Raw genomic sequence first — 49338 nt, 5'->3', positions numbered from 1 at the left:
CGTCGACGCCCAGCGGCTCGGCGACCCCCAGCCGGACAGCCACCCCGACACCGACCGCGACGCCGACCGCCACGCCGACCGCCACGCCGACCGCGACCGGGTCACCCGGCGACGAGGGCGGTTCGACGCCGAGCCCGGGGGTGCGGCTGACCCCGGCCGCCTTCAACAACGGGGGTGTGTCGCCCACGACGACGCCGACGACCCCGAGCACGCCAACGACACCCACGACGTCCCGCACGCCGACCGCCACGCCGACCTCGCCGGCCGGCGGCGGCACGCCGACCGCCACGCCGACCGGCGCGACGGGCGGCGGGACGACCGGCGGTGCGACTGTGGCCGGCGCCCCGGTTGACACCGTCCAGGTCTACGACCCGAAGCGGGACGCCTGGTCGAACGCCCCGGCCCTGCCGACCGCGCGCGACCACCTGGCCGCCGCGACCGACACCGACGGCCGGATCTACGCGATCGGCGGCCAGACCGGCGGCGGCACCCCGACCGACACCGTCGAGGTGTACACGCCGTCGAGCGGTGACTGGACGGAGGGCCCGTCGCTGCCCCGCCCGATGGGCACGCCGAGCGCCACCCGCGGCACCGACGGGAAGATCTACGTCCTCGACGCGACGACCCTGGCGGTCTACGACCCCGACTCCGGTGACTGGACGACGGGCGGTGCGCCGCCGTCCGGTGCCGGTGCACCGGTGCTGGTCGGCCTGCCGGACGGGCGGATTCTCGCCGCGGGCGGCAGCGACGGCAGCTCCGCGTCGTCCGACGCCTACGCCTACACGCCGGGCTCGGGTTCGGCGGACGGCTCCTGGGCGAAGGTGGCCGACCTGCCGACGGGTGTCTCCGAGGCCGCGGGCGCGACCGGGCCGGACGGCCGGGTCTACGTCGTCGGCGGGCGGGACAGCGACGGCGACACCGTCGGCTCCACCCAGGTGTTCACCCCGGACGGCGACCGCTGGTCCGCGGGTGCGAGCAGCGCCCTCACCGCGCGCTCCGGCCACGGCGCGGCCACCGGTGGCGACGGCCGCGTCTACGTGGCGGGCGGGACGTCCGGTTCCGGCGCCCCGCTCGACTCGGCCGCGGCCCTGGGCGAGTAGCGACCGCGCCAACCAGGCGTCACGTGACGTGACGTCGATCTGATCCGCACCAGCCGTCGGCGCTGTTCCCCGTGGAGATCCACGGGGAACAGCGCCGACGCGTGCGCGCGAAGCCGTTCCCGGGACAGCGGCGGGCCGGACCTGGTAATAGCCGTTCAAGAGCGGACAAACACCGGCCTGCCGGCCGGACCGGATGAGCGGAGGCCCGATGTGCTTCTCACCCGAGGCGGACGTGGCGGCGGCGGCGATCATCGGAGCGGTGGGGGTGGACGCCCTGCGCCACGTCCCCAAGCGCGCCGCCTGGCCGATGGCGGCACTCCCCGTGCTGTTCGCGGCGCACACGCTGACGGAGGCGTTCGTCTGGTGGGGCGTGCGCGGTGAGCTCGGTGGCACCGAGACGAACGCGGCGGCGCTGACGGCGGCGACCGCGGTGTACCTCGCGTTCGCGTTCGTGATCCTTCCCTTGTACGTCCCGGTGGCGGTGCTGGCGCTGGAGCGGGTGCCCGCCCGCCGCCGCGCCGGGGCGGCGGCGCTCGCGGCGGGCGCGGTGTGCGCCGGCTGGCTGGCGTTCGCGCTGGTCACCGGCCCGGTCCGGGCCCACGCCGACGAACGCCACATCACCTACACGGTGCACCTGTGGATGGGCTCGGTGCCGATCGCGCTCTACCTGGTGAGCACCTGCGGGGTGCTGCTGCTCTCCGGGCGGCCGTTCCTGCGCTGGTTCGGCGCGGCGAACCTGCTCGCGGTCGCCGTCCTCGCCTGGGTCTCGACCGAGGCGGTGACCTCGCTGTGGTGCGCGTGGGCGGCGGTGACCAGCGTCGCGATCGCCGCCTACCTGCGCGGGCGGACCCCGGCGGGCGCTCCGGCGGGCGCTCCGGCCAGCGTCCCCCGGCCCGGTCACCAGATGGCGCCGCGTCATCCGGACGGGTGAACCCGCCACGCCGTTGACGGCACGAAACGTGACATTCTTGGGCAGACATGGCAGGCCGCGAGCGCCGGCCGAGGTCTACCGATGGGACGACGTGACGACAGAGCATGGCGCCGACCGGCATGTGGGCCCGTCACCCGCCACCGGCGCCGTCCGCGTGGACGTCGTCTACCACACCGGCGTCGGCCGGCGGATCGCGAACGGGGCCCGGCTGGTCGGGAGCTGGGACGAGCACGGGCTGCAGGCGGGGAGCTGGTCGTCCACGCCGATGGAGGAGTTCACCGCCGAGGACGGCTGCGCCGCCTACCGGGCCACCGTCACGGTGGACGCGAGCGTCTCCCGGACCTTCGACTGGGGCGTCTGGCTGACCCGTCCCGACGGCTCGCAGGTGTGGGGGATCCCCGCCGAGGTCCCGGATCCCGGGGCGACGGAGCAGGTCCGGCGGTTCGAGGTCGGCCCGGGGTGCGGGCCGGTGGTGCGCGCGGAGTTCCGCCTGGCCGCCCACCGGCACAACGGCGCCCGGCGCGTCCTGCCCGTCGGCTCGAGAGACCTGGGCAGCCCGGTCAGCACGGTCAGCACGGGCGGCGGCTCAGGCGGCCCCAGCGGCCACAGCGGCTCAGGCGCCGCCGTCAGCTCGGACGCCCGGGAACGGATCCGGTTCCGGGTCTGGGCGCCGCACGCGCTCGCCGTCGAGGTGGCCTTCGCCGGGCCCGGCGGCTACATCGCCGACGACGGCCACGGTGAGGACGAGCTGATCACCAGGCTGCCGATGCGCCAGGTCGGCGGCGGCTGGTGGGAGGCGGCCGCACCCGGCTTCGCCGACTGGGTCGGACGGCGCTACCTCTACCGCGTCACCCGCGACGACGGGTCCGTCGCCTGGCGCTCGGACATGTACTCGGCGCAGCAGTGCGGCACCGGGGACGTCGACCCCTGCGGCGCCCACCACGACGGCCCGGCCGAGGACCTTGACGGCTCGGTGAGCTGCTCGGTCGTCGTCGACACCCGGGACGACGAGCGGTTCTGGGCCGACGAGTTCGACCCGGCCCGACCCGTCCCCCGGCGGGTCGAGGACCTGGTCATCTACGAGCTGCACGTGGGCGCGCTGGGCTTCGGGCACACCGGGGCCGGCACGTTCGCCGACGCGCTCGCGTTCGTCGACCACCTCATCGACCTCGGGGTGAACGCCGTCGAGCTGCTGCCCATGTTCGAGTTCGCCGGGACGAGGTCCTGGGGTTACGGCAGCTCGCACTTCCTGGCGGTGAAGCAGAGCGCGGGCGGGCGGGTGGCGCTGCGCCGGTTCGTGCGGGCCTGCCACCAGCGGGGCGTGGCCGTCCTGATGGACGTCGTCTACAACCACTACACGCCGAACGCGCAGCGTTCCGCCTGGCAGTACGACAGCACCGCGCCGAGCCGCAACATCTACTACTGGTACGAGGGCGCCGAGGACGACCACCCGCACCCGGACGGCGGATACCTCGACAACGTCTCCTCGGGCTGGGCGCCGCGCTACTCCGACGAGAACGTACGTGCGCTGTTCGTCGCGAGCGCGGTGGCGCTGCTCGACGAGTTCCACATCGACGGGCTGCGGGTGGACCAGACGACGTCCATCCACGCCTACAACAGCCTGCATGCCGACGGGCGGCCCGTTGCGGCGGCGAACATCGCCGGCCGCAAGTTCCTGCGGGAGCTGTGCCAGACGCTGCGCCTGGTGGACCCGGACGTGATCCTCATAGCCGAGGACCACTCTGGCTGGGCGGAGGTCACCCGCCCCGCCGAGTCCGGCGGGCTCGGCTTCGACGCCCACTGGTACGTCGACTTCTACCACCACCTCGTCGGCGACAAGGGCGAGGGACCGGAGTACGCCAAGCTGCTGCACACCGCGGGGCGCGACCCCGCCGGCCCGCTGGCCATGAGCCTGTTCGCCAAGGCGTTCACCGCCGCCGCGGACCACACGGTCGTCTACACCGAAAGCCACGACGAGGCCGGCAACTCCGAGCACTCGGCCCGCAACATCCTCGTCGCCGTCGACCACGCGCCGCTGCACGGCGACACGGCCTGGTTCGCGTTCGCGCGGCTGCGCTGCGCCGCGGCGCTGACCCTGCTTTCGCCCGGCACGCCGATGTTCCTCATGGGCGACGAGGTGGGAGCCCGGCGGGCCTACACCCACGACGGGTTCGCCGAGGCCAAGGAGGACCTCGCCGGGCTGCGCGCGGGCGAGGGCGCCGAGCTGTTCGCCTGCTATCGGGCGCTCGTCACGCTGCGGCTGGGCAGCCCGGCGCTGCGCTCGCGCACGGTCGAACTGGTCGGCGCCGACGACACCGCGCGGGTGCTGGCGTTCCGCCGCTGGGACCGCGGCGAGGAGATCCTGGTCGTGGTCAGCCTGAACAACGATCCGCTGCCCAGGTTCGGGCTGTCGCATCCGTCGCTGGCCGGCCGGCGGTGGAAGCCGGTGCTGGACACCGACGCGCCACGGTTCGGCGGACGGACGGGCGGCTCGCGCCGGTCGCTGTCCCCACGGGGCGACAGCGTGCGGGTCGATCTGCCGGCCGCCGGTGCCGTGGTGTTCCGCCGCCGCCGGCGCGGCGCCGGCCTGACCGACGGGCCGTCGGACGTCCCGGCCCGCCCCCGCCGCCTGCGCCTGCCCGGCGTGCGCCGACGAGGCGGGCGCTGACGAGGCAAGCTTGGCCGATGGAACGCTTTGTCTTCTGCTCGCGCGGCTGCGAGCACTGGGGCGCGCTCGGCGCCGCGGGAGTACTGCTGCGTGCCGCCGCCGACGGCGATCCGCGGTACCTGCTCGTCCTGCGCCATCCCCGGTCGCACCAGGGCGGTACCTGGGCACTGCCCGGCGGGGCGCTGCATCCCGGGGAGTCCGCCCTGGCCGGGGCGCTGCGGGAGGCCGAGGAGGAGCTCGGGCCGCTGCCCGCCGGCGTCTCCCGTGAGGCCACCCCGGCCCACGAGTACGTCGACGACCACGGCGAGTGGTCCTACACGACGCTGGTCCTGAACGTGGTGGACACGTTCGAGCCGGCGGCCGCCAACTGGGAGACCGCCGGCTGGCGCTGGGTGTCGGCGAGCCAGGCGCTCACGCTGCCGCTACTCCCGGCGCTACGCGCCGCCTGGGCCGCACTGACCGGAACGGGCTGACCGGAACGAGCTCACCGGCAGGGGCTCACCGTCGCCGCGGGAGTCACCGCCCCCGGGCTGGCACGGACGCCCCGGCGCCTCCCTGGGCCGCGCCGCTGATCACCTGGCCGCACAGCGGCTTCGCGCCAACGGGCTCGAAGGCGTTCCCGGCGGCGGAGACCCGGACGAAGTCCGTGCACAGGTCGACCGTGCGCTTGCCGGCGGACAGGTCGACCGCCTGGTTGAGCAGCCCGCCCGCCTCGTAGTCGGTCACCCCGCGCAGCCCGCGGATGTACGACTCGCGGGTGGGGCAGCCCTGCTGCGCCTGCAGGCCCCGCAGGAACAGGTCCGCGGTGATGTAGCCGTAGATGGAGCTCAGCTGCGTCGGCGGCTGGATCTCCGGCGCGTAGGTGGTCATCGCGGCCAGGTAGGCGCGGTGCGCGGGCAGGTTCCGCTCGATCGCGCTGAAGCCCACGGTCGAGTAGGTGCCGGCCAGAGCGCGCGCGATCGGCGTGTTGAGCAGGTGTGCGTCGTAGGTGATGGGCGAGAGCGCCACCTTGAACGGCCTGTTCGCCGCGGCCGCCGCCGTCACCGCGCCGGAGTAGAGGTCGAGCGAGGCGAGCGAGATCAGCGTGTCGGCGCCGCTGCCGACGATCCGCTGCACGGCCTCCGGTGAGCTCACCGTGGCGTTCGTGTCCGCGAAGACGACCGGGATGCCGGCAGCCTCCAGGCTCCGGCGGGCGTTCTGGGCGTACATGACCGACGACTCGGTGATCGTCGTCGTGATGAGGGCCGCGCGGGTGCCGCCCTGGGCCCGGACGAAATCTCCGAGAGTGCTGGTCGCGTCGGTGTCGTCGACCTGATACGCGAGCGGGAACATGTTGTCGTTGTCGGCCCACGCGGCCTGGTCCGCGACGCCCACCACCGGAATTCCCTTGTCGTGCAACAGCGGCGCGGACTGTTCGGAATGCGCGGTGTACTCGAGAACCGCGAACACATTCTCGCGGAGAAGCTCGCGGGCCGCCTGCAGGTTGCCGGCGGAGTCGAACTCGTCGTCCCGCCAGATCGTCGAGATCTGCCGGCCGCCGACGCCACCGGCGGCGTTCGCCTCGGCGAACCGGGCCTCGACGCCGAACCGGTAGCCGGTGAACTGTGCCGAGAGCACACCGGTGTCCGGGTAGATAATACCGACGTTGACCTCGTCGTCCGTGACTCCGGGAGCGCAGGGCGACGCCGCCGCGTCCACGCCGGAGGACTCGCTGGAGCCGCAGGCCGCCGCCAGGGCGGCCGTCACGAGCGCCGCGGCGAGCAACCTCGTACGAAATACCAGCACAAAGCCACCTTCCAGATTCCACGACATTCGGCGACATGGCGACAATCGGTGGCCGCATGCCCAGGCACGCCCGCGCCGCCCACAGGCGACTGAACCGGGTCACTCGTGTTCCGGCGACAACCATGCCGCCGCCGATCAACACCCGAAACAGGTATCGATCAGGACGAAGCACCGATCCGGAACACAAAGGCCGAACGGATGACATGGCGAACATACCGACCACTGGACTGCCCCCGGACGGGCCTGGCTGCCTAGCCGACCGGCCGGCTAGGTGACCTACCGAAGCACACCGGAGCAAGGTGGCCGGCACACAGCGGGAAGCGATGAACCAACTTCGTCAGAACAATTTATGGCCAACCATAGCCCTTAATGAATCTCTCCATGTGAAGCAGAAGACTTTCTGTAGTCAAAGACTACATACGAACAATGATCGCATCTTCTCGACCCCCCCGACAGTCACGTTCTGCGGCAGAGACGGGGAGGCCGCCGGCCGCACACGGGCGTGCGACTCAGGGCCTGGCACCGCTATGTCTGCGCACCAGCACATCCCGCCGAATTTCCCGCCACGCTTCCGCGCGGGCCGATGTGACCCGCCGTGTCATCCGGAAGATCCGATGATTGTCTCTCCGTTGCTTCAAAGCGGTCGAGACAGTGATCGCGACAGGTCACCGGGCCCGGCTCGAGGCGCTGATTACCAGTCGCCACAGGGGAAGATGCGACCGGCATCACGTCACCGGGCCCGGCGGCGTCGGGCGGAACAGCCGGGGCGATGCGAGAAAACCCACACGACAGCCCCTCGGCCGGCCAGACCCGATCCTCGGCCCGTCAGTTCCGCGGCCTCACACCACTGCTTTCCGCGCGCCGCCGTTGGCGTCCCCCGTCTGCTCCCACCATCCCGTCAGGAGCTCGGCCGTCCCGGCCGCGTCCTCGAGCTGGGGCAGGTGCCCGCAGCCGGCGACGACCGCCAGCCGCCAGTCGGGACGCAGGCCGGCGGCGTCCCGGGCCAGCGCCACCGGGATGAGCCGGTCGTCCGACCCGTGCACGAGCAGCGTCGGGACGTCCACCTGGCGGATCAGCCGCCGCAGCGGGCCGCCGCGGACGACCCGGCGCACCACGGACCGGGCGGCGGCGACATAGGCGCGCTCGACCCCGTCCATGCCCGCCCGCTCGTGGCCGAGGTCGACCAGTGCCTCGACCGCGACGGACGGGATCCGGGCGGGATCCGTCGCGCAGAGGCGCAGGGTCTGGGCCACGATGCCGGCGGGGCCGACCCGGGCGCGGCGCCGGGCGAGCGCCCACGCCCCGAGTCCCGGGAGGACCACGGCGGCGAACGACGCGACGACCAGCGGCTCCGGCCAGCCGCCGCGGCGCAGCGGCAGCGCGGGATCCAGCAGGACCAGCCCGCACACCGACTCCGGGCGACGGACCGCCTGCAGCATACTGATCAGAGCGCCCATCGAGTTCCCGACGAGGATCACCGGCTCCCCCACGACCTCGGCCAGGAAGCGGTCCAGCAGGAGGTGGTTCGCCGACACGTCGGCACCGCGGTTGCCGAGCGGGGTGCGGCCGTGGCCGGCGAGGTCGGGCGCGAGCACGCGGGACGTCGAGGCGAGCAGGGGTGCCAGCGCGAGCCAGTTGGTGTACGACCCGCCGAGGCCGTGGACGCACACCACCGGCGGGCTCCCGCCGATGGTTCCGGGCGCGCCGAACTCCGCGTAGTGCACGGGGCCGTCCAGGTCGACCCACTTCGAGACCATGCCAGCCTCGCCGCTCGCGCCCGCGTTTTCACCTGTGCCCGCGCTGTCGCTTGTGCCCGCGTTTTCACCTGTGCCCGCGCTGTCGCTTGTGCCCGTGCTGTCGCTCATGCCTCGGCAAGCCCCCATGCTCGATCGCCGGTCGGAACGACGTTAGGCGCCTCGTGCGCCGTCCGGACCCGGAACCGGCATCGCCGGTGGACGACACCCGCCCCCTCGGGCATGGCGCCGGGCCCACCGGTGTTGACTCGCGGCATGCCTCTCACTGGTGAATACGAACCGAGTCCGGCCGAATGGGTACGCAAGCAGGTCGAGGAGTACGAGAGCTCCGGCGGGACCAAGGGCACCGAGCTGCGCGGTGTGCCCGTGGTCATCGTCACCACCCTGGGCGCGAAGTCGGGCAAGATCCGAAAGAGCCCGGTGATGCGGGTCGAGCACGACGGCCGCTATGCCATCATCGCCTCGCTCGGCGGTGCGCCCAAGCATCCCGTCTGGTACCACAACGTCCTCGCCCACCCCCGGGTCGAGCTACGGGACGGCACGGTCAACCAGGACATGATCGCCCGCGAGGTGACCGGTGACGAGAAGGCGCTGTGGTGGGAACGCGCCATAGCGGTCTGGCCCGATTATGCGGACTACCAGAAAAAGACCGACCGGGTGATCCCCGTCTTCGTCCTGGAACCGGTTTCCTAGCAGTCACTTCCACCACCCCGGCCACCTCGACCTGGCAGATTCGCCATCCCGCTGCGACCGTGAGCGGCCCGCGGGGGTGGTCAGGCGGGGGCGCGGCCGGCGGCGAGGGTGCATGCGACCGCGTCGGCGATGAGGCTGGCCAGCCGTGGGGAGGCTCCGCGGCGCAGCCGGACCTGCATGGGCTCGGGGTCGACCGCGGGAAGGTCGGCCCGCCGCTCGAGGCCCTGCGGCGGCGGGCCGACGTCCGCCAGCAGGGCGACTCCGACGCCGGCCCGCGCCGCGTGCAGAACCCCGGCCAGGTAGCCGGACTCGCCGACGACCGACGCGACCCGGCCGGCGCGGGCGAGGGTCGTCAGGGCCTGGGTTCGGATCGTGCACGGGTCGTCGACCGCGACCAGGGGCAGCGGGCGGTCCGGCGGCGGGACGAGCCAGCCGGGGGCCGAGTACCACGCCAGCGGGAGCAGCCCGGCCGGGCGCCCCGCGGGGCTGCCGCCCGTCCCGACCAGGACGGCGACGTCCAGCGTGCCGCGGTCGAGGGCGTGGGCGAGCCGGACGCCGCGGTCGAGGCGGAACCTGACCTCGACGTCCGGGAACTGCTCGGTGAGCACGGCCATCACCCGGGGGATCAGGTGGTCGGCGGCGTGCTCGGTCGAGCCGACGGTGATCAGGCGCTGTAGGACGGACGCGCCCACTCCGAGCAGCTCCAGCGCGTCGTCGTGGGTGGCGAGGATGCGCCGCCCGGCGGAGAGCAGCAGCTCGCCGTCGGGGGTGAACCGGGAGCCGCGGCCGACCAGCTCGACCAGGGGCCGGCCCACCACCTTCTCCAGCCGGCGCACGTGCTGGCTCACCGCCGACTGGGAGATGCACAACGCCTCGGCCGCGCGGCGGAATCCACCGCAGTCGGCGATGGCCACGAGACTGCGCAGCGCCGTCAGATCCAGCGTGTTGGACACGGCAGCCATTCTATGTGATCTATCACGTTTTGCGATCAGTTTGATCACTCGGGGCGGCTTTACACTGCCCGATTTTCCAACCATCCTGATGCACATGCTGGGGAATGTGGGCGGGAGCGCGCCGGGACGAGCGAGTGCCACCGGCCGGCACCCGGCGGGCGTCGCGGCAGCGCCGCGGGTCCTCACCCGCCGACGTTTCGTCGACTACGGAACCCTCGCCTCGGCCTGCTGTCGCGCTCACTGACCGCCCGCGCGTCCGCGCCGCGCGGTCGGGACGGCGGCAGACCGGGCCGGTCCCGGCGGGCCGGTTCCTGCCTCTCGGCCCGGCACCGAGGCCCCGCGGCCGCGGTCGCCTGACGTACCCCTCGGGGCACAGGCCGGCGCCCCGGTATCCACCCCGCGCCGTCAGATCCGGCTGCGTGGGCGGGGCATGCCCCAACTCACCACGCCACGCGCCGCCCGCGGATCGACGTCCGCGGCGGCCACCCGACCGCACACGACAGGACTTCAGCGATGACCTCCTTCCAAGTCGTCCAGGACGCCCCGGCCAACGCGGTGGCCGGGTGGGACAACCCGCAGCCCGTGGCCCCGCGCGGCACGGTGATCCTGGTCGCCGGCCGCGGCGAGCACCCTGGTGTCTACGAGCGGTTCGGCACCCGGATCGCGGCCGACGGGTACAAGGTCAGGGTGGTCGCCGACGCGACCAGCGACGAGGACGGGGCCCGGGCCCGCGTCCGCGAGCTGCTCGACGACCCGGACCTGCCCGGCCCGCGGGTACTCGCCGGCTCCGACGCCGGTGCCGCGTTCGTCGCGGCCCTCGCGGCGACCGGAACCGGCGCGCGCAACGAGGTCGACGGCGTCATCCTGGCCGGCCTGCCCACCGCCGGCGAGCCGGCGGACAGCGGCGCCGGGGACAACGGGCCGGCCCGGGCGGACTCCTGGGAGAACGAGCTGGCCGAGCGCACCGCCTGCCCCACCCACCAGTCGCGGCTGAGCAACGACCCGCGGGTTCGGCGCGGCGCGCTGCTGGACCCGGTGCCCGCCGGCTGGCTCGCCGCCGCCGACCTGGGCCTGGTACGGGTGCCGGTGCTCGCCGTCCATGGTGACGCCGACCTGGTCAGCCCGGTGCGGGCGGCCAGGGCGAGCGTCGCGAAGGCGCCGTCCGCGGAGTTCGTGACCATCGCCGGCGGCCGACACGACGCGCTCAACGACGCCACGCACCGCACCGCCGCGGCCGTCATCGTCCTGTTCCTCGAGCGGCTTCGGGCCCTTCCCCAGACGGAGAGTGGCCCGGCCGGGCTCGCCGCCCCGGCCGCCGCGCTCCCCCGGATCGCCGAGTGGACGAGCTGGGCATGACGACTCCCACGTCCACGCCGACGATGCCCGTCCCGCGCCGCGGAGGAACGCCATGACCATCGAGCTCGGTACGACGACGCCGACCGTCGACGCGCGGTCGGCACTCCCGCCGGTGGACGTCACCGACGACGCCCTCGCCGCGGTGACCGCCCAGCTCGCCGCCACCGCGGAGGAACACGACCGCTCGGCCGAGTTCCCCTGGCGGGGCCTTCGGGTGGTCCACGACGCGGGCCTGCTGCGCCTCGGCATCGCCCCGCGCTACGGCGGCGCCGACCTGAGCTCCGTCGACAGCATCCGGGTGTTCGGGGCGTTGGGGCAGGGCGACCCGTCCGTCGCCCTGATCACCGCGATGACCGTGTTCCAGCACGCCCTGCAGAGCAAGGACCCGTGGTGGCCCGACGAGCTCTACCGCAAGGTCGTCCGCGACTCCCTCGAGCAGCCGGTGCTGATCAACGCGATCCGCGCCGAGCACGAGCTGGGCGCGCCGGTCCGCGGCGGGCTGCCGGCCACGACGATCCGGCGGACGGCGTCCGGCTGGGTCCTCAACGGGCACAAGGGCTATGCGACGGGTTCGGAGGGGCTGAGCTACCACCTGGTGTGGGCGGCGACCGACGACGCCGATCCGCTGCAGGGCCACGCGATCGTCCCCGGGGACTCCCCCGGGATCAGGATCGAGCGCACCTGGGACCATCTCGGCCTGCGGGCCAGCAGCACCCACGACGCGATCTACACCGACGTGGAGATCCCGGCCGAGAACTTCCAGGGGGCGCCGGCGTCGGAGCACCGGGGCGACGCGGCGTTCGCCGGCGTGGCGCTGGGAGCGTCCGCCCTGTACGTCGGGGTCGCCCGGGCCGCGCGGGACTTCTTCGCCCGGTTCGCCCAGGAGCGCGTCCCGACCGGGCTGGGACGTCCGATCGCCACCACCGAACGCATCCAGGCCGTGGCCGGGGAGATCGAGGCCCAGCTCGTCCTGGCCGAGGAGCTCGCCTTCGGGCTGGGCCGCCGCATCGACGCCGGTGAGTCGATCCCCCCGCAGCGTCTGGTGCTCGCGAAGCCGCTCATCGTCCGGGCCGCCGTCACGGCGGTGCAGACAGCCGTCGCCGCGATCGGCAATCCCGCGCTGACCAGGCACAACCCACTCGAGCGCCACCTTCGGGACGTGCTGTGCGCCCGGGTCCACCCGCCGCAGGAGGACACCGCGCTGCTGGTCGCCGGCCGCCACGCGCTCGCGCGCTGAACGACCGTCCGGTCACGCCGACCGGTTCCTCCCGCCCTGCACAGGTTCCGAGGATCCCCAACGTCCTGAGATCACCACTACCTGAGCTCATCGCTAGAGGAGCACCCTGACCATGAGCACCTCGCGCCGCCGCCGATCCACGCGGCGACTCACCGCGGCAGCCGTCCTCGCCTCCGCCACCCTGGCGGCGTGCGGGGGCGGCGGGTCCGGTGGAGACGGCGGCACGGACACCGGGACCCCGGTACCGGGCGGCACCCTGAAGATCGCGTTCTGGAGCAGCCTGCAGAGCTGCTTCGACCCGAACCAGGTCTACGTGATCGAGACCCGCAGCATCAACCGGAACTTCGCCGACTCGCTCACCGACCAGGACCCCGAGACCGGGAAGATCGTGCCCTGGCTGGCGAAGAGCTGGAAGGTGAACCCGGACGCCACCGAGTACACCTTCGTCCTGCGCGACGGCGTGACGTTCAGCGACGGCACCCCGCTCGACGCGAACGCGGTCAAGACCGCCTACGACGGGGTGCACGAGCTGGGCGCCAAGTCGCCGCTCGGGCTCTCCCTCCTGGCCGGCTACGAGTCGACGACGGTGGTCGACCCGCGCACCGTCACCGTGAAGCTCTCGACGCCGAACGCCGCCTTCCTGCAGGCGACGTCCACCACGACCCTGGCGATCCTCTCGCCGCAGACATACAAGGAGACCCCCGAGGACCGCTGCACCGGGAAGGTGGTGGGCTCGGGCCTGTTCGAGCTCGACAGCTACACCGCCGGCAAGGAGATCAAGCTGCACCGGCGGGACGGCTACGCCTGGCCCAGCGAGCTGGTCGAGAACACCGGCGCGGCCCACGTCGACGGCATCGAGGTCAGCTACATCGCCGAGGACAGCGTCCGGGTCGGCAGCCTGACCAGCAAGGCCATCGACATCGCCTGGCCGCGGCTGCCGATCAGCTCCGCCGACCAGGAGGTCGTCAAGGCCGCGGGCGGCACCATCGAGACCCGCTCCCTGCCCGGGATCTCCGGCCTGCTGTTCCCCAACATCACCGGTGACCGCCCGCTGTCCGACCCGTTGGTGCGCCAGGCGCTGAACAAGGCGATCGACCGCGGGAGCTACGCCTCCACCGTCTTCTGGGAGGGCTACCCGGTCGTCCAGGGCCCCTACGACGCGACGACCCCGTACGCGGCGAACCTCTCGGCGAAGCTCGGCCACGACCCGGACGGCGCGGCGAAGCTGCTGGACGAGGCCGGCTGGAAGCCCGGCTCGGACGGCTACCGCCACTCCGGCGACCGCAAGCTGACCCTCACCTACCTCACCCCCGCGGCGAGCGCCGGTGACCAGCTGCTGCAGGACCAGCTCAAGAAGGTCGGCATCGACCTGCAGATCAAGGTCGTCACGCAGGCACAGGCCATCCCACAGGCGACCGCCGGTGACTACGACCTGACGCCCGGCTACCTGACCCGGGGCGACCCCAGCGTCCTGGGCGCCATGCTCGACAGCGCGGCGGCACCGCACTACGCCTCCAGGTACGGCGAGGAGCCGCAGACCGCGACGAAGATCAGCGAACTGTTCGCCCGCGGGCTGACCACCGCCGACCCGGAGGAGCGCGGCGCCGCCTACGAGGAGCTGCAGACGCTGCTGATCGACGAGGGAGTCGTGTTCCCGCTCTACGACCGGCTGCAGGTGGTCGGGCTGTCCGACACCGTGCACGGTTTCGCCTGGACGTCGGAGGGCTTCCTGCGGGCCAACGACCTCTGGCTGACCAGCTAGCGTCGGCCACGACGATGCCGAGATATCTCGCCGGACGGGTCGCCCAGGCACTGGTGGTGCTCTGGGCGGCCTACACGGTCACCTTCGTCATCCTGCACGTCCTGCCCAGCGATCCGATCGCCCTGCAGCTGTCCGCCGGCGGCGTGGAGGCCGACCAGGTCCCACCCGAGCAGCTCGCGGCGCTCAAGGCCCGGTACGGGCTGGACGATCCCGTGATCACCCAGTACTTCCAGGGGATGTGGGGGGCCCTGCGCCTGGACTTCGGGGACTCGCTCACCCAGAACGTCACGGTGAGCAGCCTGCTGGCCGACCAGCTCCCCTCGACCCTGGCGCTCACCGCGTTCTCGATCGCGATCGTGCTGGTCGGTGGGGTGGGCCTGGCCTACCTGGCGACCTACGTCCAGTGGCGCCCGGCGCGGTCGCTGCTGACCCGGCTGCCGGCCGTCGGGGTGTCGCTGCCGACGTTCTTCGTCGGGCTGCTCGCCATCCAGGTGTTCGCCTTCTCCCTCGGCTGGTTCCCGGCGACCGGCACCGACGGCTGGCGCACCCTGGTCCTGCCCGGGATCACGATGGCGCTGCCCGGGGCGTCGATCCTCGCCCAGGTGCTCATCAAGAGCCTCGGCGACATCTGGCAGGAGCCCTACATCGTGACGGCCCGGGCGAAGGGGCTCAGCCGCGCGGGCATCCAGCTCCGGCACGCGTTCCGCAACGCGCTGCTGCCGGGCCTGACCCTGTTCGGCCTGCTCGTCGGCTACACGGTCACCTCCTCCGTGGTGGTCGAGACGGTGTTCTCCCGGGACGGGGTGGGCCGGCTGGCGCAGCAGTCGGTCCTCGCCCAGGACGTGCCGGTGGTCCAGGCGGTCGTCATCGTCGCGGCCGCGATCTTCGTCGCCGTGAACCTGCTCGTCGACCTGCTCTACTCGTTGCTCGACCCGCGGGTGGCGCACACGCCGCGGGTCGTCTAGGCGGTACCGATGACTGACAACACTCTCGTCGCCGGTGGGAGCCGGTCCGGGTCGTCCGCCGCCGTGCGCCGCGCCGCGCCGTTCCAGGCGGCACGGCCCTACCTGCGCCGGCCCGGATTCCTGCTGGCGCTGGTGTTCGTCGTGCTGGTCGTCGTCTCGGGGCTGCTGCCGGGCCTGTTCACCTGGCACAGCCCGACGGCCACCTCGCCGGCCGAGAAGCTGCGCGGCCCGGGGCTGGACCACCTCTTCGGCACCGACGAACTCGGCCGCGACCTGTTCTCCAGGGTCGTGCACGGCTCGACGCTCACGATCAGGGCCACCGGTGGCGCGGTGCTCGTCGCCGCCGTGGCGGGTCTGGCGATCGGGGTCGTCGCCGGGTTCGCCGGTGGCTGGGTCGACAGCGTGCTCATGCGCCTCGTCGACGTGCTGCTCGCGATCCCGGCGCTGCTGCTCGCGCTGTCGATCGTCACCGCGATCGGGTTCGGCACCCTGCCCGTCGCGATCGCGGTCGGTGTCGGCATCGCACCCGGTTTCGCCCGCACCACCAGAGCAGAGGTCTTCCGGGTCCGCGGTCAGGCCTACGTGGAGGCCGCCCGGACCGGCGGGGCGTCCTGGGGGCGGGTGCTGCTGCGGCACGTGCTGCCGAACTCGTGGGGTCCGGTGGCCGTACTCGCCGTCCTCGACTTCGGCACCGCGGTGCTGGCGATCTCCGCGCTGAGCTTCCTCGGTTTCGGGGCGGCGCCTCCCGCCGCCGAATGGGGCACGCTGATATCCAGCGGGCGCAACTACCTCATCACCAGCCCCTGGCTGTCGCTGCTGCCGGGCCTGTTCGTCGGGCTGGTCGTGTTCAGCCTGAACCACATCGCCCGGACCCTGGAGGAGGTGCGACGGTGGCAGTGAACCCGCCCACCCCGACCCCGACCCCAACGCCGGTACCGGTGGCAGGCACGGACGGCGGGTTCGTCGTGGAGCTGGCCGGGCTGGGCGTCGCCTACCTCGACCGCTCCGGTGTCGCCCATCCCGCGGTGACCGACCTCGACCTCGTCATCGCCCCCGGTGAGACCGTCGCGATGGTGGGTGAGTCGGGATCGGGCAAGACCACCACGGCCAACGCCGTCCTCGGCCTGCTGCCCGCCAACGGGCGGATCACCGCGGGCACGATCCGGATCGGCGGCGCCGACGTCACCCGGGCCGGCGAGCGCACTCTGCGGGCACTGCGCGGCCCGGTCGTCGGTCTCATCCCCCAGGACCCGATGGTGGGGCTGAACCCGACGATGCGCGTCGGCGGACAGGTCGCCGAGGCGGCGCGCCGACGCGGCGTCGACCGCCGGCTGCTGTCCGCCGCGGTGGTCGAGGCACTCGAACGCGCCGGCCTCGACGAACCCGTCCTGCGCGCGCGGCAGTACCCGCACCAGCTCTCCGGCGGCATGCGCCAGCGGGTGCTGATCGCCATCGCGCTGGCGGGCCGTCCGCGGCTGATCGTCGCCGACGAGCCGACCAGTGCACTCGACGTGACCGTCCAGCGCCGGATCCTCGACCATCTCGCCCGGCTGGTCAGCGAGACCCGCACCGCCCTGCTGATCATCACCCACGACCTCGGTGTCGCCGCGGACCGCGCCGACCACGTCGTCGTCCTGCGGGACGGCCGGGTGGTCGAGCGGGGTGAGCCGGCGACGGTCCTGCTCGCGCCGTGCGACCCGTACACCCGGCGGCTGATCGGCGCCGCTCCCGCGCCGTCCGGCGCGGGGCAGGTCGTCCCGCGGTTCACCGAGGTGCGGACCGCGCCGGAGATCCTGCGCCTCGACGGGGTCACCAAGGACTTCACCCTGCCCCGGACGAGAGGGGGCGCGCGCACCTTCCGGGCGCTGGAGGACGTGAGCCTGACCGTGCGCCGCGGGCAGACCCTCGGCCTCGTCGGCGAGTCCGGATCCGGCAAGACCACCGCGCTGCGGATCGCGATGCGGCTGGAGGCCCCGACGACCGGTCGGGTCCTGCTCGACGGCACGGACATCACCGAGGCCGGCTGGTCCGCGCTGCGCCCGCTGCGGCGGCGGTTCCAGCTCGTCCACCAGAACCCGTTCTCCTCCCTCGACCCGCGCTTCACCGTCGCCGAGTCGATCGCCGAACCGCTCGTGTCGTTCCGGGTGGGCACCCGGGCGAGCCGCCAGGCGCGGGTGAGCGAACTGCTCGACCAGGTGGCGCTGCCGCGGGACTTCCGCGACCGCCGCCCGACCGAGCTCTCCGGCGGCCAGCGCCAGCGGGTGGCGATCGCCCGGGCGCTCGCGCTGGCACCCGAACTGGTGTTCCTCGACGAGCCGGTCTCGGCGCTCGACGTGTCGGTGCAGGACCAGATCCTGCGGCTGCTCAGCCAGCTGCAGCAGGACCTGGGCGTGAGCTACTTCTTCATCTCGCACGACCTGGCCGTCGTCGCCCGGCTCGCGCACCACGTGGCGGTGCTGCGCGCCGGACGGGTCGTCGAGCAGGGCCCCGCCGCCGACGTCTTCGCCGCACCGGCTCAGGACCACACCCGGGAACTGCTCGGCGCGATCCCCGGCCAGCGATTCGCCGCCGCGCTCGCGGCACCTCGACCTGAGGAGACGGAATGACCAGCAGATACGTCATCATCGGAGCGGGTGCCGTCGGGGCAACCGTCGCCGCCCAGCTGCACGGCGCGGGCATCGACGCCGTCCTGGTCGCCCGCGGGGCGAACCTGGAGGCGCTGCGCGCCGGCGGCCTGCGTTACATCCGGCCCGACTCCGACCGGCGCCTCCCCCTCCCCGCCGTCGGCGGTCCGGACGAGATCGACCTGCTCCCCGGCGACGTGCTGGTCCTGGCCACCAAGTCCCAGGACACCGAGGCCCTGGTCGCCCAGTGGGCGTGGCAGCCGGTACGCCCGGGTGGCACCGCCGCCGAGCAGCTGCCCATCCTGCTCCTGCAGAACGGGGTGGAGAACGCCCGCACCGCGCTGCGCAGGTTCGACACCGTCATCGACGCGGTCGTGATCATCCCCTCGTCCTACTCGACGCCCGGCGAGGTGGTCTCGCCGGCCGCTCCCCTGGCCGGCGCCTTCTACCTGGGGCGCGCACCGCGGGGCGAGAGTGCGGCGGCGACGCGGATCGCCGCCGACCTGCGCCGCGCGCAGTTCGGCGTGAAGGTCGTCCCGGACGTCGAACGGTGGAAGGCCGGGAAACTGCTCGGGAACCTCGCCTACAACCTCGACGCGGTCTACCCGCCCGGCAAGGCCCGCGAGACGCTGGGCGCGACCCTCGTCACCGAGGCCCGCGAGGTGCTGACCAACGCCGGGGTCGAGGTGACCGACCTGCTCTCCGGCGACACCGGGCTGGACCTGTCCGGCTTCGTCCTGCACGACATCCCCGGCCATCCGCGCCAGGGCAGCTCGACGTGGCAGAGCCTGGCCCGCGGTGCCTCGGTGGAATCGGACTTCCTCAACGGCGAGATCGCGCTGCTCGCCCGCCTGCACGGGACGTCCGCCCCGCTGAACGCGGGCGTGCAGCGACACATCGCCCTCGCCGCCCGGGGCGGGCTGGGGCCGGGTGGCCTGGGCGAGAGCGACATCGCCGAACTGCTCGCCTCCGCGCCGCGCGCCGGTGACGTCCTCGTCGACGCGAAGCGACTGCACGACGAGCTCACGACGGCCCGCGCGCCGGTGCTGCTCGACGTCCGCTGGGCGCTGGGCGACCCGCACGGGCGGGACCACTACCTGGCCGGCCACCTGCCGGGCGCGGTGTACGTCGACCTGGACACCGAGCTGGCCGCCCCGCCGGGCGGGACCGCGGGACGCCATCCGCTGCCCGCCGTCGAGGACCTGCAGCGGGCGGCCCGACGCTGGGGGGTGGCGACCGGCCGGGGAGTCGTCGTGTACGACGACAACGGCGGGCTGGCCGCCGCGCGGGCCTGGTGGCTGCTGCGCTGGGCCGGTCTGACGGACGTCCGCATCCTCGACGGCGCGCTCGGCGCCTGGCGGGAGGCCGGATTCGAGCTGGCGACCGGCGACGTCGTCCCCGAGCCGGGTGACGTCGTCCTCGACGCCGGTCACCTGCCCACCCTCGACGCGGACGAGGCGGCCCGGGTCGCCCGCGACGGCGTGCTGCTGGACGCCCGCGCCGCGGAGCGCTTCCGCGGCGAGATCGAACCGGTCGACCCGCGCGCCGGCCACATCCCCGGCGCGGTCAGCGCGTCCACCGGCGACAACCTGGACGAGCACGGCCGGTTCCTCTCCCCGGAACGGCTGCGGGAGCGCTTCGCCGCACTGGGGACGACCGGCGCGGGCGAACCGGTCGGTGTCTACTGCGGCTCCGGGGTGACCGCGGCGCACGAGATCGCGGCGCTGGCCGCCGCCGGCATCGAGGCCGCGCTCTACCCGGGCTCGTGGTCCGCCTGGTCCTCGGACCCGCAGCGGCCCGTCGCCACCGGGCCATGACGGACCGGCGGCTCACGGCAGGAGAGGCGTTCACGGCCGTACTGCCGGGCGGGCGGTGGAGCCAGGACGACGCGGTCGTCGACGCCCACCGGCTCGACCGCTCCGGATGGCATCCGCCGGGGCGGCCGCTCGGCGTCGCGTTCGCGCACACCGTCGACGACGTGCGGGCGGTGCTGCGCGAGGCGGTCGCCCGGGGGGTCCCGGTGACGGTACGGGGCGCCGGAACAGGTCTGGCCGGCGGCGCCGCGGCCCCGGACGGGGCCGTGATCCTCGACCTCGGCGGCATGAACCGCATCCGCGAGCTGTCGGTGGCGGACGCGGTCGCCGTCGTCGAGCCCGGGGTGATCACCGACGACCTGGACCGGGCCGCGCGGGCGGTGGGCCTGACCTACTCCCCCGACCCGGCCAGCTCGGCGATCTCCACCGTCGGCGGGAACATCGCCACCAACGCGGGCGGCCTGCGGTGCGCCAAGTACGGCGTGACCCGGGAGTCCGTGCTCGGCCTGGACGTGGTCCTCGCCGACGGCGAGCTGGTCAGCACCGGGCGGCGCACCGTCAAAGGCGTCGCCGGCTACGACCTGACCGGGCTGTTCGTCGGCTCGGAGGGCACGCTCGGCGTCGTCGTCGGAGCCACCCTGCGGCTGCGGCCCGCGCCGCGACGCACGGTCACCCTGGCGGCGTTCTTCGACTCCTTCGGCGCCGCCGTGGACGCGGTCACCGAGATCATGGCCACCGGGATCGTGGTGGCCATGGCGGAGCTGCTCGACGGGCCGACCATGCGGGCCGTGGACGCGGCGACGGGCAGCGACCTCGCCACCTCGGGACAGGCCTTCCTGCTCGTCCAGACCGACGGCGCCGGAGCCGGCGACGAGGCCGACGCCGTCGAGGCGGTGCTGCGCGGCCGCGCCCGCGCGGTGCGCCGCTCCGCGGACACCACGGACGCGGCGGCGGCGGAGCTGCTGGCGGCGCGCCGGGCGGCGCTGCCGGCCCTCGAACGGATCGGCCGGGTGCTGATCGAGGACATCGCCGTCCCCCGGTCGCGGCTGGCGCGGGCGGCAGCCCGGATCGCCGAGATCGGCGCCGATACCGGTGTCCAGATCTTCACCATCGCCCACGCGGCCGACGGCAACCTGCACCCGATCATCGTCGTGGACCGCACGGGCGGCGCGGGCGGCCCCGCCGGGGAGACGGACGAGATCCCGGCCGAGGCGTGGAAGGCCGCCGACCTGATCTTCCAGACCGCACTCGACCTGGGCGGCACCGTGACCGGCGAGCACGGGATCGGCGCGCTCAAGCGCCGCTGGCTCGGCGCGGAGCTCGGGACGGCGAACCACTCCCTGCAGCAGCGGCTGCGGCGCCTGTTCGACCCGACCGGGATCCTCTCGCCCGGTCGCGGCCTGTGACCGGATCCACCGCCATCCCGAGGTCGGCCTCGATCTCGGGCAGCGACCGTCCCTGTTGGCCACTACCCGGGTCTGCCGCAGGAAAGCCTCAGACCGCGTGAACCGGCCATCCTGGTACCGGGGCGAGACCGAGATGGTCGCGCAGCGTCGTCCCCGTGTAGTCGGCCCGGAACACGCCGCGTTCCTGGAGCAGCGGGACGACCGTGTCCGCGAACTCGTCCAGGCCGGCGGGGGTGATGTGCGGGACGAGGATGAACCCGTCCGCCGCGCAGGCCTGTACGAACCGGTTGATCGTGTCCGCGACGGTCGCCGGGCTGCCGACGAACGCCTGCCGCCCGCTGACCTCGATGACCAGCTCGCGGGTGGTGAGCTTCCCCGCCTCGGCGATCTCGCGCCAGCGGCGGGCGGTGGCCAGCCGGTCCTCGTACATCCGCACGCTCGCCCTGCCCTGGGCGACGGTGTTCTCCCCGGGCTGGGGGTCGACCTCGGGCAGCGGCCCGTCCGGATCGTGGTCACCGAGGTCGCGGTTCCACACCTGCTCGAGGAACTGGATCGCGGTGGCGCCGCTGACCTGCTGGCGGCGGACCTCCTCGGCCCGCTCCCGCGCCTGCGCGTCGGTGTCGCCGAGGACGAACGTCGCCGCCGGCAGGACGAGGAGATCCTCGGGCGCACGGCCGTAGCGGGCGAGGCGGCGCTTGACGTCCGCGTGGAACGCCTGCCCGGCGTCGAACGTGCTGTGCCGGCTGAAGATCGCGTCGGCGGACCGGGCGGCGAACTCCCGGCCCGCGTCGGAGTCACCGGCCTGGAAGATCACCGGCCGGCCCTGCGGGCTGCGCGGCACCGTGAACTGCCCGCTGATGTCGAAGTGGGCGTCGTGGTGCTCGAACGCCCCCGCCTTGGCATCGGCCAGGAAGACGCCGGACTCCTTGTCCGCGACGATCTCGTCCCCCCGCCAGGAGTCGAACAGCTCGCTGGCCGTCCGCAGGAACAGCTCGGCGCGCTCGTAGCGCTGCTCCTCGGCCAGGAAGCCACCGCGGCGGAAGTTCTCCCCGGTGAACGCGTCCCAGGAGGTGACGACGTTCCACGCGGCGCGCCCGTCGGAGAGATGGTCGAGACTGGCGAACTGGCGGGCCACCTCGTACGGCTCGTTGAACGTCGAGTTGATGGTCCCGGCCAGGCCCAACCGGTCGGTCACCGCCGCCAGCGCCGCGAGCACGGTGAACGTGTCTGGACGCCCGACGACGTCCAGGTCGTGGATGCGCCCGCGCTGCTCCCGCAGCCGCAGCCCCTCCGCCAGGAACAGGAAGTCGAACTTCGCCCGTTCCGCCGTCCGGGCGAAATGGACGAACGACTCGAACGCGATGTGGCTGCCCGAACGCGGGTCGCTCCACACGGTCGTGTTGTTCACGCCCGGGAAGTGCGCGGCGAGGTGGATCTGCCTGGTCGGGCTGCTCATCCGGTTCCTCCCGGTCAGGACGGACGCGTCAGGTGGCGGCGGGTTCGGGTGGGGCGGCGGCGTAGCGGTTGGCCGCCCGGGGGAACCCGAGCAGGCCGCGCAGCGTGTCCGCGCCGTACTCGGGCGGAACCAGGCCACGACGCCGGAGCTCCGGCACCAGCCCGCGGGTGATCGCGGTCAGATCGGTGGGAACCCCCGCCGGGCGCAGCTGAAATCCGTCGATACCCGCCCCCGCCCACTCCTCGAGGACGTCGGCGAGGCCGGCCGGCGTGCCGGCGAAGACGGCGGCGTCCGACCGGAACTCCCGGCCCGCGAGCTCGTCCAGGCGGGCCCTGCGCGCGGCGGCCCGGCCCTCAGCCTCGTCGAGGAACACCACCAGGTCGGCGAACACCCGCAGGGACTCCGCGAGCCGCCCGGCCGCGGCCTGCTCGGCCCGCAGGTCGCGCAGGATCCGCGCCGCGTCGGCGGCGTCGCGCGGTGTCACGTGGACGAGGTCCACCGAACCCGCGGCGAAACGGTACGGGACGGCCGCGTGCGCGAGCGCGGTGACCAGCGGCTGCCCCTGCGGCGGGCGCGGCACGATCGACGGACCCCGCACGCTGAACCACCGGCCCGCGAAGTCGATGTGGTGCAGCTTGTCGCGGTCGATGAACCGCCCCGTGGCCACGTTGCGGATCTCGGCGTCGTCCTCCCAGCTGTCCCACAGCCGGCGCATGACCTCGACGTAGTCCGCGGCCTCGTCGAACAGGTCCGCGGGCCGCGCCGGCGGCAGGTCACGACGGCCGAAATGGGCGGCCTCGTCCCGCCCCGCGCGGACCCTGACCCGCACCCCGGCCCGCCCGGAACTGACATGGTCGAGAGTGGCGACGGCCTTGGCCACGTGGAACGGCTCGGTGTGCGTCACGACCACCGTCGGGACGAGGCCGATGGCCCGCGTGCGCGGCGCGGCGCGGGCCGCCACCAGGACAGCGTCGAGCCGGCCGCGGACCTGGTCGACCCGGCCGTCCGGGCCGTCATACCGGGACGACTGCAGCGCCAGCGTGTCCTCGATCGTCACGAAGTCGAGCCGGCCACGCTCGGCTTCCTGGACGAGCTCCGTCCAGTAACGGCCGGAGAACAGCTCGCGGGGACGGGCGTCGGGCTCCCGCCAGGCGGCGGGGTGCCAGCCGCAGCCGTCGAGCGCGACGGCGAGCCGCAGCTCGCCCGGGGCGGTGGGACCGGTCATCGATGTCAGCCCACCGCGCTCGACCGGGACCAGGCCTCGGCGAGCAGCTCGTAGGAACGCACGCGATCGGCGTGATCGTGGGTGATCGTGGTGATCAGCAGCTCGTCGGCGCCGGTGGCGTCCCGCAGGACCCGCAGCCCCCGCACGACCGTCTCGGGCGAGCCGACGAACTGGGTGTCCACCCGGTCGGCGACCAGTGCCCGCTCGGCGTCGCTCAGCCCGCGCGCCGCCACCTCCCCGGGGCTCGGGTACGGGATGGCGCCACCGCCCGCGCGGATGCTGGCCACCCACGGACCGTAGCCGCTGGCGAGCCGGCGGGCGGTCTCGTCGTCCGACGCGACGACGACGTCGGCGGAGACCATCACCCGCGGCTCGTTCAGCACGCCGGGCCGGAACGCGGCCCGGTACGCCGCGATCGTCTCGAGCACCGTGGACGGGACGATGTGGTAATTCGCGCCGAGCGGCAGGCCGAGGGCCGCGGCCGTGAGCGCGCTCCCGCCCGCGGTCGCCGCCAGGATCCAGATCTCCAGATCTGCGCCCTCCGCGGCCGGCGCGGACAGCGCCGTACCGTCAGGCGCACGGTAGGTACCACCGACGAACGCCTGGATGTCGCGGACCAGCGCGGTGTAGTCCTCCTCGGGTCCGTCCCGGAAACCGACCAGCCGCAACTGCCGGCCGAGGCGCTCCACGTCGAAGGTGACCGCCGGCGACTCAGGGAGGAGCAGGCCGTCGACCACCCGCGCCGAGGGTCGAGGCGGCGGCTGCGCTGTGCCGTTCAGGGGCTGCGCTGTGCCGTTCAGGGGCTGCGCTGTGCCGTTCGGCGTGGGCTTGGCGGCCCGGTCGACCAAGCGGCCCAGGTTGGATCGACCAAGCCCCAGGTCGACCCGCCCGGGGTGAAGGTGCGCGATCGTGCCGAACTGCTCGGCGACGACCACCGCCGTGTCATGCCCGGTCTGGACCGCCCCGGAGCCGACCCTGATCCTCTCCGTCGCCGCTGCGACCAGGGCGATCAGAACGGCGGGTGCGGCGGAGGCGACCCCCGGGGTCAGGTGATGCTCGGCGAGCCAGTAGCGGGTGTAGCCGAACCGCTCGGCCTGCCGGGCCAGATCGAGCGTGTTGCGCAGCGCGTCGGCCGCCGAGGATCCCGAGGGGAGGGGGGCCAGGTCGAGCACCGACAGCGGGACTGAGCCTGCTGGGGGCATGGGAAGCCACCGCCCTTCGACCACCGTCAGTAACCCCACTTTGTTCAGTCAATTAGTGAAGATATGGCTGTCGCCGCACGCTGTCCAGCCCCCTGACCACTCTGCCGGCCCGCGTTCCGCCCGGATCGTTCAGCCGGGACCGTTCCGCCCGGGCAGTTTCGCCCGCGCCGGTCGGTGTGCGGGATCGCGCCGGGTTCGCCCGCCCGCCGCCCCATCCGCGACCGGCGCTCCCGCGATCGGCGGCGAGCGGCAATGCCGACGCACGCGCCCGCGCCGCAACAAAGCCGTCGAACATCCCGCGACCCGCCGACCAGACCGCAGAATCCGAACTATTTAGAACAGCTCGAAATTCAGGATTCGCCCGACGGAGATGGACGCCACACCCACCCTGCCACCAGCCCACATAATTAGTCCTCGACTTTGCCGGGAAGCGCTTCTGGGGTAGCGTCATGGGCGCCGCCTAGCGGGAAATAAAAAGCCCGACTGAAAGGAGTCTCCCGAACCATGGAGCAGCAGCAGGCACAGCAGGTGGAGCAGCAGCTTCGGCAGAACTGGCGCCAGATCCGCTACCGCATCCTGGACCAGTTCGGTCAGGTGAGCACCGCCGACCTGGACGCGTCGACCAGCGTCAACGACCTCGTTGCGCGGATCGCGGACAAGACGAACCACAGCGAGCGGTACGTCGAGAACCGTATCCAGGAGCTTGTCGGAGCCGGCTCGGCCCTGGGCGGCGCCTCGCGCGACCGGCTCGGTTCCAGCCAGTACAACCAGTTCGGCCAGGGCGGCCAGGGCAGCCAGCAGCAGGGCCAGCCGTTCGGGGCGCAGCAGTGACCCGATGAGGTCTCACCGGACGGCGTCACCTGCCCGGTAGGGCGGAAACACCGTCCGGCGTAGCCGGGTTCCGGTCGCTTCGGAGCAGCCGCTCAGACGGCGGCGGCGAGGAGCGACCGGAAATCCAGCAGCTCGTCGATCAGATCGGTCACCACCGGATCCCGTGGAAGCCGGTTCAGCTCGACCAGCATTGCATCTGTTTCTTCTATGGTCGGCAGGCCGTCCACGGCCGCGACCATCGTAACAATTTTAGTCATAGGTTGTCCGACGTCGTCCCGATGATTCTCTCCAGAGTACTTCATGCCGCGATAGAAAGTACCTCCACAGCGCATCAGGCGAAAGTTGTCCTGATTGCCACGCCCGGCGCGCCCACGGAACGTGCACGATCTTCGCCGAAACGGCGCGGCGGTCTCGCTTGGTGAGCACTCCCGAGCTCGGTCGGCCAGGCTCAGCCGGCCGGACGCAGTTCCAGCGTGCAGCATTTCGCGCCGCCGCCACCCCGCCGGATCTCATCCGTGGCCACGCCGACCGGGATGAATCCATGGTCACGCAGAGTGCTCGCGAACCCGACAGCATCGGCCGAGATCACCACGTGCAGCCCATCACTGACCGCGTTCAGCGCGAACGCGACTGCCTCCCGCTCGGACACCGTGAGAGCCCCCGGAAACGTCTCCTGGAGCAGGGCGTTGCTACGCGCGCTGAATGCCGCCGGGTAGTACGCGACAAGGTCCTCGGTGAGGACACAGAGCGCGGTGTCGAGATGGTAGAAACGCGGATCGACCAGCTCCAGGGTCAGCACCCTGCGGCCGAGAACACCCGCCACCTCGGCGTGCGCACGTGGCTCGGTACGGAAACCCGTCCCGGCCAGGACAACGCCGCCGACCGGCAGGAAATCTCCTTCGCCCTCGTTGACGTACGACGGGGCGTGCACCCGCCGCATTCCAGCCCCGCGGAACCAGTCGAGGTAGTGGTCAGCCTCGGCCCGCCGCTGCGGGTACCGGAAACGCGCCCCGACCGCGATGCCGTCGACGACCAGGCCGCCGTTGGCCGCGTAGACCATGTCCGGTAGCCCGGGAACCGGCTCGACCAACTCGACCTGGTGGCCCAGCCCCAGATACACGGCCCGCAGCGCCTCCCACTGGGCGTGTACCCGGGCGAGGTCCGTCGGTACCTCGGGGCGCATCCACGGGTTGATGGCATAGGTGACGTCGAAGTACTCCGGTGGACACATGAGGTACCTGCGGGCAGAGGCTCGACGCGAGACAGTCGAATCCCTCGGGGCAGCGTCCACGCACCCCAGGATGCCAGCCCGCCGCCGCAGGCCCCGCGGACGAGACAACCGCGGAATCACGGGAACATCGGACGGACACGGATCGTCGGTCTGGCAGGACTTCGTCCGTGCCATGCGCAGGCCCTCCAGGGCCGGACGCGGCGTCCTCACCCGAGTCCATTGTCAACGAACGTCGTCTAGCGAACGGGGGCTACCGATGCCGTACTTCGACCTCGGGGTCGAGACCAGGCTGTTCTTCACCGACGATCCGGCCCGGGACGGGACCGCGATCCTCGGTGAGAGCCCAGGCCCGGTGAGCCTGAACGGGACGAGAGCGCCCAGCGCACCCCCGCCCCTGGTGCTCGTCCACGGCTGGTGTTGCGACTCGCACGACTGGAACTTCCAGATCCCAGCCTTCCTCCGGCGCCACCGCGTGATCGCCGTCGATCTGCGTGGCCACGGTCGGTCCACCGGTTCGAAGGGGCTGCGGCCGCGGATCCTGGCCGCCGACATCGCGGCCCTGCTTCGCGAGTTGGGGGTGACCGCGAGCAACGGCGGGGTGGTCGCCGTCGGACACTCGCTGGGCGCGATGGTCGCCAGTGCGCTGGCCGTGGAACATCCCGATCTCGTCCGCGCCGTCGTCGCGGTGGAGCCCGCCTACGGCCTGCCCGAAGCTGACGTTGAGAGATCCGCACGGTCGCTGGCGAACCTCGGCGAGCCGGGCGGGGTCGAGCGCCTGCTGAGGTATCTCGCGGCGCTGGCTGGCCCCGACGCCCCCGAGCACCTGACGACCTGGCACCGACGACGCGCGCTGGGCGTACCTGTCGACGTGGCCCAGGCGGCCTTCGCCGGCATGTGGCTGGATGTCGACCAGTTCGGCCGCCGGGAGCAGAGCGACGACTACCTGGCCAAGCGGACCTGCCCCGTGCTGTCCGTGTACGGGGAACGGCGCGCCGACCAGGCCGAATGGGAACGCGACTTGTCCGCGGGCCCGTCCGACGAGGTTCACGTGCTGCCGGGCGGCCACTGGCTGCATCAGGAGCACCCCGAGGTGTTCAACTCACTGGTCCTCGGGTGGCTGACCCGCCTGTCCTCGACGGCGGGCACCCACTGAGCGGCCACCGACGGCTCGAAACAGTCGGGTCCGATGCCCCTCGACTCCGGATTCCTCGTCCCAACCCTGGGCACAGTGTTAGCTTCCTGTGACGTGCAGCCTGTAACGGCCGACGCGACGTCGGCAAGCGATCCGGCTTTAACTCGGCAGCCATGCCCCTACCCGGCCCGAGCGTGGTGGGGTGACACCCTGGTCGCGGAGTCGACAGCCGCCGTCCGGGTACAGGAACCGGGGCAGGTCCCCGTCCTTTACTTTCCACGCTCCGACATCCGGTTCGACTCCTTCGGAGACGAGGGCCGGACGGTGTCGTGCCCGGTGAAGGGCACGGCACGCTTGTGGTCCCTCGAGGGGAAGGTCGACGCCGACGCCGTCGACTGGCACGACCCCGCCAGCACGACGACGGTCGACGGCCGGGACGCGCTGTGGGCCTTCACCCAGCCGGCTTCCGGCCTGGAGTGGCTGACCGACTTCGCCGCCTTCGACCACGACCGGGTCCGGGTGGAGATCGTCGACGAGCTCCCCGGCGAGCAGCCCCGCGACAGCACGATCAAACGCTTCCCCACCTGGGGCGACGCCTCAGATCTCATCGACATCATGAATGTCCGCCAGGCCGGCGACCGCAGATACGTCAGCGTGGCCCTTGCTGATCCCCGGCGGCCTGTCGTCGAAGGCAGCCAGATGCTCGGGCAGGCCGTGGTGGCCGGCGGTCGCCACGCGCCCGGGCGGCGGGTTGTCTCGGCGCACATGGTGTTCTACCGGGCAGCGGACGCGCGCGAACCTCTCGAGTTCGAGGTGGACGAGCTCAGCTCCGGCCGGAGCTTCACAACGCTGGCAGTACACGTCTCCCAGCGCGGAAAGCGGCGCGCCAGCGGCACCCTGCTGCTCGATGTCACCGCACCGGACGTCGTCCGCCACTCCGCGGCCCCGCCGCCATCCGCAGGCCCCTACGACAGCAAGCCCTACGACATGTCCGTGACCGGACGCGACATCCGCATGGTCGACGCGGCGTACACCGACGACCCGGCCGCGCCCGTGGGTCCTCCGGTCATCGACACATGGGTCCGGTTCCGCACGGTGCCGGACGACCCGTGCCTACAGGCCGGGCTGCTCGCCCAGTTCACCGGGCACATCTCCATCGCCGCCGCCCTGCGCCCGCATGAGGGGGTCGGCCAGAACCAGGCCCATCGCACGCTGTCGATGGGGATCAACGCGATTGGCATCTCCTTTCACTCCAATGTCCGGGCCGACCACTGGATGCGCTATCACCATCTGTCGACCTTCGCCGGCGACGGAATGACCCATTCCGAATGCCGGGTCTACGACGAGGCCGATGCACTGATCTCGTCGTTCACCGTCGACGCCATGATGCGGGGCTTCAGGAATGACGGGCGCGCGGTCGACGACAGGACCGCGCTATGAGTCTCACGACTGGACGAGGCCCCCTGTCCACGCGGCCAGCCGGCCGCTTCAGCGCGTCTCTCCCGACACCGCTTGTCTACGTCGAGCCCTTCCAACGTCGGGTACGCGGCCGTTCCGACGGTCGGACCGTGATCGACAGCGAGCGAGTGCTGCTGGTTCATGCACCGGGACAACCTCCGACCTATGCGTTCCCCTCCGAGGATGTCCAGGTGACTGTGGCATCCGAACCCGAGCCCGCCGTCGCAGGACACGTACGGGTTCCATGGGACGCTGTCGACGAATGGTGGGAAGAAGAGGAACGGATGCTCGGGCATCCGCGCAACCCCTACCACCGGGTCGACTGCCTTCGCTCGACTCGGCGCCTGCGCGTCGAGGTCGGCGACGCGGTCCTCGTCGACACCTCGGACACCGTTGCCCTGTACGAGTCCGCGCTCGCACCACGGCTGTACGTTCGCCGCCAGCAGGTCGACATGGGACTTCTCCGCCCGAGCACGACGACGACCTACTGCCCCTACAAGGGAGCCGCGTCCTACTGGTCGGCGATCGTCGGGGACGTCGTCGTGGAGGACGTCGCCTGGTCGTACGAGGATCCGCTCCCCGAAAGTATCCCGATCTCCGGCCTGCTGAGCTTCGACGGATCGCGTGTGACGGTGAGGCACGATCTGCCCGCCCCGACCCGCGCCCTCGAGGACCTCGAGGACCTCGAGCCGCAGCCGGACGGACCGACCTGCAGTAACGGCGGACGGTGCTGACCGGGTAAGTCGCCGTTCCCAGCAGCTGGGGTGCATCGCGGCTGGGCCGCCATCGGCCGACCCAGCCGCGATCACCGCGCGGCCACCCAGGGCATGATCTCCTGGATGGCCGAAGTGCGGGTGTGATCGCAGGCGACGGCGGTGTGACTCGGCCCGAAAAGTCGCACCGACCACTCCGCCCTCAACTCTGGCCGGCCCACGAACCCGACGTGGCGCAGAGAATCCCGCGACACCGGAACCCACCCAACCATCCAGGCACTGTTTATTTGATAACCCTCGAATTCATTTATAGATTCGACGACATTTAGCCCTGCCGTCAATGTGACGGTGACACCCGCCGACAATCACCGTCCGCGACGACGCTACGCGGACCACCCAATCCGGTCAACCGCCTTGCCGGGCCGACCGACAGCCTTCGCGCACCGCGTCCGGACCGGTCCCTCCGCCGGGAAAAATACCTGGTCGGGGCACCAATAGCGGGGTGCGATGAGACGGGCGAGAACCATCTCGCCGGCGCGCTCACACAGCCCGGGGACCTCCCCGCGAGCGCAGGAGACACATTTGTGGTCTCGTCAACGAGCACGCTTGCCTGACCGCACCAACCTCACCTAGAGTCGAACGCACGTTCGAAACGGTCTCGCGTTGGCAGGCGGTCATCCCCATGCACACACCCAGCCACACCCCGCCCCAGACGTCGGAGACGAATACAGAGCAGCCAAAGCGGCACCCGAAACTCCTCCTCAACGTGCTCGCAGCCGCACACGCCGAACTGACCGGAGACACCAGACCGACCTTCACAACGGCGCAGGAAATCGCCATCACACAAACCGAGGAGGCCAACCAGATCTCCGGCAGCGGGTCGGCTGCCGAACAATTCCGCCATCACCTCGACAACTACCAGAGCAAGGCCATGCTCCTGGGCTGGATCCAGGCAGAAATGATCGAGGACCTCGCCGCACTCGCCCGGATCTGCTCACCTGACAACACCACAACCACCGCAGCGCCCAGCGAGCTCGCACCCGAGGACGTCGCCATCGAGATCAGCGTCTCCCCCATCACCGCCGCCCGCGACATGTCCCACGCCCGCACCATCACCAACCGCCTCCCCCACGCACTCCACGAACTGAGAAAAGGCCGCATCGACCTCCCACGACTCCACACCCTCGCACGCGCCACACGACCCCTGGACGACGACCTCGTGGCAGCCGTCGAAAAACACGTACTCCACGGCGGCCCCCGCCGCACCAGAGAAGCCTTCACCGACGCCACCCGACGCGCCGTACACACCCTCGACCCCGACGGTTCCACCGCACGCACCCAAGCACGAAAAGCCGAACGCCGGGTTCGGATCCTCACCAGCGAAGACAACGCCAGCAGGCTGACCGCCTTCCTCCCCGCCGACGAAGCCCATGCCTGCTACCAGCGCATTGACCAACTCGCCCGCCGAATCTCCACCCAGAACACCACAGCCGACAACAGAACCACCGACCAGATCCGCGCCGACGTACTCGTCGACCTCCTCACCGGCCGCACACAACACGCCCAGCCCCTCAGCTGCGACATCCAGGTCATCGTCCCCATCACCACCCTGCTCGGCACCTCCACAGCCCCAGGCGAGATCCCCGGAATCGGGAGCATCCCCGCCGCCATCGCCCACGACATGGCCCACCGGCCGGGATCAACCTGGCGGCGCATCCTCACCGACCCCCGCGGACACCTCCTCGAAGTCGCCAACCGCCGCCACCCGACACCCGCCCAGACACGCCACATCCGAACCCGCGACCGGACATGCCGACACCCAGGCTGCACCCGACAGGCGATCCACTGCGATATCGACCACACCATCCCCCACACCGACCACGGACCCACCGTGACCCGAAACCTCGGGCTCCTCTGCCGCCGTCACCACCGCATGCGACACCAAGGAAAATGGAAAATCCACCAACCAGAACCCGGTATCTTCCACTGGACCACCGCCCTCGGCCACACCGTCACCATCAACCCAGACCCCTACCACCACCCCAACCCATCACCCAACACCAACCGACCCGACGACAGGGACAACCCACCCTCCTGAGGCGAACCACGAGGAGGGATTCGGTCTCGTACAGGACGACTTCGACAGGGCACTCGGATTCGGACGACGGCGCCGTCAGGTATCCGAGGTCGACGGGAGATCCGGGTAGCTCGGGACGCGCTTCTCCATCCGGGCCTGAATCGACTCGGTAACGTCTACTGGCTGGAGTGCCCCCGCCTGCCAGGTTGCCGTGTGTGCCAGGGCGTCGGCGACGGGGTGATCGCGCGAGTAGAGCAGCATCTCCTTGCTCCCCCAGACCGCCATTGGGCTGTTGGCGGCAATTTCCTCCGCAACCTCGCGTACACCGCGCAGCATCGCTTCCTGATCCGGGTAGACCTCGTTCACCAGGCCGACGGCGAGAGCACGGTCGGCGGGAAGTCGACGACCGGTGTAGACGAGCTCACGCGCAACTCCGTCCGGAATTATCTTGGGGAGTCGCTGCAGTGTGCCGAGATCGGCGGTAATTCCGATCTTTGTCTCCTGAACAACGAAAAACGCGTCCGCGGTGGCATAACGCATGTCGCAGGCCGTCACAAGGTCGAGGCCACCCCCGACACAACCGCCCTGCACCGCCGCGAGAACGGGGAAGCGCACCCGTTCCAGCGCAGTGAGAGCGCCCTGCATGCGAAGAATAAGCGAGCGGCGGGTCATGTTGACACGAGCCGGCTCTCCGTCCGAAAAAAGCTCCGTGCCGCCGAAGATATTCAGGTCCAGGCCCGCGGTGAAGTGTCGACCGGTCGACGAGATCACGAGCACCCGGACGCCTCCGTCCTGGTCAATCTTCGAAACGGCCAGGGGGAGATCTCGCCAGAAATCCGGTTGAAGCGTGTTGAGTTCTTCCGGCCTGGAGAGAACGAGCCATGCGACCTTGTCGACCACGTCTATCTCGAAACTGCGGCTACCCACGAAAGACTCCCGAAGAAACTGTGTCCCGTCCGAATCCGTCCACCTTCTCCCATCGACACACTCGCCGCAAGATCACGCCTACGGTGCCGAGCGCCCTGGCAGCATGGCCGCCAGGGCGGGGACATCGCCGAGCGATCGCAGTGTGTCGTTCAGGTGCGTGCAGGTGGACGTACCGCGGAAGGTTGTGCCCACGACCTGCCGGACGTCTGCGGCTGCGGCGCCAGCCAGCCGGGTGGCGCTCGCGGCCGCGCTCGGGCACTCGACCCACGGCAGCGCGCGCGGAGTCGACTCGATCTCGGTGAACGTCATTGTCTCCGGGTCGAGCAGCGCGTTCACCGTGTACTCGTGGATGACGGCCTCAGGTCCGCTGTCGGACTGGTAGCTGTCCCGGAAAAGCACGTCCACCTGCAGTGCGTCGACGCCGGCGGGCAGCAGGTCAAGGCGGCGGGCCCGCCGCATGCCGTGCGGAGGCAGTCCGGTCAGCGCATGCCATGCCATCGGATCATCGGGCACCAGCAGGGACGGCGCCCGTGGGCCGGTGACCATGGGTGGGCCGTTCCCGTCCTCGATCGAGTTGATGATCGTCGCGCCGCGCGCCCAGCCTGCGCATTGGTCGGCCTGCGCCAGCATGATCCGTCCATCGCCGTGAACGAGGCCCATGCGAGCTGTCGCGTAGCCGGAGACGAGCGAGGTCACCGGGGCATCGTCGAACAACGCGGCAAGCAGCGGATGGGTGGCCCGGAGCTCCGGCACGATCTCGGCCAGGTGACGACGGAAGCCGGATGTGGAGCTCACGCCGATGAGGCCGGCCAGTTCGGGGACCTCTGGAGCAGTCTCGACGCGCAGGATTTCGCGACGGCTCTGGAAGGCGATCTCGAAGCGGAACATCGCCTCGGCGATCACGGAGGCGGCGCCCTCGGGGCCGGTGGCCAGGTCCCGACCGCGGCCGATCAGGATCAGGTTTCCGGTCGGGCCGTCCGGGCGCAGCGAGTCGAGTGTGATCGTTCGCCGCACCGAACCGGGACGGCGCGGGGGGCTGCCTGCGGTCGGCTCGTGTATGCCGCGCCGCGGGTGCAGTGGCGGCTCCGCAGGCGGTGGGGGCACAAGCTCCCAGTTCGAGGCCATCCTCATCCCCCTTTGTCACTCGGGGCTCGCCTAGGAGGACACCTGGCGACGGCTACCCATTCCCGATGGGGCGTGCCGGGCGGGTCAGCGGGCCGCGTCGAGCACCGCGGGCCAGTGCGCCGGGTCGGAGCCGCCCGAGTCGTAGAGCGTTGTCCGGGCGTAGACGCCGCCGATCTTCTCACCGAGTGCGCGGCCGACCTCCTCGGGGGTGCCTACGACGGAGAACTCGGCCATCATCTCGTCGGTCACCAGGTCGGCCATGTCATCCCAGCGGCCCTGCTTGGAGAGGGCCGTCAGCTCGGGCTGCACCTCGCCCCAGCCGTGCATGTCGAAGACGGCGCGGTAGGCGGGGGTGGAGCCGTAGAAGGCGATCTGCTTCTTGGTGGCGGCCACCGCGCGGTCCATCTCCTGTGCGGTCCGGCCGATGGTGACGAAGGAAGGCCCGCAGATCGTGAAGTCCTCCAGGTCGGTCTTGCCGGCCTTGGCCCGGCCGCGCAGCAGTGCGGGAATCGTCACCTCCTCGACGTAGCGCATGGTGCTGAAGGGATGGACGAGGAACCCGTCCGCGACCTCGCCGGCGACCTCGGTCATGCCGGGTCCCACCCCGGCGAGGTAGATCGGGGGCGGGCCGAAGGAGTGCGGCTTGGGGGTGAAGAACGGGGTCATGAGCGTGTGGGTGTAGAAATCGCCGCGGAAGTCCAGCTTTGTGCCGTTCTGCCAGCAGTCCCAGATTGCCCGGATCGCCAGGATGAGCTCACGCATGCGGGCGGCGGGGTGCGACCACGGCATCGAGAAGCGCTTCTCGATGTGCGGCTTGATCTGCGATCCGAGGCCGAGGACAAACCGGCCCTCGCTGTACTGCGCCAGGTCGTATCCCAGATTCGCCAGTGTCATCGGCGTGCGGCCAAACGCGATCGCGATCGATGTCCCGACCGTCAGGGAACTGGTCGCGGTCGCGGCCTGAAGACACTGCATGAACGGGTCGTGCCGGGTCTCCCCGACCCAGGCGCCGGCGTACCCCTCCTTCTCGACGCGGGCGGCAGTGGTCGAGGTAGAGGCGATGTCGTCAGACAGAGTGAAATCGATCTTCATCGCGTCTCCTCGTTGCAGTCCCGGGCACGCCGCCGGTCATCAGGTTGGTGCCAGCGGACCGACGCAGGCAACCGATCCTGCCACCACGTCCGTCATGTGCACCGATCGGACCGATCTCGTCACGCACGGTATGACATGCCCGTACCCAGGGCACGTGAGAGACCGGAGGACACGTGAGGAGCACGCGCGAAGGAGGACAGGCGGCACAACCACCACTCCACTGGAGGGGATGACTTCATGAGTGCATCTACTGGCGCCGGCGGTCCGCGGCGTGAACGACGCGGCGGGCGCGCCGATCCGGAACTGCCCGACGACTTCTCCACCCGATCCACCCGATCAGGTGGAGATTCCGCATCGGGTAGGGGGAGCGCAGAGCATCCGAACGCGGGTACGGACGACCAGACGATCTTCGCCGATCGCTCCCGGACGCCCGACAGCACCTACCAGAACCAGCCTGACCACCTGCGTGGTGAGCACGCGCACGGCGGCCGGACGGGCGCTGGCGGCAGCGGCGCCCTCGGTGGCCCGGGACTGGCGGCCAAGGCTGGTCCCGCGCTGCTGATGCTCGGGATCGGATGGATCCTGTTCGCGCTGGCCATACCGATGTTCGGCCTCACCACCGGGAAGTCGATCGCCATCCTGCTCGGGATCATGCTGCTGGTCGCAGCGGTCAGTGAGCTCGCCGCCGCGATGACGGCCGCGGCGGACTGGCGCCCCACGCATGCGTTGCTGGCGCTGCTGTTCGTCATCGGCGGCATCGTCGCGCTCGCATGGCCGGCACCCACGCTCACCGTGGTGGCCCGCATGGTGGCGTGGTATCTGCTGGTCGCGGGAATCCACGCCATCGCGACGGCGTTCGCGCATCGGCGCGTCGACCGCGGTGGCCCGACCTTCGGCACGGCTGCCGGGAACCTGCGTGGTGGGGCTCCGTGGTGGGCGCCGCTGGCGATCGGTGCCTTCTCGATCGGCATCGCCTTCTGGGCGGCGGCGCACCACTACCCGACCTACTCGTTCGTCGTCCTGTGGGTCGCGCTGGCCGCGCTCGTCACCGGTCTGACGAAGGTGGCCGCGGCGTTCCGGTCCAGTGGTCGGGCCGACGAGCAGGGGGTGGACACGCTGGCCGAGAGCGGCTTCAGCGGACGCGCCACCGCCGAGTCCGCGCGGTCGCAGGCACGCGGTGACACCCGGGTTCGCGGTGGAAGGTAACCGGGTGGAACGTAATTGATCAGAAGCAGAAAGTGGCGGTCGGGGTTTCCCGGCCGCCACGAACAAGGCATGTCACAAGCGGGCGCATCGCCTGCCCGCGGTCGCCTACGCTCACGGACGACGACAAACGATGACGGAGGCGGGCACGGTGACGGAGGCGGGCACGGTGACGGCGGAGACCGATGAGAAGGAGATCCTGACCGAGATCCGCGACGGCGTCTGCGTCATCACGTTCAACCGGCCGCAGGCACGCAACGCGGTGACCAGCACGATGGCGCTCGCCTATGCGGCCGCCCTGCGTGCGGCGGATGACGACCCGCAGGTCCGGGCAATCGTGGTCACTGGTGCCGGCGCGGGCTTCTGCGCCGGAGCCGATCTCGCGGTGCTGCGCGACGGCGCCGAAGCGATCAAGAAGTTCGTACCGGCTCGCGAGGACCTGCCGGCCCTCACGATGCGCCTGCGCAAGCCGGTGATCGCCGCGGTGAACGGCGCCGCGGTGGGCATCGGTTTCGCCTACATGATGGGCAGCGACATCCGGATCGCCGCCGAGTCAGCCAAGATCGCGACCGCGTTCTCCCGGCTCGGTCTCGCGGCGGAGTACGGCGTCTCCTGGCTGCTGCCACGGGCCATCGGCCTCCAGCCGGCGCTGGACCTGCTTCTCACCGGGCGGACCATCGGCGCCCAGGAGGCTGCGAAGCTCGGGCTCGTCCAGCAGGTCGTCCCCGACGGGACCGTTCTGGAGGCCGCGGTCGCCTACGCGAAGGACCTGGTCGAGAACTGCTCGCCGTTCTCGCTGGCAATGATCAAGGAACAGGTCTACCTGGACCTCGATCGTTCTCAGGACGACGCGCTGACCGACACGCTCCGCCGGATGGACATCGCCTTCGAGGGCCCAGGGCTCGCGGAGGCGCTGACCGCGCGCACGGAGAAGCGGCCCGCCGTCTTCGACGCGCTCCCTACCCGGGAGGCGTGACAGCGTCACGGAAGGCCCGGCGGTAGGCCTGGGGGCTGGTGCCGACCAGCCGGCGGAACCCGTCCCGGAAGGCGGTGGGCGATCCGAAGCCGACCTGCGCGGCGATCCGCTCCACCGAGTGCCCGGTGGTCTCAAGCAGGTACTGCGCCTGCCGCAGGCGCACCCGGTGCAGCCACTGGGACGGGGTCGTGCCCGTCTGTTCGCGGAAGCGGCGGTTGAGCGTGCGTGGGCTCGTCATCGCCTGGGCGGCGAGGTCGTCCACCGTCAACGGGCGGTGGCAGTTCGCCTCCATCCACCGCAGCAGTGGTTCGAGGACGGAGCCGTCCGGCGGCGGGCGGTCGCGGACGATGAACTGGGCCTGGCCTCCTTCCCTGGCCAGCGGGACGACCGACAGCCGGGCGACGTCCGCGGCCACGGCGACCCCATGGTCGGAGCGGATCATGTGCAGGCACAGGTCGAGGCCGGCCGCGGCGCCGGCCGAGGTCAGGATCTGCCCGTTGTCGACGAACAGCACGTTCGGGTCCACTTGCACGGCGGGATGACGGCGGGCGAGCTCCTCGGCGGCGATCCAGTGCGTGGTCGCGCGCAGGCCGTCAAGCAGGCCGGTCTGCGCGAGCAGGAACGCGCCGACGCAGACGGAGGCGATACGGGTGCCGCGCGCGGCGGCGGCCCGCAGCGCGGTGACGGACTCCGGGGGCAGGGGTCCGGCCTGCTCGCCGACGCCGGGGACGACGATCGTGTCGGCCTCGGCGAGCGCGTCCAGCCCCCAGGGGGCCCGCAGGGAGAACGCCCCGCCGTCGGCCTCGACGGTGCCGCTGATGCTCCTACCAGCGCAGATCTTCACCCGATAGGCCGCCCGGCCGTCGGGGAGCCGGGCACGGCCGAAGGTGTCGACGGGCACCGCGAGATCGAAGGGGACCACGCCCTCGAGGGCGAGAACCGCCACGGTGTGCATGGCAGGACGATAACCAGGCAACTGTTTCCCGCCAACGGGCGATCCCGCCGGTCCCACCCCTGACCTGAGCCCAGCTCACGGGGGTATTACGCCATGAACAGGAACTGTTCACCGCCGACAGCTGTGGGTGTCAAGGGCCGAAGGGGAGGAGTCCCCGTGGCGGGAATCCGTCGGTAGATGGCACTCCTGCCACTCACGAAAGCGGCGGTTCGGCGCCTACCGTGGCGGTTGCCGCATCCTCCGGCTGCCTCCGCACTCCCAGGACGGACCCGTGACCACATTCCTGTTGAGCGTCCACGTTCTCGTAGCGATCATCGCCATCGGCCCGGTGACGGTCGCGGCGAGCATGTACGCGCCGGCGGTGCGGGCGGCGCTGCGTGACCCGGGCGACGTCAGGACGGCGGGAGTGGTCGGCACGCTGCACCGCATCTGCAACGTCTACGCGGCGATCGGCATCACCGTGCCGATCTTCGGTTTCGCCACCGCCGCGAGCATGGACGTCCTCGGCGACCCGTGGCTCGTCACCTCGATCATCCTGACGGGGCTGGCCGCGGTGCTGCTGGCGACGGTGGTCCTCCCGTGGCAGCGGCAGCTTCTGGAGGAGATCGCCCCAGGCGGGGCCACCGGGCCGGCCGGCGCCGGGCACGCGAACCCGGCGGCCGTCGCCGCACGGACGAAGCGGCTCGCGATGACCACCGGCATGTTCAGCCTGCTGTGGGCCGTGGTCACGGTGCTGATGATCGCCCGTCCGGGGTCGACCACAGGCGTCTGACCCGGCCCGGGCCGGCGGTTCAGCGGGGCCGGGGTGGCGGCGCGGTGTCGAGGCGGTCGAGGATCTGGCCGCAGATGGCCGCGAGCTGGTCGAGCTGGTCGCGCGCGAGCGCCTCGACGACCAGGTCGCGAACGGTCTCCACATGGCCGGGAGCGGAGTCGGCCAGCTTCGCGAAACCGGTGTCGGTCAGCGTGGCGTTCGTGACTCGTCCGTCGGCCGCGCACGGGGCGCGGCGCACCCAGCCCTTGTCCTCGAGACGCTTGACCGCGTGCGAGAGCCTGGACAGCGAGCCGCAGGTGAACTGGGCGAGCCGAGCCATCGCGAGCGTCCGGTTCGGTGCCTCCGAGAGCCCGACCAGCACCGAGTACTCGAAGTGGCTCAGTCCGGCGTCCCGGCGGAGCTGGGTGTCGAGGGCGGCGGGCAGCCGGGTCATCACACCGATCAGACCGCGCCAGGCCGCCCGTTCGTCGGCGTCGAGCCAGCGGGGCTCGGCGGCGGTCTCCCCCGCTCGGCCGCTCCCGTGGTCGTGCTCGCGACCGGCACCCTGGCCGGGGTCGTGGCCCGCTCCCCGGCCCCCCGCGCCATCCGACCCGTGACCTGCGTGCGCGTTCAAGCTGTCTGCCTGTGCCTTCCGACTTGATGTACCGACCGGTGGACGGCGGGCCGGGCCTGCGTGCCGGCCGGCGTCGCGGACGTCCGCCGCCCCCTTGTCTACGACTTCAGCGGGTTCGGACCGCCGCCGCTTCCGGATGACCTGCGACACTCCGGGGATCGGCCACCGCAGGCCCGGGCCGGAGCCGGACCCGCCGCGGCCCGAGGCGCCGCTCATCGTCCCGGCCGAGGGTTACATGATGGGACTGCCCAAACGATCGTTCCAGGTCGCCTGAGTCGCGCGGCGGCGGGACGGGGCCGGCCGCGCGGGACGGCCGGCGGCCCCGACCGGCAGTCCGCGACGGGCGGGAGGAGTCGTCCCGGATGGAACCCCTCCGCGCGGATGATCCCCGGACCACCGGCGGATACCGGCTGCTCGGCCTGCTCGGCGCCGGCGGGATGGGCCGGGTGTACCTGGCCCGCGGCCCGGGCGGGCGCACCGTCGCCGTCAAGGTGATCCGGCCGGAGTTCGCCGGCGATCCGACGTTCCGCGCCCGGTTCCGCCGCGAGGTCGAGGCCGCCCGCCGGGTCGGCGGCGCCTGGACCGCGCCGGTGATCGACGCCGACCCGGACGCCGAGCAGCCCTACCTGGTCACCGGGTACGTCCCGGGACCGTCCCTGCTGGAGGCGGTGCGCCGGCGCGGCCCGCTTCCGGTACCGACCGTGCGGGCGCTGGGTGCCGGCCTCGCCGAGGCGCTGAGCGCCGTGCACGCCGCCGGCCTGGTGCACCGCGATCTCAAGCCCTCGAACGTGCTGCTCGGCCTGGACGGGCCACGGGTCATCGACTTCGGGATCTCCCGCGCGTTCGACGCCACCGTGCTCACCCATTCCGGGTCCGCGATCGGCTCGCCGGCCTTCATGTCACCCGAGCAGATCGGCGGGCAGGAGGTGGGGCCGGCCAGCGACGTCTTCGCCCTCGGCTCGGTGCTCGCCTTCGCCGCGACGGGATCAGGCCCGTTCTCGGGCAGCAGGATGCCCGCGGTGATGTACGGCATCCTGGCGGGCGAGCCACGGCTCGACGCCGTCCCTGCCGAGCTGCGCGGCATCGTGGACGCCTGCCTGCGCAAGGCGGCGGGTGAGCGCCCGGGGCCGCTTGACGTGCTCGCGGAGCTCGTCCCGGGCGGCGGCGCCGCCGAACTGATCACCGCCGGATGGCTGCCGCAGGACCTGGTCACCGGGCTGAGCCGGCAGGCCGTCGCGCTCCTCGACCTGGACGTTCCCGCCACCACCACCGTGACGAACGACCACGCCACATCGGAAGATAACAACCGGGCACTGCCATGGCCGCCGGAGCCGGCCGCACCGCCAGCCACAGCGGCCGCACCATCGGGCGTATCGCGGGCCGCACCACCGGGCGCACCGGCCGCACCATCGGGCACCCCGGTCGGGCCCGACGCCCCGCCGGCCGGTGGGCTGCGCGCCCTCGTGACCGTGGCCGCCCTGGGTGTCGTGTGCCTCGCCGTGATCGTGACGGCCGTCCTGCTGGTCGCCCTGCGCGGCTCGGACGGCGGCTCGGACGGCGGCGGCGCGGACGCCCGCGCGAGCCCCAAGGCCACCGCCGGGATCGGCTCCCTGACCGACCTCCTCGACCAGCCGACCTCGAGGCCGACCGTCGGCGGGCCGCCGGCGAGCTCGGGTTCGGCGCCCTCGGGCGGGTCGGGTCCCACGGTGCCGGGGGCCCTGCCGGCCGGATACGCCGGCATCTGGGAGGGACGCATCATCTCGCGGCTGGGGGTCGCGCAGGACGTCGTGATCACGCTGCGGCCCGGCGAGAGCGGTCAGACGGTCGGCCACTCCGAGGTCACCCTGGTCGGGCTGGGGGCGTTGGGAGGTGACGCGCCGATCCGGTGCGTCGGTGACCAGCAGCTCGTGGGCATCAGCACCGCGGCGGGTTCCGGGCCCGAGGTGGTCCTGCGTGACATCGGGGGCTCGGGCGACAACCCCACCCTGCTGGGTCTGCCGGTGTGCACGAGCGGCGGCACGACGAGGCTGCGCCTCGCGGCGGACGGCGCCCTCGACTACCAGTCCGAGGACGAGGCCGGCGGGCGCCCGGCGGGAAGCCTGCGCCACCGCCCCTGACCCGCTCAGCCGGGTGTGACCCCCTCGATGCGGGCGACGGCGAACTCGCGCCGCGCCTCGCGGAGGTGGCACCAGGAGTCGAGACGCCCGCCGAGCAGCTCCACCGGGGCGATCAGACGGCTGGTCCGCCGTTCGAACCGGTCCCGGTAGATGATCGTCACGATCTCGCCGTGGTCGAGCGCGGCGGCGAGGAGCTGGCGCTCGGCGAGGGTGAGCCGCGGGTTCAGCCGGCCGAGCTGGCGTACGACGCGCGGGTCGGCCCGGGCGGCGTCGCCGGCGCCGGCCCGGTTCGCGAGGATGCGCCGCGCCACATCCGCCGGAGCCGCCCACGTTCCGGACTCGCCCGTGCTCCCCGTGCTCCCCGTGCTGCCACGCTCCGAAGCCGCCCCCGCGGCGGCGTCGCGGCCCGAGGCCGGCGGGCCGCCCGGCCGCCCGCGGATGACGACGGTGCCGTGCTCGTCCTCGACCACCGGAGCCATGCCCGCGGCGCGCAGGCGTTCGGCCACGTCCTCGGCGTCCGCGCCGCACGCCGCGACGGTCGGTGCCAGTCGCCGCAGGTCCAGCGACCGCAGCGCCCGGGTCGCCAGGATCTCGTTGATCGTCGCCTCGTCCGCGACGACCGCGGCCCGCACCGCCCGCGCGCGGATGTGGCCGTGGCGGCGGGCGACGTCCGCCACGAGGTACTCGAGCCCTTGGGGCACCTCGTGCGCCGCGCCGGCGCGCAGCTCGTCGAGCAGCTCCTGCGCGCTCCAGCCGACGTCCAGCGCGCCGCGGATGCTAGCGGAGGTGAACCGCCACATCCCGGCGGCGCCGCGCGACTCCGACACGGCCGCGTCGGCGAGCAGGCGGGCGATCGCGTGGTTGGGCTGGCCGGCCACGGTCGCGGTCAGGTCGGACTGCAGGATCATGGTGGACGCGTCGCCCGGCAGGGCGGGGCCGCACCGGCGGGCCAGCTCGTCCACCAGCGGCCCGAGGGTTTCGGTGACGAACCCGGCCAGCGTGGGCGTCGGGAAACCGTACTGGTGGGCCCGCATCTGCCCGGTCGGGTCGAGCGGCGCCGCCGCGAGGACCTCGCAGACCGCGACACCGAGATCGGAGACGGTGTCCTCGGCGGCGACGCCGAGCAGCTCGGCCTCCCGGACGGCGGCCTGGCGCTTGTTCGCCAGCTGGGGCCGGTCGTAGCCGTGCAGCGGCAGGAACCACTCGAGGTGGCTGCCCGCGGCGGCCAGCGACCGGCCGGGGCTGGCCGTGGTGAGCAGCGTCCGGCGCACCCGGCCCGCGCCGGAGGCGAGCGGGAGCGGCGGCGGCTGGTCCCGGCCGCTGTCGATCTCACGGTGTGTCGGGGACTGGTCGAGGAGGAACCAGGCCAGGGCGAGCACCGCCCAGCGACGTCCGACGTCCGACCCGCGCCAGCCGGGGTACTCGCCGGTCGGCGCGTAGCCGCCCTCCTCGCGGGCCAGCAGCCCCGCGGCGTGGGCGACGTCGATCCAGAGCGGGAGCTCGTCCTCCGCGAGCGCGAGGGTCCGGGCCAGCCGGGCGCGTTCCCGGGTGCCGATGCCGCCCTTCTTCAGCGCGGCGAGGGGCGCCCGCTCCGCCTCGGCGAGCAGCGCCGCCACCGACCGCAGGGCGTGCCCGGCGGCGGCCTGGATCCCGGCGGCGAACGTCTCGTCCGCGCGGTCCGCGCCCGCCGGGCCGAGGCTCGGCGGCCCGGTCAGCCGGACCTCCGGGTCTGCCGCCCACAGGACGGTCACGACCTCCCGGGGCACCTCGATCTCACCGCCGACGAGCAGGAGCAGCCCGGACTCGACAAGTATCCCGGCCGTTTCCTCCCGGTTCGACCCGGCCGGGAGCCGCCCACGGGCCCCGCCATCGAAGCCGTTCGTACCGAGGGCACCTGTACCGAGGGCACCTGTACCGAGGGCGTCGTCGGGCTCGTCGCCGGTCATCAGACCCGTCGGGTCGCGGACCAGTTCGGCCAGCAGGTCGCGGGCCGGCCGGGGCAGCCGTTGCACCGCGGCGGCGACGCCGTCCGGGTCGGCCATCAGCTCCCCGACGACGCGGGCGGACCGCTCCCAGGTCGTGGACGAGGTGACCCGGGCCCCGGGAACGAGCCCGCGGGCGGCACGGCGCAGGTCGGTGACGGCGATGGCCGGGATGAGCTCCGCAGCCGGATGCCACACCGCGACCTCGTCGTCCCACAGCCGCCGGAACGGCTCGAAGGCGTGGACGACGCCGTCGCTCTCCCAGAGCAGCGCCCGCCGGGTGACCGGGCGCAGCGCCGCGCGGATCCCGTCCCTGGACCCGCCGAGCAGCATCACCAGCCGGTCCAGCGGGACGGGCGGGCCCAGCATCATGACCGCGTCGCACAGCAGGAGCCCGTCGCGGTCCAGGTCGTTGACGGCGGCGAGCATCGAGTCCGCGTCCCCGAGCCGGCGCACGAGCTCACCGACTCCGCGCGGCGGGTCCTCGAGGACGTCCGGGCGGGCCCGCAGGACGGCGGTGAGGGCTGCCTCGTCCAGACCCTGGACGAAGTCGAGGTAGCTGTCGGCCGACCTGCGCGGTTCCCGCAGGGCCGCCGCCCGCCGTCCAGCCATGTGACGCTCCCGTCGTCGGTTCAACCCATGCCGGGCACGGCGCGTCCGGACGCACCCCGCCGCGACCACCTCGTGTGTCGACAACCTGCTCGTCGGACACCCCCGCGGCATCCGCCGGCCGCCGCCAGGTCTGCACCATTGTGCAGTCCGATGCCGGACGGCGACCGATACGGGGCGAGCGACAGGCTCGCATCGGGCGCGGCGGGTCGTCGCACCACGGCGGGGGCGCCGCGGGGCCGGTGGCGGGGACCGGGCGCCGGCGACCGAGGCGGCGCGGTCCGGCGCGGAATAGCGTCCACAGGGTGACCCATGAAACGTAGCGCGCAGGCCCCGCCCTTCAGGGCGGGGTTAGCGCGTCAGCTCCGCCGTCAGGGTGACAGTCGAATGATGTATTCTGCCGGTCGTGGGGAGTCGGGTTGTGAAGCGGGCCTACAGGTACCGTTTCTACCCGACTGTCGAGCAGGCCGAGCAGTTGGCGAAAACGTTCGGCTGTGCGCGCTACGTGTACAACCGGGCGTTGGCGGAGCGGCACCGGGCGTGGTTTTCCGAACAGCGCCGGGTCACACATGCCGAGACGGACACGATGCTGACGGCATGGAAACGCGACCCGGAAACAGCGTGGCTGGCCGAGCCGTCGAAGGGGCCGTTGCAGGCGACGCTGCGGCATCTGCAGACCGCCTACGTGAACTTCTGGGAGAAGCGGGCCGGCTACCCGTCCTTCAAGAAGAAGGGCCGGACCCTCGACTCGGCGACCTACTTCCGCAACTGCTTCGGTTTCCGCGACGGGCAGGTCAGGCTCGCGAAACAGGACCAGCCGCTGGACATCGCCTGGTCACGTCCGCTGCCCGAGGGTGCGGCGCCGTCCCAGGTGACGGTGTCGCGCAACGCCCGCGGCCAGTACCACATCTCGATCCTGGTCGAGGAGACCATCACCAGCCTGCCTCCGTCGCCGCAACAGGTGGGGGTCGATGCGGGCGTCACGTCCCTGGTCACCTTGTCGACGGGCGAGAAGGTGACCAACCCGCGGCACGAGCGGGCCGACCGTGCCCGGCTCGCCCGCGCGCAGCGGGAACTGTCCCGCAAACGGAAGGGTTCGGCGAACCGGGCCAGGGCCCGGCTCACCGTGGCACGTGTCCACGGGCGGATCGCCGACCGGCGCCGGGATCATCTACACAAGCTGTCCACGAGGATCATCCGCGAGAACCAAACGGTGGTCATCGAGGACCTGACGGTCCGCACCATGGTCCGCAACCATTCGCTGGCACGGGCGATCTCCGACGCTTCCTGGTCGGAGCTACGGCGGATGTTGGAGTACAAGGCCGACTGGTATGGCCGCACGGTGATCGCGATCGACCGTTTCTACCCGAGCAGCAGGACCTGCTCGGCCTGTGGGTCGATCATCGAAAGGCTGCCGTTGCACGTACGGGAGTGGGAGTGCCGCTGCGGTGCGCACCACGACCGGGATGTCAACGCTGCGAAGAGCATTCTGGCCGCGGGGCTCGCGGTGTCTGCCTGTGGAGACGGAGTGAGACCACCTCGCTCCTAGAGCGAGGAGGCGTCCGTTGATGAAGCAGGAACCCGTATCGCAAGGTGCGGGAATCCCCAGCCGTCAGGCCGGGGAGGATGTCAAATCTCGCTACCCGGCGCACTGGGCGGCGGACGGCGTTCTCGCCGACGGCGCGCCCGTTCAGCTGCGCCCCGTGCTGGGCACCGACGCGCCGGGCCTGGCCGAGCTGCGGTCCGGCCTGTCCACGGCGGACGTCGCGCGCCTGCCCGCGCGGTGGGCGCAGCGCTCCCCGGAAGAGCTCGCCGGGCACCTGACCGCGGCCGGCGACCCGGCCGCCGCAGGTCACCCCACCATCACCGGTCACCCCACCACCGGTGACAGCGGGCGGCTCGCCGTCGCGGCCGTGCTGCGCGGACGTCTGGTCGGCACGGCGGACTACGAACGGATCGCCGGCTCCGACGACGCGGTGGTCGCCCTGGTCGTCGAGGCTGCGCACCGCGGCCGTGGGCTCGGACTGCTGCTGCTCGAGCACCTGATCGCCGCCGCCCGCGAGCGCGGGGTGAGCCACCTCGTCGCCGATCTGCGCGCGGGCGACGACCGGGCGCTGCGGGTCTTCCACGCCGCGGGCTTCGCCGGCGCCGAGACCCGCCCGCACACCCCCCGGCAGGACGGCGCCGGTCAGGACGGTGCTGGTGGCGTGCGGGTGGTGTTCCCGACGGCGCAGACTCCGCACACCCGGGGCATCTCCCGGGCGCTGGAACAGCGGGCGGAGGCGCGGAGCATCGCGCGGCTGCTCACACCGCGCGCGGTCGCGGTCGTCGGCGCGAGCCGGCAGCCCGGCAGCGCCGGCCACGAGGTCTTCCGCCGGCTGCTGGCCAGCGATTTCCATGGCCCGGTCTACCCGGTCAACCCGGCGGCGCGCCAGGTCGCCTCGGTCTACGCCTACCCGGACGTCCGCGAGATCCCGGACGCGGTCGACCTCGCCGTGATCGCCGTCCCGGCGCCGGCCGTGGCCGACGCGGTGCGGGCCTGCGCGGAGAAGGACGTCCGTGGCCTGATCGTCGTCTCGGCCGGGTTCGCGGAGGCCGGGCCCGACGGGCGGGCCCGGCTCGCCGAGGTCACCCGGCTGGCCCGGGAGTCCGGCATGCGGCTGATCGGCCCGAACGCGATGGGCCTGATCAACACGGACCCGGCCGTCCGCCTGCACGCCACCTTCGCGGCCGGCGACCCGCCGGTGGGACGGGTCGGCGCGTTCACCCAGTCGGGGGCGCTGGCCGGGACGTTCCTCACCGAGGCGTCGCGGCGCGCGATCGGCCTGTCCACGTTCGTCTCCACCGGTGACCGCTCGGACGTCTCGGCCAACGACGTGCTGCAGTACTGGCAGTCGGACCCGCGCACCAATGTGATCATGCTGCACCTGCAGGGGTTCGGCAACCCGCGCAAGTTCGCCCGGATCGCCCGGCGGGTGGGTCGACGCAAGCCGGTGATCGCGCTGAAGAGCGGGCGCAGCGCCGCCGACCCGGCCCTGGACGCCCTGTTCACCAGCGCCGGGGTCATCCGGGTGGACACGTTGAGCCAACTGTTCGACCTGGCCGCGCTGCTGGCGTCCCAGCCGCTGCCCGCCGGGCGACGCGTCGGCGTCGTGGGGACGTCCAGCGCGCTCGCCGCCCTGGCCACGGACGCCTGCCGGACGGCCGGCCTGGAGGTACCGCCCTTCTCCACCGCCACGGCGGAGGCGTTGAGCGACACGCTCGGCCGCCCGGAGCCGGCCAACCCGGTGGACCTGGGCGCGATGGCCGCACCCGAACGGTTCGAGCGCGCGCTGCGCGCGGTCGCCGCCAGCGCGGATGTCGACGCCGTGCTGGCGCTGATCACCCCGCACCCGGCCGTCGAGGAGCTCGCGCGGGCCGTGCGGGCCGTGGCGGGCTCCGGCCGGGTGCCCGTGGTGGCCTCCTACCTCGGGTACGACGGGATGCCGTCCGCGCTGGCCGCCCCGGGCGACGGCACCGTGACGCCCGCACCCGGCTCCGTGCCGTCGTTCGCCTCCCCGGAGTCGGCCGCGCTCGCGCTCGCCCGGGCGGCGGGCCACGCGGCGTGGCGCAGCCGCGAGCAGGGCGTCGTCCCCACTCTCGACCGGCTCGACCTGGACCACGCGCGCCGCGCGGCGGCCGCCGGCCCGACGGACGGGACGTGGCTGCCCCAGGAGCTGGTCGGTGACATCCTGGGCGGGGTGGGGCTGGCGGTCTGGCCCAGTGAGCCGGTGACGACCGCCGCCCAGGCCCTGGACACGGCCGAACGGCTCGGCTGGCCCGTCGCCCTGAAGATCGCCGACGAACGCTTCCGCGGGCGGCTGGACGTCGGAGCCGTCCGGCTGGGCGTCGAAGGGCCCGGCGCGCTCGCGGAGGCCTGGCGCACGATCCGCGCCGCGGTCGGGCCGGGCGACATGGTCGTCCAGCCGATGGCGCCGGCCGGGGTGTCGACCGTGATCCGGATGACCCAGGACCCGGCGATCGGGCCGCTGCTGTCGCTGCGCCTCGGCGGGGCCGTCGCGGACCTGTTGGTCGACCCGCTGGCCCGGGCGCTGCCGATCACCGACCGGGACGCCGCCGAGATGGTGCGGGGCATCCGCGGCGCGGTGCTGCTGGTCGGCGGCGCCGGCACCCCGGCGGCGGACACGGCCGCCCTGGAGGACGTGCTGCACCGGCTGGCCCGGCTCGCCGAGGAGGTGCCGGCGGTCGCCGAGGTGCTCCTGGATCCGGTGCTCGTCGGCCGGCCCGGCGTGGTCCTACTGCATGCCGGCGTCCGCCTGCTCCCGCCGGGAACCGATCCCGAGTCACTGCCCCGGCGGATGACGGGCTCCGGCGTCGAGTACTTCCGCTAGTACCGCCATGGCATTTTGTACCCGGGTGCGGCGACGGTCGGCGACGGCCGCTTCAGTTTCGTCGACGGGCGCTCTTAGTGGGCGTTCTGTACGCTTTTGCCGGGCCTCAGCTTGAGTTGATCTTTTGGGTGTGGGGCTGATCGTCTTGCGGTCGGCGGCTGGTGCGTTCTGCTGGAAGACATGGCAGAACGCAAGCCCTACCC

The 49338-nt window shown here is 72.4% G+C and carries 38 protein-coding genes and 1 pseudogene; 24 read left to right on the top strand and 15 right to left on the bottom strand.

The genetic code is table 11. The features are described 5' to 3' along the window. Window positions 1-355: pseudogene (locus tag FMEAI12_RS37865) on the bottom strand (hypothetical protein); the annotation flags it as partial. On the opposite strand from FMEAI12_RS37865, the gene FMEAI12_RS06810 reads away from it, so the two are divergent. The 4 genes from FMEAI12_RS06810 (at window position 333) to FMEAI12_RS06795 (ending at window position 5172) form a co-directional block, all read left to right on the top strand. Further along, a complete protein-coding gene (locus tag FMEAI12_RS06810; RefSeq protein ID WP_235013771.1) occupies window positions 333-1100 on the top strand; it encodes a kelch repeat-containing protein in 768 nt (255 codons plus the stop codon). The pseudogene FMEAI12_RS37865 and the gene FMEAI12_RS06810 sit on opposite strands and share 23 nt — an antisense overlap. 208 nt (window positions 1101-1308) lie before the next feature. After that, window positions 1309-2031, top strand: a complete 723-nt coding sequence (locus FMEAI12_RS06805; RefSeq protein ID WP_112105372.1) for a DUF6629 family protein — start codon at window positions 1309-1311, stop codon at window positions 2029-2031. Between the two features lie 91 nt (window positions 2032-2122). Beyond that, complete coding sequence (locus tag FMEAI12_RS06800) at window positions 2123-4699, top strand: alpha-amylase family glycosyl hydrolase (RefSeq protein WP_112105371.1); 2577 nt, start codon at window positions 2123-2125, stop codon at window positions 4697-4699. 17 nt (window positions 4700-4716) lie between these two features. Beyond that, a complete protein-coding gene (locus FMEAI12_RS06795; protein WP_071065544.1) occupies window positions 4717-5172 on the top strand; it encodes an NUDIX domain-containing protein in 456 nt (151 codons plus the stop codon). Between the two features lie 43 nt (window positions 5173-5215). Here the strand turns inward: FMEAI12_RS06795 and FMEAI12_RS06790 are convergent, their stop codons facing one another. Next, entirely contained in the window at window positions 5216-6484 is a 1269-nt protein-coding gene (locus FMEAI12_RS06790) for an ABC transporter substrate-binding protein (RefSeq protein ID WP_112105375.1), read from the bottom strand. 839 nt (window positions 6485-7323) lie between these two features. Next, window positions 7324-8241: an alpha/beta fold hydrolase gene (locus tag FMEAI12_RS06785; protein ID WP_235013770.1), complete on the bottom strand. Its 918-nt coding sequence runs from the start codon at window positions 8239-8241 to the stop codon at window positions 7324-7326. A 252-nt stretch (window positions 8242-8493) separates the two neighbouring features. On the opposite strand from FMEAI12_RS06785, the gene FMEAI12_RS06780 reads away from it, so the two are divergent. Beyond that, entirely contained in the window at window positions 8494-8931 is a 438-nt protein-coding gene (locus tag FMEAI12_RS06780) for a nitroreductase family deazaflavin-dependent oxidoreductase (protein ID WP_071065547.1), read from the top strand. Between the two features lie 80 nt (window positions 8932-9011). On the opposite strand, the gene FMEAI12_RS06775 is transcribed toward FMEAI12_RS06780, so the two are convergent. Then, entirely contained in the window at window positions 9012-9893 is an 882-nt protein-coding gene (locus tag FMEAI12_RS06775) for a LysR family transcriptional regulator (RefSeq protein ID WP_112105369.1), read from the bottom strand. 504 nt (window positions 9894-10397) lie between these two features. Between FMEAI12_RS06775 and FMEAI12_RS06770 the strand changes: the two genes are divergently transcribed. The 8 genes from FMEAI12_RS06770 to FMEAI12_RS06735 all read left to right on the top strand — a co-directional run bounded on the left by FMEAI12_RS06770 (window position 10398) and on the right by FMEAI12_RS06735 (window position 21048). Continuing rightward, window positions 10398-11240, top strand: a complete 843-nt coding sequence (locus tag FMEAI12_RS06770) for an alpha/beta hydrolase (protein WP_112105368.1) — start codon at window positions 10398-10400, stop codon at window positions 11238-11240. 52 nt (window positions 11241-11292) lie between these two features. Beyond that, window positions 11293-12477, top strand: coding sequence for an acyl-CoA dehydrogenase family protein (locus FMEAI12_RS06765; RefSeq protein WP_112105367.1), 1185 nt, complete (start codon window positions 11293-11295; stop codon window positions 12475-12477). Window positions 12478-12589: 112 nt separating this feature from the next. Then, window positions 12590-14239 (top strand): ABC transporter substrate-binding protein, encoded by a 1650-nt coding sequence (locus FMEAI12_RS06760; protein ID WP_112105366.1) that lies wholly within the window; start codon window positions 12590-12592, stop codon window positions 14237-14239. Between the two features lie 14 nt (window positions 14240-14253). Beyond that, window positions 14254-15204 (top strand): ABC transporter permease, encoded by a 951-nt coding sequence (locus FMEAI12_RS06755; protein WP_112105365.1) that lies wholly within the window; start codon window positions 14254-14256, stop codon window positions 15202-15204. 9 nt (window positions 15205-15213) lie between these two features. Then, a complete protein-coding gene (locus FMEAI12_RS06750) occupies window positions 15214-16104 on the top strand; it encodes an ABC transporter permease (RefSeq protein ID WP_112105364.1) in 891 nt (296 codons plus the stop codon). Window positions 16105-16142: 38 nt separating this feature from the next. Then, a complete protein-coding gene (locus FMEAI12_RS06745) occupies window positions 16143-17810 on the top strand; it encodes an ABC transporter ATP-binding protein (protein ID WP_235013773.1) in 1668 nt (555 codons plus the stop codon). After that, window positions 17807-19645, top strand: coding sequence for a rhodanese-like domain-containing protein (locus tag FMEAI12_RS06740; RefSeq protein ID WP_112105362.1), 1839 nt, complete (start codon window positions 17807-17809; stop codon window positions 19643-19645). The genes FMEAI12_RS06745 and FMEAI12_RS06740 overlap by 4 nt, the downstream gene beginning before the upstream one ends. Beyond that, window positions 19642-21048 carry an FAD-binding oxidoreductase gene (locus FMEAI12_RS06735; RefSeq protein WP_112105374.1) on the top strand — a complete coding sequence of 469 codons (1407 nt, stop codon included), beginning with the start codon at window positions 19642-19644 and terminating at the stop codon, window positions 21046-21048. The genes FMEAI12_RS06740 and FMEAI12_RS06735 overlap by 4 nt, the downstream gene beginning before the upstream one ends. A gap of 88 nt (window positions 21049-21136) precedes the next feature. On the opposite strand, the gene FMEAI12_RS06730 is transcribed toward FMEAI12_RS06735, so the two are convergent. The 3 genes from FMEAI12_RS06730 to FMEAI12_RS06720 are packed head-to-tail and all read right to left on the bottom strand — an operon-like array spanning window position 21137 to window position 24931. Continuing rightward, window positions 21137-22504 (bottom strand): NtaA/DmoA family FMN-dependent monooxygenase, encoded by a 1368-nt coding sequence (locus FMEAI12_RS06730; RefSeq protein ID WP_112105361.1) that lies wholly within the window; start codon window positions 22502-22504, stop codon window positions 21137-21139. A 28-nt stretch (window positions 22505-22532) separates the two neighbouring features. Next, window positions 22533-23729 carry an LLM class flavin-dependent oxidoreductase gene (locus tag FMEAI12_RS06725; RefSeq protein WP_112105360.1) on the bottom strand — a complete coding sequence of 399 codons (1197 nt, stop codon included), beginning with the start codon at window positions 23727-23729 and terminating at the stop codon, window positions 22533-22535. 5 nt (window positions 23730-23734) lie between these two features. After that, window positions 23735-24931 (bottom strand): LLM class flavin-dependent oxidoreductase, encoded by a 1197-nt coding sequence (locus FMEAI12_RS06720; protein WP_112105359.1) that lies wholly within the window; start codon window positions 24929-24931, stop codon window positions 23735-23737. Window positions 24932-25435: 504 nt separating this feature from the next. On the opposite strand from FMEAI12_RS06720, the gene FMEAI12_RS06715 reads away from it, so the two are divergent. Then, entirely contained in the window at window positions 25436-25762 is a 327-nt protein-coding gene (locus FMEAI12_RS06715) for a hypothetical protein (RefSeq protein ID WP_112105358.1), read from the top strand. 92 nt (window positions 25763-25854) lie between these two features. Here the strand turns inward: FMEAI12_RS06715 and FMEAI12_RS39200 are convergent, their stop codons facing one another. Then, entirely contained in the window at window positions 25855-25989 is a 135-nt protein-coding gene (locus tag FMEAI12_RS39200) for a hypothetical protein (RefSeq protein WP_255565664.1), read from the bottom strand. A 221-nt stretch (window positions 25990-26210) separates the two neighbouring features. Next, complete coding sequence (gene ddaH, locus FMEAI12_RS06710; RefSeq protein WP_368672059.1) at window positions 26211-27167, bottom strand: dimethylargininase; 957 nt, start codon at window positions 27165-27167, stop codon at window positions 26211-26213. An 82-nt stretch (window positions 27168-27249) separates the two neighbouring features. On the opposite strand from ddaH, the gene FMEAI12_RS06705 reads away from it, so the two are divergent. The 4 genes from FMEAI12_RS06705 (at window position 27250) to FMEAI12_RS06690 (ending at window position 32394) form a co-directional block, all read left to right on the top strand. Then, window positions 27250-28146 carry an alpha/beta fold hydrolase gene (locus FMEAI12_RS06705; RefSeq protein ID WP_112105356.1) on the top strand — a complete coding sequence of 299 codons (897 nt, stop codon included), beginning with the start codon at window positions 27250-27252 and terminating at the stop codon, window positions 28144-28146. A gap of 75 nt (window positions 28147-28221) precedes the next feature. Continuing rightward, window positions 28222-29565, top strand: a complete 1344-nt coding sequence (locus FMEAI12_RS06700; protein ID WP_368672058.1) for a DUF427 domain-containing protein — start codon at window positions 28222-28224, stop codon at window positions 29563-29565. Beyond that, window positions 29562-30317, top strand: a complete 756-nt coding sequence (locus FMEAI12_RS39750; protein WP_112105354.1) for a DUF427 domain-containing protein — start codon at window positions 29562-29564, stop codon at window positions 30315-30317. The genes FMEAI12_RS06700 and FMEAI12_RS39750 overlap by 4 nt, the downstream gene beginning before the upstream one ends. A gap of 661 nt (window positions 30318-30978) precedes the next feature. Next, the gene (locus tag FMEAI12_RS06690; RefSeq protein WP_112105353.1) at window positions 30979-32394 is read left to right on the top strand and encodes an HNH endonuclease signature motif containing protein; all 1416 of its coding nucleotides are present in this window, start codon (window positions 30979-30981) and stop codon (window positions 32392-32394) included. Between the two features lie 75 nt (window positions 32395-32469). Here FMEAI12_RS06690 and FMEAI12_RS06685 read toward each other — a convergent pair whose 3' ends face one another. The 3 genes from FMEAI12_RS06685 to FMEAI12_RS06675 all read right to left on the bottom strand — a co-directional run bounded on the left by FMEAI12_RS06685 (window position 32470) and on the right by FMEAI12_RS06675 (window position 35517). Next, window positions 32470-33300, bottom strand: coding sequence for a crotonase/enoyl-CoA hydratase family protein (locus FMEAI12_RS06685; protein ID WP_112105352.1), 831 nt, complete (start codon window positions 33298-33300; stop codon window positions 32470-32472). Window positions 33301-33378: 78 nt separating this feature from the next. Further along, window positions 33379-34431 (bottom strand): DUF2889 domain-containing protein, encoded by a 1053-nt coding sequence (locus FMEAI12_RS06680; protein WP_235013767.1) that lies wholly within the window; start codon window positions 34429-34431, stop codon window positions 33379-33381. Window positions 34432-34509: 78 nt separating this feature from the next. Next, window positions 34510-35517, bottom strand: coding sequence for an LLM class F420-dependent oxidoreductase (locus FMEAI12_RS06675; RefSeq protein ID WP_071065562.1), 1008 nt, complete (start codon window positions 35515-35517; stop codon window positions 34510-34512). Between the two features lie 237 nt (window positions 35518-35754). Between FMEAI12_RS06675 and FMEAI12_RS06670 the strand changes: the two genes are divergently transcribed. Together FMEAI12_RS06670 and FMEAI12_RS06665 are read left to right on the top strand one after the other, a co-directional pair. Beyond that, window positions 35755-36723: an HdeD family acid-resistance protein gene (locus FMEAI12_RS06670; RefSeq protein WP_112105350.1), complete on the top strand. Its 969-nt coding sequence runs from the start codon at window positions 35755-35757 to the stop codon at window positions 36721-36723. Between the two features lie 130 nt (window positions 36724-36853). After that, window positions 36854-37696, top strand: a complete 843-nt coding sequence (locus FMEAI12_RS06665) for an enoyl-CoA hydratase-related protein (protein WP_235013766.1) — start codon at window positions 36854-36856, stop codon at window positions 37694-37696. Here FMEAI12_RS06665 and FMEAI12_RS06660 read toward each other — a convergent pair. Then, complete coding sequence (locus tag FMEAI12_RS06660) at window positions 37680-38651, bottom strand: GlxA family transcriptional regulator (protein WP_071065565.1); 972 nt, start codon at window positions 38649-38651, stop codon at window positions 37680-37682. The two genes, FMEAI12_RS06665 and FMEAI12_RS06660, sit on opposite strands and share 17 nt — an antisense overlap. 271 nt (window positions 38652-38922) lie before the next feature. On the opposite strand from FMEAI12_RS06660, the gene FMEAI12_RS06655 reads away from it, so the two are divergent. Then, entirely contained in the window at window positions 38923-39423 is a 501-nt protein-coding gene (locus FMEAI12_RS06655; RefSeq protein ID WP_112105349.1) for a hypothetical protein, read from the top strand. A 19-nt stretch (window positions 39424-39442) separates the two neighbouring features. On the opposite strand, the gene FMEAI12_RS06650 is transcribed toward FMEAI12_RS06655, so the two are convergent. Next, entirely contained in the window at window positions 39443-40036 is a 594-nt protein-coding gene (locus FMEAI12_RS06650; protein WP_071065567.1) for a MarR family winged helix-turn-helix transcriptional regulator, read from the bottom strand. A 362-nt stretch (window positions 40037-40398) separates the two neighbouring features. Here FMEAI12_RS06650 and FMEAI12_RS06645 point away from each other — a divergent pair, with 362 nt between their 5' ends. Further along, the gene (locus FMEAI12_RS06645) at window positions 40399-42153 is read left to right on the top strand and encodes a serine/threonine-protein kinase (protein ID WP_112105348.1); all 1755 of its coding nucleotides are present in this window, start codon (window positions 40399-40401) and stop codon (window positions 42151-42153) included. Window positions 42154-42158: 5 nt separating this feature from the next. Here FMEAI12_RS06645 and FMEAI12_RS06640 read toward each other — a convergent pair whose 3' ends face one another. Further along, on the bottom strand, window positions 42159-44747 hold the full coding sequence (locus FMEAI12_RS06640) for a helicase C-terminal domain-containing protein (RefSeq protein WP_112105347.1): 2589 nt from the start codon (window positions 44745-44747) through the stop codon (window positions 42159-42161). 418 nt (window positions 44748-45165) lie between these two features. Between FMEAI12_RS06640 and FMEAI12_RS06635 the strand changes: the two genes are divergently transcribed. Both FMEAI12_RS06635 and FMEAI12_RS06630 read left to right on the top strand, forming a co-directional pair. Further along, on the top strand, window positions 45166-46293 hold the full coding sequence (locus FMEAI12_RS06635) for an RNA-guided endonuclease TnpB family protein (protein ID WP_112105346.1): 1128 nt from the start codon (window positions 45166-45168) through the stop codon (window positions 46291-46293). A gap of 19 nt (window positions 46294-46312) precedes the next feature. After that, window positions 46313-49135, top strand: a complete 2823-nt coding sequence (locus FMEAI12_RS06630; RefSeq protein ID WP_235013765.1) for an acetate--CoA ligase family protein — start codon at window positions 46313-46315, stop codon at window positions 49133-49135. The last annotated feature ends 203 nt before the right edge of the window (window positions 49136-49338 follow it).

This window comes from Parafrankia sp. Ea1.12, from assembly GCF_900465275.1.
Lineage (GTDB): Bacteria > Actinomycetota > Actinomycetes > Frankiales > Frankiaceae > Parafrankia > Parafrankia soli.
The sequence above is the reverse complement of the archived record's forward strand: the minus strand, read 5'-3'. Positions and strand labels throughout refer to the sequence as shown.

What these genes read in the sequence shown, in the direction of transcription:
- FMEAI12_RS06805 (WP_112105372.1), top strand. Translation starts at nt 1,309, where the DNA reads ATGTGCTTCTCACCCGAGGCGGACGTGGCGGCGGCGGCGATCATCGGA.
- FMEAI12_RS06795 (WP_071065544.1), top strand. Translation starts at nt 4,717, where the DNA reads ATGGAACGCTTTGTCTTCTGCTCGCGCGGCTGCGAGCACTGGGGCGCG.
- FMEAI12_RS06785 (WP_235013770.1), bottom strand. Translation starts at nt 8,241, where the DNA reads ATGGTCTCGAAGTGGGTCGACCTGGACGGCCCCGTGCACTACGCGGAG.
- FMEAI12_RS06780 (WP_071065547.1), top strand. Translation starts at nt 8,494, where the DNA reads ATGCCTCTCACTGGTGAATACGAACCGAGTCCGGCCGAATGGGTACGC.
- FMEAI12_RS06775 (WP_112105369.1), bottom strand. Translation starts at nt 9,893, where the DNA reads ATGGCTGCCGTGTCCAACACGCTGGATCTGACGGCGCTGCGCAGTCTC.
- FMEAI12_RS06770 (WP_112105368.1), top strand. Translation starts at nt 10,398, where the DNA reads ATGACCTCCTTCCAAGTCGTCCAGGACGCCCCGGCCAACGCGGTGGCC.
- FMEAI12_RS06765 (WP_112105367.1), top strand. Translation starts at nt 11,293, where the DNA reads ATGACCATCGAGCTCGGTACGACGACGCCGACCGTCGACGCGCGGTCG.
- FMEAI12_RS06760 (WP_112105366.1), top strand. Translation starts at nt 12,590, where the DNA reads ATGAGCACCTCGCGCCGCCGCCGATCCACGCGGCGACTCACCGCGGCA.
- FMEAI12_RS06755 (WP_112105365.1), top strand. Translation starts at nt 14,254, where the DNA reads ATGCCGAGATATCTCGCCGGACGGGTCGCCCAGGCACTGGTGGTGCTC.
- FMEAI12_RS06750 (WP_112105364.1), top strand. Translation starts at nt 15,214, where the DNA reads ATGACTGACAACACTCTCGTCGCCGGTGGGAGCCGGTCCGGGTCGTCC.
- FMEAI12_RS06740 (WP_112105362.1), top strand. Translation starts at nt 17,807, where the DNA reads ATGACCAGCAGATACGTCATCATCGGAGCGGGTGCCGTCGGGGCAACC.
- FMEAI12_RS06735 (WP_112105374.1), top strand. Translation starts at nt 19,642, where the DNA reads ATGACGGACCGGCGGCTCACGGCAGGAGAGGCGTTCACGGCCGTACTG.
- FMEAI12_RS06730 (WP_112105361.1), bottom strand. Translation starts at nt 22,504, where the DNA reads ATGAGCAGCCCGACCAGGCAGATCCACCTCGCCGCGCACTTCCCGGGC.
- FMEAI12_RS06725 (WP_112105360.1), bottom strand. Translation starts at nt 23,729, where the DNA reads ATGACCGGTCCCACCGCCCCGGGCGAGCTGCGGCTCGCCGTCGCGCTC.
- FMEAI12_RS06720 (WP_112105359.1), bottom strand. Translation starts at nt 24,931, where the DNA reads ATGCCCCCAGCAGGCTCAGTCCCGCTGTCGGTGCTCGACCTGGCCCCC.
- FMEAI12_RS06715 (WP_112105358.1), top strand. Translation starts at nt 25,436, where the DNA reads ATGGAGCAGCAGCAGGCACAGCAGGTGGAGCAGCAGCTTCGGCAGAAC.
- ddaH (WP_368672059.1), bottom strand. Translation starts at nt 27,167, where the DNA reads ATGGCACGGACGAAGTCCTGCCAGACCGACGATCCGTGTCCGTCCGAT.
- FMEAI12_RS06705 (WP_112105356.1), top strand. Translation starts at nt 27,250, where the DNA reads ATGCCGTACTTCGACCTCGGGGTCGAGACCAGGCTGTTCTTCACCGAC.
- FMEAI12_RS39750 (WP_112105354.1), top strand. Translation starts at nt 29,562, where the DNA reads ATGAGTCTCACGACTGGACGAGGCCCCCTGTCCACGCGGCCAGCCGGC.
- FMEAI12_RS06690 (WP_112105353.1), top strand. Translation starts at nt 30,979, where the DNA reads ATGCACACACCCAGCCACACCCCGCCCCAGACGTCGGAGACGAATACA.
- FMEAI12_RS06680 (WP_235013767.1), bottom strand. Translation starts at nt 34,431, where the DNA reads ATGAGGATGGCCTCGAACTGGGAGCTTGTGCCCCCACCGCCTGCGGAG.
- FMEAI12_RS06675 (WP_071065562.1), bottom strand. Translation starts at nt 35,517, where the DNA reads ATGAAGATCGATTTCACTCTGTCTGACGACATCGCCTCTACCTCGACC.
- FMEAI12_RS06670 (WP_112105350.1), top strand. Translation starts at nt 35,755, where the DNA reads ATGAGTGCATCTACTGGCGCCGGCGGTCCGCGGCGTGAACGACGCGGC.
- FMEAI12_RS06665 (WP_235013766.1), top strand. Translation starts at nt 36,854, where the DNA reads ATGACGGAGGCGGGCACGGTGACGGAGGCGGGCACGGTGACGGCGGAG.
- FMEAI12_RS06660 (WP_071065565.1), bottom strand. Translation starts at nt 38,651, where the DNA reads ATGCACACCGTGGCGGTTCTCGCCCTCGAGGGCGTGGTCCCCTTCGAT.
- FMEAI12_RS06645 (WP_112105348.1), top strand. Translation starts at nt 40,399, where the DNA reads ATGGAACCCCTCCGCGCGGATGATCCCCGGACCACCGGCGGATACCGG.
- FMEAI12_RS06640 (WP_112105347.1), bottom strand. Translation starts at nt 44,747, where the DNA reads ATGGCTGGACGGCGGGCGGCGGCCCTGCGGGAACCGCGCAGGTCGGCC.
- FMEAI12_RS06630 (WP_235013765.1), top strand. Translation starts at nt 46,313, where the DNA reads ATGAAGCAGGAACCCGTATCGCAAGGTGCGGGAATCCCCAGCCGTCAG.